At 62.6% G+C, this 54,847-nt stretch carries 63 protein-coding genes and 4 tRNA genes (2 of these 67 running past the window's edge); 26 read left to right on the top strand and 41 right to left on the bottom strand.

Annotation, left to right across the window (positions count from 1 at the left end):
• Positions 1–501, top strand: the final stretch of a protein-coding gene (locus tag IB234_RS09195) for a sensor histidine kinase (RefSeq protein WP_192316731.1). It extends 819 nt beyond the left edge of the window; the window shows 501 of its 1,320 coding nt (coding positions 820–1,320); the start codon falls outside the window, past its left edge; it ends in the stop codon at positions 499–501.
• Positions 502–509: 8 nt separating this feature from the next.
• On the opposite strand, the gene IB234_RS09190 is transcribed toward IB234_RS09195, so the two are convergent.
• Together IB234_RS09190 and IB234_RS09185 are read right to left on the bottom strand one after the other, a co-directional pair.
• Positions 510–1,067, bottom strand: a complete 558-nt coding sequence (locus IB234_RS09190; RefSeq protein ID WP_192316729.1) for an NAD(P)H nitroreductase — start codon at positions 1,065–1,067, stop codon at positions 510–512.
• A 39-nt stretch (positions 1,068–1,106) separates the two neighbouring features.
• The gene (locus tag IB234_RS09185; RefSeq protein ID WP_192316727.1) at positions 1,107–1,469 is read right to left on the bottom strand and encodes a YkgJ family cysteine cluster protein; all 363 of its coding nucleotides are present in this window, start codon (positions 1,467–1,469) and stop codon (positions 1,107–1,109) included.
• Positions 1,470–1,712: 243 nt separating this feature from the next.
• Between IB234_RS09185 and IB234_RS09180 the strand changes: the two genes are divergently transcribed.
• The gene (locus IB234_RS09180; protein ID WP_192316725.1) at positions 1,713–3,167 is read left to right on the top strand and encodes a TrkH family potassium uptake protein; all 1,455 of its coding nucleotides are present in this window, start codon (positions 1,713–1,715) and stop codon (positions 3,165–3,167) included.
• Between the two features lie 157 nt (positions 3,168–3,324).
• Here IB234_RS09180 and IB234_RS09175 read toward each other — a convergent pair whose 3' ends face one another.
• Complete coding sequence (locus tag IB234_RS09175) at positions 3,325–4,326, bottom strand: AraC family transcriptional regulator (RefSeq protein ID WP_192316723.1); 1,002 nt, start codon at positions 4,324–4,326, stop codon at positions 3,325–3,327.
• Between the two features lie 123 nt (positions 4,327–4,449).
• Between IB234_RS09175 and IB234_RS09170 the strand changes: the two genes are divergently transcribed.
• Together IB234_RS09170 and IB234_RS09165 are read left to right on the top strand one after the other, a co-directional pair.
• Entirely contained in the window at positions 4,450–4,767 is a 318-nt protein-coding gene (locus IB234_RS09170; RefSeq protein ID WP_192316721.1) for an Mpo1-like protein, read from the top strand.
• Positions 4,768–4,968: 201 nt separating this feature from the next.
• On the top strand, positions 4,969–6,357 hold the full coding sequence (locus tag IB234_RS09165; RefSeq protein WP_192316719.1) for an adenylate/guanylate cyclase domain-containing protein: 1,389 nt from the start codon (positions 4,969–4,971) through the stop codon (positions 6,355–6,357).
• 30 nt (positions 6,358–6,387) lie between these two features.
• Here IB234_RS09165 and IB234_RS09160 read toward each other — a convergent pair whose 3' ends face one another.
• From IB234_RS09160 to IB234_RS09145, 4 genes are read right to left on the bottom strand one after another with little or no spacing between them, the layout of a single operon-like run.
• Positions 6,388–7,161: an enoyl-CoA hydratase gene (locus tag IB234_RS09160; protein ID WP_192316717.1), complete on the bottom strand. Its 774-nt coding sequence runs from the start codon at positions 7,159–7,161 to the stop codon at positions 6,388–6,390.
• A 24-nt stretch (positions 7,162–7,185) separates the two neighbouring features.
• Complete coding sequence (locus IB234_RS09155) at positions 7,186–7,476, bottom strand: DUF1330 domain-containing protein (protein ID WP_192316714.1); 291 nt, start codon at positions 7,474–7,476, stop codon at positions 7,186–7,188.
• A 30-nt stretch (positions 7,477–7,506) separates the two neighbouring features.
• The gene (locus IB234_RS09150) at positions 7,507–8,445 is read right to left on the bottom strand and encodes an iron-sulfur-binding ferredoxin reductase (RefSeq protein ID WP_192316712.1); all 939 of its coding nucleotides are present in this window, start codon (positions 8,443–8,445) and stop codon (positions 7,507–7,509) included.
• Positions 8,438–9,565 (bottom strand): sensor domain-containing diguanylate cyclase, encoded by a 1,128-nt coding sequence (locus tag IB234_RS09145; RefSeq protein ID WP_192316710.1) that lies wholly within the window; start codon positions 9,563–9,565, stop codon positions 8,438–8,440. Before IB234_RS09145 ends, IB234_RS09150 begins: the two co-directional genes overlap by 8 nt.
• Positions 9,566–9,836: 271 nt before the next feature.
• Between IB234_RS09145 and IB234_RS09140 the strand changes: the two genes are divergently transcribed.
• From IB234_RS09140 to IB234_RS09110, 7 genes are all read left to right on the top strand, one after another.
• Complete coding sequence (locus tag IB234_RS09140) at positions 9,837–11,360, top strand: fumarate hydratase (protein WP_043311420.1); 1,524 nt, start codon at positions 9,837–9,839, stop codon at positions 11,358–11,360.
• Between the two features lie 241 nt (positions 11,361–11,601).
• Entirely contained in the window at positions 11,602–12,165 is a 564-nt protein-coding gene (locus tag IB234_RS09135) for an antibiotic biosynthesis monooxygenase (protein ID WP_192316708.1), read from the top strand.
• A gap of 87 nt (positions 12,166–12,252) precedes the next feature.
• A complete protein-coding gene (folM, locus tag IB234_RS09130; protein ID WP_192316706.1) occupies positions 12,253–12,960 on the top strand; it encodes a dihydromonapterin reductase in 708 nt (235 codons plus the stop codon).
• 10 nt (positions 12,961–12,970) lie between these two features.
• A complete protein-coding gene (folE, locus tag IB234_RS09125) occupies positions 12,971–13,525 on the top strand; it encodes a GTP cyclohydrolase I FolE (RefSeq protein WP_192316704.1) in 555 nt (184 codons plus the stop codon).
• Entirely contained in the window at positions 13,526–13,897 is a 372-nt protein-coding gene (folX, locus tag IB234_RS09120; RefSeq protein ID WP_043311415.1) for a dihydroneopterin triphosphate 2'-epimerase, read from the top strand.
• Between the two features lie 74 nt (positions 13,898–13,971).
• Complete coding sequence (locus IB234_RS09115; RefSeq protein WP_192316702.1) at positions 13,972–14,265, top strand: DUF1244 domain-containing protein; 294 nt, start codon at positions 13,972–13,974, stop codon at positions 14,263–14,265.
• The gene (locus IB234_RS09110; protein WP_225580457.1) at positions 14,265–14,603 is read left to right on the top strand and encodes a HopJ type III effector protein; all 339 of its coding nucleotides are present in this window, start codon (positions 14,265–14,267) and stop codon (positions 14,601–14,603) included. Before IB234_RS09115 ends, IB234_RS09110 begins: the two co-directional genes overlap by 1 nt.
• Before the next feature lie 112 nt (positions 14,604–14,715).
• Here the strand turns inward: IB234_RS09110 and IB234_RS09105 are convergent, their stop codons facing one another.
• Positions 14,716–15,546 carry an ATPase gene (locus IB234_RS09105; RefSeq protein ID WP_192316699.1) on the bottom strand — a complete coding sequence of 277 codons (831 nt, stop codon included), beginning with the start codon at positions 15,544–15,546 and terminating at the stop codon, positions 14,716–14,718.
• Between the two features lie 231 nt (positions 15,547–15,777).
• Here IB234_RS09105 and IB234_RS09100 point away from each other — a divergent pair, with 231 nt between their 5' ends.
• The gene (locus IB234_RS09100; RefSeq protein ID WP_192316697.1) at positions 15,778–16,116 is read left to right on the top strand and encodes a hypothetical protein; all 339 of its coding nucleotides are present in this window, start codon (positions 15,778–15,780) and stop codon (positions 16,114–16,116) included.
• A 143-nt stretch (positions 16,117–16,259) separates the two neighbouring features.
• Complete coding sequence (locus tag IB234_RS09095; RefSeq protein ID WP_192316695.1) at positions 16,260–17,072, top strand: SirB1 family protein; 813 nt, start codon at positions 16,260–16,262, stop codon at positions 17,070–17,072.
• 119 nt (positions 17,073–17,191) lie between these two features.
• On the opposite strand, the gene IB234_RS09090 is transcribed toward IB234_RS09095, so the two are convergent.
• The 8 genes from IB234_RS09090 to IB234_RS09055 form a co-directional block, all read right to left on the bottom strand.
• Positions 17,192–17,962, bottom strand: coding sequence for a crotonase/enoyl-CoA hydratase family protein (locus IB234_RS09090; RefSeq protein ID WP_192316693.1), 771 nt, complete (start codon positions 17,960–17,962; stop codon positions 17,192–17,194).
• A 112-nt stretch (positions 17,963–18,074) separates the two neighbouring features.
• Positions 18,075–18,986: an SDR family oxidoreductase gene (locus IB234_RS09085; protein ID WP_192316691.1), complete on the bottom strand. Its 912-nt coding sequence runs from the start codon at positions 18,984–18,986 to the stop codon at positions 18,075–18,077.
• Between the two features lie 109 nt (positions 18,987–19,095).
• Positions 19,096–19,509, bottom strand: coding sequence for a hypothetical protein (locus IB234_RS09080; RefSeq protein WP_192316689.1), 414 nt, complete (start codon positions 19,507–19,509; stop codon positions 19,096–19,098).
• Positions 19,510–19,855: 346 nt separating this feature from the next.
• On the bottom strand, positions 19,856–20,386 hold the full coding sequence (locus tag IB234_RS09075; protein WP_192316687.1) for a DUF1569 domain-containing protein: 531 nt from the start codon (positions 20,384–20,386) through the stop codon (positions 19,856–19,858).
• On the bottom strand, positions 20,365–21,270 hold the full coding sequence (locus IB234_RS09070; protein ID WP_192316685.1) for an alpha/beta fold hydrolase: 906 nt from the start codon (positions 21,268–21,270) through the stop codon (positions 20,365–20,367). The genes IB234_RS09075 and IB234_RS09070 overlap by 22 nt, the downstream gene beginning before the upstream one ends.
• Positions 21,267–22,043 carry a class II aldolase/adducin family protein gene (locus IB234_RS09065; protein WP_192316683.1) on the bottom strand — a complete coding sequence of 259 codons (777 nt, stop codon included), beginning with the start codon at positions 22,041–22,043 and terminating at the stop codon, positions 21,267–21,269. Before IB234_RS09065 ends, IB234_RS09070 begins: the two co-directional genes overlap by 4 nt.
• A 96-nt stretch (positions 22,044–22,139) precedes the next feature.
• A complete protein-coding gene (locus IB234_RS09060) occupies positions 22,140–22,826 on the bottom strand; it encodes an LrgB family protein (RefSeq protein WP_192316680.1) in 687 nt (228 codons plus the stop codon).
• Positions 22,816–23,187 carry a CidA/LrgA family protein gene (locus IB234_RS09055; protein WP_412547914.1) on the bottom strand — a complete coding sequence of 124 codons (372 nt, stop codon included), beginning with the start codon at positions 23,185–23,187 and terminating at the stop codon, positions 22,816–22,818. Before IB234_RS09055 ends, IB234_RS09060 begins: the two co-directional genes overlap by 11 nt.
• A gap of 101 nt (positions 23,188–23,288) precedes the next feature.
• On the opposite strand from IB234_RS09055, the gene IB234_RS09050 reads away from it, so the two are divergent.
• Positions 23,289–24,191: a LysR family transcriptional regulator gene (locus IB234_RS09050; RefSeq protein ID WP_192316676.1), complete on the top strand. Its 903-nt coding sequence runs from the start codon at positions 23,289–23,291 to the stop codon at positions 24,189–24,191.
• A gap of 33 nt (positions 24,192–24,224) precedes the next feature.
• Here the strand turns inward: IB234_RS09050 and IB234_RS09045 are convergent, their stop codons facing one another.
• Both IB234_RS09045 and folD read right to left on the bottom strand, forming a co-directional pair.
• A complete protein-coding gene (locus tag IB234_RS09045; protein ID WP_192316674.1) occupies positions 24,225–24,509 on the bottom strand; it encodes a hypothetical protein in 285 nt (94 codons plus the stop codon).
• A gap of 167 nt (positions 24,510–24,676) precedes the next feature.
• The gene (gene folD, locus IB234_RS09040) at positions 24,677–25,531 is read right to left on the bottom strand and encodes a bifunctional methylenetetrahydrofolate dehydrogenase/methenyltetrahydrofolate cyclohydrolase FolD (protein ID WP_192316672.1); all 855 of its coding nucleotides are present in this window, start codon (positions 25,529–25,531) and stop codon (positions 24,677–24,679) included.
• Between the two features lie 257 nt (positions 25,532–25,788).
• Between folD and IB234_RS09035 the strand changes: the two genes are divergently transcribed.
• From IB234_RS09035 to IB234_RS09025, 3 genes are all read left to right on the top strand, one after another.
• Positions 25,789–25,865: transfer RNA gene (locus IB234_RS09035), tRNA-Arg, on the top strand.
• Positions 25,866–25,896: 31 nt separating this feature from the next.
• Positions 25,897–25,972, top strand: a tRNA-His gene (locus tag IB234_RS09030).
• Between the two features lie 55 nt (positions 25,973–26,027).
• Positions 26,028–26,112 (top strand) — tRNA-Leu (locus tag IB234_RS09025).
• A gap of 170 nt (positions 26,113–26,282) precedes the next feature.
• Here the strand turns inward: IB234_RS09025 and IB234_RS09020 are convergent.
• The 3 genes from IB234_RS09020 to IB234_RS09010 are packed head-to-tail and all read right to left on the bottom strand — an operon-like array spanning position 26,283 to position 28,284.
• Positions 26,283–27,089: an OmpA family protein gene (locus tag IB234_RS09020; RefSeq protein ID WP_192316670.1), complete on the bottom strand. Its 807-nt coding sequence runs from the start codon at positions 27,087–27,089 to the stop codon at positions 26,283–26,285.
• The gene (locus IB234_RS09015) at positions 27,086–27,436 is read right to left on the bottom strand and encodes a DUF4398 domain-containing protein (RefSeq protein ID WP_192316668.1); all 351 of its coding nucleotides are present in this window, start codon (positions 27,434–27,436) and stop codon (positions 27,086–27,088) included. Before IB234_RS09015 ends, IB234_RS09020 begins: the two co-directional genes overlap by 4 nt.
• Positions 27,433–28,284: a substrate-binding periplasmic protein gene (locus IB234_RS09010; protein ID WP_412547907.1), complete on the bottom strand. Its 852-nt coding sequence runs from the start codon at positions 28,282–28,284 to the stop codon at positions 27,433–27,435. The genes IB234_RS09015 and IB234_RS09010 overlap by 4 nt, the downstream gene beginning before the upstream one ends.
• A 102-nt stretch (positions 28,285–28,386) precedes the next feature.
• Between IB234_RS09010 and IB234_RS09005 the strand changes: the two genes are divergently transcribed.
• The gene (locus tag IB234_RS09005; protein WP_192316666.1) at positions 28,387–29,310 is read left to right on the top strand and encodes an alpha/beta fold hydrolase; all 924 of its coding nucleotides are present in this window, start codon (positions 28,387–28,389) and stop codon (positions 29,308–29,310) included.
• A gap of 67 nt (positions 29,311–29,377) precedes the next feature.
• Here the strand turns inward: IB234_RS09005 and IB234_RS09000 are convergent, their stop codons facing one another.
• Both IB234_RS09000 and IB234_RS08995 read right to left on the bottom strand, forming a co-directional pair.
• Positions 29,378–30,307, bottom strand: coding sequence for an electron transfer flavoprotein subunit alpha/FixB family protein (locus IB234_RS09000; RefSeq protein ID WP_137972571.1), 930 nt, complete (start codon positions 30,305–30,307; stop codon positions 29,378–29,380).
• Positions 30,308–31,057 carry an electron transfer flavoprotein subunit beta/FixA family protein gene (locus IB234_RS08995; protein ID WP_043310197.1) on the bottom strand — a complete coding sequence of 250 codons (750 nt, stop codon included), beginning with the start codon at positions 31,055–31,057 and terminating at the stop codon, positions 30,308–30,310.
• 324 nt (positions 31,058–31,381) lie between these two features.
• Between IB234_RS08995 and IB234_RS08990 the strand changes: the two genes are divergently transcribed.
• The 4 genes from IB234_RS08990 to IB234_RS08975 all read left to right on the top strand — a co-directional run bounded on the left by IB234_RS08990 (position 31,382) and on the right by IB234_RS08975 (position 37,122).
• Positions 31,382–33,046 (top strand): electron transfer flavoprotein-ubiquinone oxidoreductase, encoded by a 1,665-nt coding sequence (locus IB234_RS08990; RefSeq protein ID WP_192316664.1) that lies wholly within the window; start codon positions 31,382–31,384, stop codon positions 33,044–33,046.
• A 140-nt stretch (positions 33,047–33,186) separates the two neighbouring features.
• Positions 33,187–33,708, top strand: coding sequence for a sigma-70 family RNA polymerase sigma factor (locus IB234_RS08985; protein ID WP_192316661.1), 522 nt, complete (start codon positions 33,187–33,189; stop codon positions 33,706–33,708).
• The gene (locus IB234_RS08980) at positions 33,701–34,636 is read left to right on the top strand and encodes a FecR domain-containing protein (RefSeq protein ID WP_192316659.1); all 936 of its coding nucleotides are present in this window, start codon (positions 33,701–33,703) and stop codon (positions 34,634–34,636) included. Before IB234_RS08985 ends, IB234_RS08980 begins: the two co-directional genes overlap by 8 nt.
• A 119-nt stretch (positions 34,637–34,755) precedes the next feature.
• On the top strand, positions 34,756–37,122 hold the full coding sequence (locus IB234_RS08975; RefSeq protein WP_225580455.1) for a TonB-dependent siderophore receptor: 2,367 nt from the start codon (positions 34,756–34,758) through the stop codon (positions 37,120–37,122).
• Between the two features lie 106 nt (positions 37,123–37,228).
• Here the strand turns inward: IB234_RS08975 and IB234_RS08970 are convergent.
• From IB234_RS08970 to IB234_RS08885, 18 genes are all read right to left on the bottom strand, one after another.
• A tRNA-Lys gene (locus IB234_RS08970) sits at positions 37,229–37,304 on the bottom strand.
• A 56-nt stretch (positions 37,305–37,360) separates the two neighbouring features.
• Positions 37,361–38,035: a 7-cyano-7-deazaguanine synthase QueC gene (gene queC / locus IB234_RS08965; protein ID WP_192316655.1), complete on the bottom strand. Its 675-nt coding sequence runs from the start codon at positions 38,033–38,035 to the stop codon at positions 37,361–37,363.
• Position 38,036: 1 nt separating this feature from the next.
• On the bottom strand, positions 38,037–38,684 hold the full coding sequence (gene queE, locus IB234_RS08960; RefSeq protein ID WP_192316653.1) for a 7-carboxy-7-deazaguanine synthase QueE: 648 nt from the start codon (positions 38,682–38,684) through the stop codon (positions 38,037–38,039).
• A gap of 120 nt (positions 38,685–38,804) precedes the next feature.
• The gene (gene ybgF / locus IB234_RS08955; protein ID WP_192316651.1) at positions 38,805–39,617 is read right to left on the bottom strand and encodes a tol-pal system protein YbgF; all 813 of its coding nucleotides are present in this window, start codon (positions 39,615–39,617) and stop codon (positions 38,805–38,807) included.
• Between the two features lie 6 nt (positions 39,618–39,623).
• The gene (gene pal, locus IB234_RS08950) at positions 39,624–40,121 is read right to left on the bottom strand and encodes a peptidoglycan-associated lipoprotein Pal (protein WP_192316649.1); all 498 of its coding nucleotides are present in this window, start codon (positions 40,119–40,121) and stop codon (positions 39,624–39,626) included.
• A gap of 56 nt (positions 40,122–40,177) precedes the next feature.
• Positions 40,178–41,449, bottom strand: a complete 1,272-nt coding sequence (gene tolB / locus IB234_RS08945; protein ID WP_225580454.1) for a Tol-Pal system beta propeller repeat protein TolB — start codon at positions 41,447–41,449, stop codon at positions 40,178–40,180.
• Between the two features lie 26 nt (positions 41,450–41,475).
• Positions 41,476–42,423, bottom strand: coding sequence for a cell envelope integrity protein TolA (tolA, locus tag IB234_RS08940; RefSeq protein WP_192316645.1), 948 nt, complete (start codon positions 42,421–42,423; stop codon positions 41,476–41,478).
• Positions 42,423–42,881: a protein TolR gene (gene tolR / locus IB234_RS08935; protein ID WP_192316643.1), complete on the bottom strand. Its 459-nt coding sequence runs from the start codon at positions 42,879–42,881 to the stop codon at positions 42,423–42,425. The genes tolA and tolR overlap by 1 nt, the downstream gene beginning before the upstream one ends.
• Before the next feature lie 10 nt (positions 42,882–42,891).
• Positions 42,892–43,563: a protein TolQ gene (tolQ, locus tag IB234_RS08930; protein WP_192317775.1), complete on the bottom strand. Its 672-nt coding sequence runs from the start codon at positions 43,561–43,563 to the stop codon at positions 42,892–42,894.
• Positions 43,564–43,594: 31 nt separating this feature from the next.
• The gene (ybgC, locus tag IB234_RS08925) at positions 43,595–44,050 is read right to left on the bottom strand and encodes a tol-pal system-associated acyl-CoA thioesterase (protein ID WP_192316641.1); all 456 of its coding nucleotides are present in this window, start codon (positions 44,048–44,050) and stop codon (positions 43,595–43,597) included.
• A gap of 53 nt (positions 44,051–44,103) precedes the next feature.
• Complete coding sequence (gene ruvB, locus IB234_RS08920) at positions 44,104–45,153, bottom strand: Holliday junction branch migration DNA helicase RuvB (protein WP_192316639.1); 1,050 nt, start codon at positions 45,151–45,153, stop codon at positions 44,104–44,106.
• Between the two features lie 3 nt (positions 45,154–45,156).
• Positions 45,157–45,762 (bottom strand): Holliday junction branch migration protein RuvA, encoded by a 606-nt coding sequence (gene ruvA / locus IB234_RS08915; protein ID WP_192316637.1) that lies wholly within the window; start codon positions 45,760–45,762, stop codon positions 45,157–45,159.
• Between the two features lie 18 nt (positions 45,763–45,780).
• Positions 45,781–46,305 (bottom strand): crossover junction endodeoxyribonuclease RuvC, encoded by a 525-nt coding sequence (gene ruvC, locus IB234_RS08910; RefSeq protein WP_192316635.1) that lies wholly within the window; start codon positions 46,303–46,305, stop codon positions 45,781–45,783.
• 203 nt (positions 46,306–46,508) lie between these two features.
• A complete protein-coding gene (locus tag IB234_RS08905) occupies positions 46,509–47,612 on the bottom strand; it encodes an NADH:flavin oxidoreductase (RefSeq protein ID WP_192316633.1) in 1,104 nt (367 codons plus the stop codon).
• 58 nt (positions 47,613–47,670) lie between these two features.
• Positions 47,671–48,276, bottom strand: coding sequence for a TetR/AcrR family transcriptional regulator (locus tag IB234_RS08900; protein ID WP_043306900.1), 606 nt, complete (start codon positions 48,274–48,276; stop codon positions 47,671–47,673).
• Positions 48,277–48,342: 66 nt separating this feature from the next.
• The gene (locus IB234_RS08895) at positions 48,343–49,080 is read right to left on the bottom strand and encodes a nitroreductase family protein (protein WP_192316631.1); all 738 of its coding nucleotides are present in this window, start codon (positions 49,078–49,080) and stop codon (positions 48,343–48,345) included.
• A gap of 91 nt (positions 49,081–49,171) precedes the next feature.
• Entirely contained in the window at positions 49,172–49,654 is a 483-nt protein-coding gene (locus IB234_RS08890; RefSeq protein WP_192316629.1) for a glutathione peroxidase, read from the bottom strand.
• Between the two features lie 156 nt (positions 49,655–49,810).
• Positions 49,811–50,296 (bottom strand): FKBP-type peptidyl-prolyl cis-trans isomerase, encoded by a 486-nt coding sequence (locus IB234_RS08885; protein ID WP_192316627.1) that lies wholly within the window; start codon positions 50,294–50,296, stop codon positions 49,811–49,813.
• 14 nt (positions 50,297–50,310) lie between these two features.
• Here IB234_RS08885 and IB234_RS08880 point away from each other — a divergent pair, with 14 nt between their 5' ends.
• The 4 genes from IB234_RS08880 to IB234_RS08865 form a co-directional block, all read left to right on the top strand.
• On the top strand, positions 50,311–50,592 hold the full coding sequence (locus IB234_RS08880; protein ID WP_192316625.1) for a DUF3565 domain-containing protein: 282 nt from the start codon (positions 50,311–50,313) through the stop codon (positions 50,590–50,592).
• 2 nt (positions 50,593–50,594) lie between these two features.
• A complete protein-coding gene (locus IB234_RS08875) occupies positions 50,595–51,782 on the top strand; it encodes an acetate kinase (RefSeq protein WP_192316623.1) in 1,188 nt (395 codons plus the stop codon).
• 20 nt (positions 51,783–51,802) lie between these two features.
• Positions 51,803–53,896, top strand: a complete 2,094-nt coding sequence (pta, locus tag IB234_RS08870; RefSeq protein WP_192316621.1) for a phosphate acetyltransferase — start codon at positions 51,803–51,805, stop codon at positions 53,894–53,896.
• 229 nt (positions 53,897–54,125) lie between these two features.
• A protein-coding gene (locus tag IB234_RS08865) for an acyltransferase (RefSeq protein ID WP_192316619.1) crosses the window boundary here: on the top strand, positions 54,126–54,847 show its 5' portion. It continues 187 nt past the right edge of the window; only the first 722 of its 909 coding nucleotides appear in the window; the start codon lies at positions 54,126–54,128; its stop codon lies beyond the right edge, outside the window.

Raw genomic sequence — 54,847 nt, 5'->3', positions numbered from 1 at the left:
GCATTGATCGGAGAGATTCTTGCCCTCGCTCGACTGGATGCAGACCCAGGTGCCCCGCAGCCCGTGGACCTGCACCGCCTGATCGACCAGTTGCGGGCGGATGCTGCCCTAGGCGCCCCCGACCACGAACTGGTCATCCGCATGCACGATCACCCATCAGAGTTTTCGGGCTGGCCCGATATGCTGGCCCGAGCGCTGGACAATCTGATACGCAATGCCCTGCGCTTCTCACCGGCAGGTAGCCCGGTAGAGGTCGACATAAAGCAGGATAGCGGGCAACTGCTGATCGCCATTCGTGACCATGGGCCTGGCGCCCCCCCCGAGCTGCTGGAGCATCTGGGGGAACCCTTCTTCCGGGCGCCCAACCAGGCGGCACCCGGGCATGGCCTGGGGCTGGCCATCACCCGTCGTGCGGCGGAACGCCATGGAGGGCGGCTGCTACTGACCAATCATCCTGAGGGCGGTTTCATCGCCACTCTGGAGCTGCCCCTGGCCGGCTGAGATGGACCTCAGCCCTGCCAGGCACTGACGAAATCCGCGGGTTGCAGAGCCGGCGGAACACGCCTCTCCCCCTCGAAACTACCGAGGTAGAGAAAGCCGACTATCTTCTCGTTGGCCTGCAGCCCCAGCCCCGTCAGCACATGGGCATGGTGAGCCAGGTCGCCGGTGCGCCAGATGCCGCCGAAGCCCAACGCCTGAGCCGCCAGCAGCAAACCATGTACAGCGCAGCCTGCGGACAGTATCTGCTCTTCCTGAGGCACTTTGGGATGCTCGCTGAGGCGAGCGATCACCACCATCAGCAGCGGGGCACGCAGTGGCATGGCCCGAGCCTTGTCCAGCGCCTCCGGCTTGGTCTCCGGATCGGCCGCCAAGGCCGCCGCGAACAGCTCGCCTAGCTTCGCCCGCGCCGCTCCCTCCACGGTAAGGAAGCGCCATGGCCGCAGCTGGCCATGATCGGGCGCACGCAGGGCGGCCCTGAACATCAATTCGCGCTGAGCCGCATCGGGCGCCGGCTCCAGTAGGCGACCAACGGACACGCGGTTGAGCAACAGATCGAGGGCTTGCATCGGCCTACTCCAGAAAAGTCGGACCGGCATTCTAGCGGATTATGCGACGCGATCAGGCTCCCACCCGACAGCACTCAGCGGTGGCAGACCATAGGCAGCACGCGCTGCATCACAGTTCGGGTTCGGCTGGCCATCCTCCCAACTGGCGGAAAACTCGCGGCAGGTGCTGGAGCGCTGCTCGTACAGGGTGCAACAGGTGGAACCACCCACCTCACCCTGCAGACCGATACATCGAACCGGCTTGCCAGAGGTGCCCCGCATGGCCACGTGATAGGGGCTGATCTGTTCGACCAGCTCATCCGGCACGGTGCCGCCGGATGACCGGCACTCGCCCCAGAAAAAAGACACACGAAAATTCGCGCAGCAGGCGCCGCAGCTCAAACAGGGACTGGTTTCGGACATGATGGAAGGCACGACGGTACCGGGCGCAGCCGGCGATCAAGGGCATATTCTATGAATCGGCAGCACGCTGTGAAGCCCCCACAGGGTGGATTTACAGGGCATGGCGCCAAGGTAGAATGGCGCCCCATTCGCGGCCAGCCCCTGCCTGGCCCCGCGCAACTTGCCAGTTGCACCGCCCCGAGCGGCGCAGCCACCACCGGCACCTTCTAGAATCGGCAGTACCGCAGCGCGGAAAGGAACTCGATGTCTCTGCCCACCCTACGCATTCTCGCCTTCATCAACGGCATCTTCCTGGTCACCCTGGCGGTGAGCATGCTGGTACCGGTCGGCACTCTGATGGTGTTCAAGCAGCCTCAGGGCATCAATGCCTTCCTCTGGTCGAGCCTGATCACCTTCGTCGCTGGCATCGCCATGATCGCCCAGGGCCGCCCGCAGCACGGTCAGCTGCGCCCGCGCGACATGTACATGTTGACCGTCTCCAGCTGGGTGCTGGTATCGATCTTCGCTACCCTGCCGTTCATCTTCACCCAGCACGCCAGCTTCACCGATGCCTACTTCGAGAGCATGTCAGGCATCACCGCCACTGGTGCGACCATATTCATCGGCCTCGACAGCATGTCGCCGGGCATCCTTATCTGGCGTTCGCTGCTGCACTGGCTCGGCGGTATCGGCTTCATCGCAATGGCCGTGGCGATCCTGCCGATGCTACGGATCGGTGGCATGCGCCTGTTCCAGACCGAGTCCTCTGATCGCTCCGACAAGGTCATGCCGCGCTCGCACATGGTGGCCAAGTACATGGTAGTGGCCTACGTCGGCCTCAGCGCGTTGGGTGTGCTGGGATTCTGGCTGGCCGGCATGAGTCTGTTCGATGCCGTCAATCACGCTATGTCGGCCATCTCCACCGGCGGTTTCTCCACCTCGGACGCCTCCCTGGCAAAATGGCAGCAGCCGGCCGTGCACTGGGTGGCGGTAGTCGTGATGATCTTTGGCAGCCTGCCGTTCGTGCTCTACGTATCGGCGCTGCGCGGTAACTTCCGCGCCCTGGCCCGTGACGAGCAGGTACGCGGATTCATGTTCGTGCTGGTCGGTAGCTGGCTGGTACTGGCCACCTGGTACGCCCTGACCACCCAGCTGCACTGGCTGGAAGCCCTGCGCCACGTAGCAGTGAACACCACCTCTATCATGACCACCACCGGCTTCGCCCTGGGCGACTACAGCCTGTGGGGTGGATTCTCGACCATGCTGTTCTTCTATCTGGGCTTCGTCGGCGGATGCTCAGGCTCCACCGCCGGTGGATTGAAGGTATTCCGCTTCCAGGTTGCCTTCATCCTGCTCAAGGCCAACCTGATGCAGCTCATCCACCCACGGGCAGTGATCAAGCAACAGTACAATCGTCACCGCCTGGACGAGGACATCGTCCGCTCGATTCTGGCATTCTCGTTCTTCTTCACCATCACCATCGCCGCCCTGGCACTAGCCCTGAGCCTATGCGGACTGGACTGGATCACCGCGCTATCCGGTGCTGCCAGCACGGTATCCGGCGTGGGCCCAGGCATGGGCCCGATCATAGGGCCGGCCGGGACCTATGCCAGCCTGCCGGACTCGGCCAAATGGCTACTGAGTGCCGGCATGCTGCTGGGCAGGCTGGAAATCCTCACCGTGCTGGTGCTGCTGCTCCCCGCCTTCTGGCGCCACTGAAAAACTCGCCCTGAGCCGCTACGCACGTCTGATCCGCGTGCGGGCAGAGCTCGCAATGCTCAGGGACCTCAAGTCCACCGCGCTCTGGCCGCCCAAGACTGAGGCCGCTCGCGACGCTCAGGGTGAGTTTTTCACCGAGCGAAGCACCCCTGCGCCGTCACAGCCGCGCACGGTACTCGCCCGGCGTGGCATCGAACCAGCGGCGGAAGGCGCGGAAGAAGTTGCTGGGGTCGGCAAAGCCAAGCAGGTAAGCGATTTCCAGCAAGGTCAGGTTGGGCTGTGCCAGGTACTGCTCTGCCAGTTCGCGGCGGGTATCGTCCAGCAGTTGCTGGTAGCTGGTGCCCTCCTCCTGCAGGCGCCGCTGCAACGTGCGTTCGGAGAGCAGCAACGCCTGGGCCACCGCCTCGCGCTTGGGCTCGCCCTGAGGCAGTAATCGGCAGAGCACCTGGCGCACCTGATGGGTCACTCGACTGTCGGAGAAGCGCGCCAGGTATTCCCCGGCAAAGCGGTCGTGCAGCTGCGCCAGCGCCTCGTTGGCAGAAGGCAGCGGCGCCTCCAGATCGGCTCGGGAATAGAGCAGCGAGTAGTGCTCGGCGTTGAACCTCAGCGGCGCTTGGAATGCCTGCTGGTACAGCTCGAGATTGGCCGGTGGCGGCCCTTGGAAGTTGACCTGCAGGGGTGTAACAGGCTTGCCGGTCAGCCAGCGGCAGAAGGCCAGTGAATACGCCAACGACGCCTCGGCGCTCTGCCGGGCCGGCGGAAGCCGGTCGCCGTGGATCGCCAGGACCAGCTCGTAGCCTTCCGGCAGGGGACGAAGGCTCAGGTCCGAGCCTTCGGCGATGATGCGCTGGTATCGCACCAGGCGGTTGAAGCCCTCCAGCAGGTTGCGGCTGGACATCAGCGCATAGCCCACCACATGGAACGACGCCGGCCGCACCACGCGGGCCATGTTGAGGCCGATGGCAGAGTTCCCAGAAGCCTCCACCGCCAGGTGCCACAACCGGGTCATGGCATCCTGGGGAAAGCGGGCATCCGGGTCGCTCAGCGACCGATAGTCGAGCCCGAGGCGTTCGAACAGCGCCTGGCAATCGACCCCGCCCAGCTCCAATGCCTGGACGATGCCGGATGCCCAGCTTGAAGAGGTAGTGCGTTCACTCATCGTTTTTTCTTATGGTTGGTCAGCACGGTCTGGCGCCATGAGGATACTAAACTGGCCCTGTATGTCACTGGCCGTCGAAGACAGTCCACATAGACTGGCGTCGACAATGACAGGAGGTACGCCATGAGCGCCGAAACCACCGACCGCTTCACCAGCTTTGCCGAGTTCTACCCCTATTACCTGCAGGAGCACAGCAACGACGTATGCCGCCGCCTGCACTACGTCGGCAGCCTGCTGGTGCTGAGCATCCTCGGCTATGCCCTGGTCACCCAGCAATGGCTATGGCTGCTGGCCCTGCCGCTGGCCGGCTATGGCTGTGCCTGGGTTGGCCACTTCGTTTTCGAGAAGAACAAACCCGCTACCTTCAAGTATCCGCTCTACAGCTTCATGGGTGACTGGGTAATGCTCAAGGACGCCTTCACCGGCCGAATCCGCTTCTAAGCCTCGCCAGCAAAGCACAGTACGCCAAGAAGCCTGGCGAGAGGTCCGCCTTACGGACCTCTCGCCCTCCTTACCAGCCCACTCGGCATACCGCACTGGTCGCCCGAGGCCGTCCTCGCTATGATCGACTGGCTCAGCTCTTGCAGAGCCGTAGATGCCCATCAGAGGCGTCAGAAATCCAGCAGGGATAGTCCACACCTCATGAAATCCGCCGTCCAGGAAACACCCAGGGCGCAACCTGCCCCGTTGCTCCGCGAGTATTATTCCCGAGTGCTGGCATACATAGCGCCAGCCGCCGCCGTTGCCGCAGGCACCTACAGCAACTACTTCGGCTACAACATCCTCTGGCTGGTCCCTTACGCCCTGCTCTACCCGCATCTCGCGTACCACCTGAGCAACCGCTTCAAGCGCGACTACCGGCGTCAGACCAATCTGGTGCTGCTTTTCATCGACGCCCTGCATGCCGGAGCGGCGGCAGTTCTGATGGGGTTCTCTCTCGTTCCCACACTGATGTTCCTGCTGACGCTGAGCTTCAGCTCACTGATCGCCGGCGGCCTGCGCAACATGGGCCTGGCACTGCTGGTAGCTTCGGGCAGCATGGCGCTCAACTTCGCACTCATGCGACCGGAAGTGAACATCGCCACTCCCAGTGTGGTGGCGCTGGTCAGCATCCTGCTTACCATCTTGTATATCTGCATCACCGCCTTCTTCGTCCACGAACAGGGCATGCGCCTGAGCCAGGCGCGCAGCGAGATCAAACGCGAACAGGAAAAGGCCGCCAGGCTGGCGCGCAACCTGGCCAAGTACCTGTCGCCGCAGGTCTGGGAAATGATCTTCAGCGGCAAGAAGCACGTTCGCCTGGAGACCCAGCGCAAGAAGCTCACCGTGTTCTTCTCCGACATCAAGGGCTTCAGCGAACTGGCCGAAGAGCTGGAGGCAGAACAGCTGACCGACCTACTCAACACCTATCTCAACGAGATGTCGAAGATTGCGCTGAAGCATGGCGGCACCATCGACAAATTCGTAGGCGACAGCGTGATGGTGTTCTTCGGTGACCCCTCCAGCCAGGGCGCCAAGAAGGATGCGGTCAATGCCGTATCCATGGCGATCGCCATGCGCAAGCACATGAAAGTGCTCCGCCAGCAGTGGCGCGCCCAAGGCATCACCAAGCCACTGGAGATCCGTATGGGCCTCAACACCGGCTACTGCACCGTGGGCAATTTCGGCGCCGACACGCGCATGGACTACACCATCATCGGCCGCGAGGTGAATCTCGCCAGCCGCCTGGAAAGCTCCTCGGAAGCCGGCGAGATTCTCATCTCCCACGAAACCTACTCGCTGGTGAAAGACGTGATCATGTGTCGCGACAAGGGCCAGATCGCGGTCAAGGGCTTCAGCCGCCCAGTGCAGATCTACCAGGTGGTGGACCATCGTCGCGATCTCGGTGCCCGCTCCAGCTATGTCGAGCATGAGTTGCCTGGCTTCTCCATGTACCTGGATACCAACGGCATCCAGAACTACGACAAGGAGAAGGTCATCCAGGCACTCAACCAGGCGGCAGAGAAGCTCCGCGACAAGATCATCATGTAGCGACCGGCCAAAGCCCTGCCGCTTCGCGACTCATGCGAAGCGGGAGAAGTCCGGCTTGCGCCGCTGCATGAATGCCGACAGCGCCTCGATGGCCTCTGGCGAGCGCAGTCGCTGGGCGAACAGTGCCCCCTCTTCCTCTATTACCTTGCGTAGCTCCTCGCGCCCTGGCGCACGCATCAGGCGCTTGCTGTCGGCCACCGCCGACGGCGCCAGATCGAGAAAGCGCAAGGCCATCTCACGCGCCTTGACCAGGGTACTCGCTCCATCCTCCAGAGCGGCGCCCGCAATGCCCCACTCGACCGCCTGAGCACCGGTGAAAGCCTCGCCCAGCAGCAGCACCTCGGCAGCCCTCGCCTGACCGAGTAGGCGCGGGAGGATCAGGCTGGAGCCGAACTCCGGGCACAGGCCGAGGTTGACGAAGGGTGTGCGCAACTTGGCGTCGCGGCTGACATACACCAGATCGCAATGCAACAGCAGCGTCGTACCGATGCCAACGGCCGGGCCGGCCACTGCAGCCACCACCGGCTTCTCGAAGTCGAACAGTGCTCGCATGAATTGGAAGACCGGGCTCTCCTTGCCACTGAACGGCGCCTGCAGGAAATCGGCTACGTCGTTGCCACTGGTGAAGCACTCGGCGCCTCCGGTGATCAGTACGGAGCGCACCGAGCGGTCCTCGTTCGCCGCATCCAGCGCCTCGGCCAGTTGGCTATACATGGCACGGGTCAAAGCATTCATCTTGTCCGGACGGTTCAGGCGCAGGGTCAGCAGACCGCCTTCACGCTCGACCAGTACGTGTTCACTCATTTCAGCTCCATTGTCGTATAGGTGTCAGCCAAGGCCGTGCACCAGCAGGGAAAGGGTATCGGCACCGGCCTTGCGGTCCACGGAAATAGCCTGGTACTCGGGCGAACCGGCGAAGGCACGAGCCGCCGCCTCGCTGGGGAAGGCCATCAGCACGACCTTGTCGCGTTGCCACTCACCCTCCAGCACGGAAGGCTTTTCATCAGCAGCCAGCAGGCGGCCATCGAAACGCTGGAAGACGGCCATGAAAGCGGCTTGGTAGCGGTCATAGGCGGCTCGGTCGGTGAAACGCAGCTGGGCCAGGACATACACGGTCATGTCGATCTCCTGCCATCGGCAGGAGCCGGGTTAGGCGTGGGGAAGGAAGATGTCGGCCAGCACCTGGTTGCGCGGCACACCGATCAGAAACAGGCGGCGGGCGAAGGCTTCCACGCTGGCGGGTGAGCCGCAGAGTAAGGCGAGGGTTTGCCGCGAAACAAGCCGCAGTTCCGCCAAAACCGCCGCCTGCTCGGACGCCGCCACCAACTGCAACTGAACCTGCGGATGAGCCTCAGCCAGCGCGCGCAGAGGCTCGGCGAGGTAATGTCCAGTCGCGTCATGGGCCTGGTGAATAACTCGTATCGGCCCCTGGTGATGTTGGCGCAAGGCCTCGCGTAACACCCCCCACAACGGCGCCAGACCGGTCCCGGCAGCCAACAGCCAGAGCGGCCGCCCGCTCCAGTCCGGGTCGTAGTGCAGTGCTCCACCGCGCAACTCGCCAAGCCCTAGCACATCGCCAGGCTGCAGCCTGCTGGCAGCTTCGCTGAAGGCGCCGCTCTGCCGGCAATCCAAATGGAATTCCAGCCAGGGCTCTTCACCCGGCACGCTGGCTAGCGAATAGGGCCGCGCCACACCTCCGGCCGTCCATAGCACCAGATGCTGACCGGCGGCATAGCGCAATGACTTGTCCGGCAGCAGGCGCAGGCGCAGCACCGAGGGGCTCAACCAGTCGAGCGAGTGCACCCTCGCAGGAAGGCCATCGCGCGAGGGGTCGAACAACTGCACCTCAAGGTCATCGACCACCCGGCACTGGCAAGCCAGGCGCCAGCCTTGTTCACGGCGCACCGCGCTCAGTGCCTCCGGCCGATCATCCAGCGGTTCACCACGAACGCACCGCACCAGGCAAGCATGGCAACTGCCCGAGCGGCAGCTGTAGGGCACGCGTAGGCCAGCACCGTTGAGAACATCGAGCAGGTTGCTACCAAGAGGCACCGACCAGGACTGGCCAGCCGCGAGAAGCTCAGGCACCGGCACCCTCCCAGGCCGCATCGCAACGGTTGCGGCCACCACGCTTGGCCCGATACAGCGCTTGGTCGGCGCGTTGCAGGGCTTCGTCGAGGTCATCGCCCTCGCTGAGCAGGGTCATGCCAGCGGACAGGCTGAGATTGTTCACCTGCACACCCACCGGCTCGGCATTGGCGAAGGCTTCGCGCAGGCGCTCGCAGCAGCTGGTGAACTGGTCGGCATCCGTGCAGGGCAGCAACAGAACGAACTCTTCGCCGCCGTAGCGGGCCAGCACATCACCGTCACGCAGGCAGGCACGAGCCACCGCGGCAAAGGTCTGCAGTACGCGGTCGCCAGCGGCATGGCCATGCACATCATTGATTCGTTTGAAATGATCAAGGTCGATCAGGGCCAGGCCGTGCTGCCGCCCTTGGTCGAGGTTGTCCAGCTCGCGCAGAGCCAGACGCAGGAAATGGCGGCGATTGAACAGGCCGGTCAGTTCGTCGGTCGCCACCAGATCCTCCAGCTGGCGCATCATGCCGCGCAGTGTGTCCTGATGCGCCTGCAAGGCATAGCGACGCTGGCGCATGCGCTGGCGCAACGCCTGCACGTAGCTGGCGAACAGGCTGAGCCAGACCAGGCCGATGAACAACGCCGCACATTGCAACAGCGCCTGCCCCGGCTCCGCCAAGCGCATCTGATAGCCTTCCCAGAGGTTGAGCCCCGTGAAGGCGAAGAAGGCAATGGCGGCACAGCGCACGAACACCCGCGGGCGCAGCTGGAACACGCCGAACATCAGAATGATCATGTAGAACATCAACAGGCTGCCACGAGCGCTGTCGAGCTGGGCCAGCAATGACGTATGGAGGGCGAGGCCGACGATGATCTGCGCCTCGGTCAGACTAGGGTCGACGAAGGCGAGGTTGCGACCACTGCGAAACAGCAGATAGAAGACCAATTGGCTCACCGCTGCCAGCCCGGTGCTGAACAGTGCTATAGCCACGGAGCCCTTGTAGAGACCGGTCCAGAAGGCGATCCAGAGCAACACGATCACGAAGGCGTAGCTCGCCACCGCCATGCCGAAGCGCTTCAGCAAGAGGCTCTGCAGACTGCGCTTTGTCACCCCTGGACTACTCGTACTCATGGGCTCCGTCCCGTGCTGGCACCTTGCCCAACTCTACCCCCGTGAGCACGAAATTGATAGCGAACCGGCAGCCGCCTATCGACCATTGGCCAGCTCGCGCCGCTGTGCCCGCCTCGGCCGCCGCGCTATACTGCTGCGCCTTTTTTGTGGCCCGCCATCCCAGGTGGCCGTTGCAGGACGACGTGAAAAATCGTTCCAGACATTTTTTGCCGTTGCGCCGGGTCGTGGTCCGGCGCTTCCTTATAGATGTTCCCTGATAGAGGAGCGCACCATGACCGTGATCAAACAGGACGACCTGATTCAGAGCGTCGCCGACGCCCTGCAGTTCATCTCCTATTACCACCCCGTCGACTTCATCCAGGCCATGCACGAGGCATACCTGAAAGAAGAATCGCCGGCCGCGCGCGACTCCATGGCGCAGATCCTGATCAACTCGCGCATGTGTGCCACCGGCCACCGCCCGATCTGCCAGGACACCGGCATCGTCACCGTGTTCGTCAAGGTCGGCATGGATGTGCGCTGGGACGGCGCCACCATGAGCGTTGACGACATGATCAACGAGGGCGTGCGTCGCGCCTACAACCTGCCGGAAAACGTCCTGCGCGCCTCGATCCTGGCCGACCCGGCCGGCGCACGTAAGAACACCAAGGACAACACCCCGGCGGTGATCCACTACTCCATGGTGCCCGGCGACAAGCTGGAAGTGGACGTCGCGGCCAAGGGCGGCGGTTCCGAGAACAAGTCGAAGATGGCCATGCTCAACCCGTCCGACTCGATCGTCGACTGGGTGCTGAAGACCGTGCCGACCATGGGCGCCGGCTGGTGCCCCCCGGGCATGCTCGGCATCGGCATCGGCGGTACCGCCGAGAAGGCCGCGGTGATGGCCAAGGAAGTGCTGATGGAGCACATCGATATCCACGAGCTGAAGGCCCGTGGCCCGCAGAACAAGATCGAGGAAATGCGCCTCGAGCTGTTCGACAAGGTCAACCAGCTGGGCATCGGCGCCCAGGGCCTGGGCGGCCTGACCACCGTGCTCGACGTCAAGATCATGGACTACCCGACCCACGCCGCTTCGCTGCCGGTGTGCATGATCCCCAACTGCGCTGCCACCCGTCACGCCCACTTCGTGCTCGACGGCTCCGGCCCGGCCGAACTGGAAGCACCGGACCTGTCCGCCTACCCGGAAATCGTCTGGGAAGCCGGCCCGAGCGCGCGCCGCGTCAACCTCGACACCATCACCCCGGAAGAAGTACAGAGCTGGAAGCCGGGCGAGACCGTACTGCTCAACGGCAAGATGCTCACCGGCCGCGACGCCGCGCACAAGCGCATGGTCGACATGCTGAACAAGGGCGAAGAGCTGCCGGTGGACCTGAAAGGCCGCTTCATCTACTACGTCGGCCCGGTCGATCCGGTCGGTGACGAAGTGGTGGGCCCGGCTGGCCCGACCACCGCCACCCGCATGGACAAGTTCACCCGTCAGATCCTCGAAAGCACCGGCCTGTTGGGCATGATCGGTAAGTCCGAGCGTGGTCCGATCGCCATCGACGCGATCCGCGACAACAAGGCCGTGTACCTGATGGCCGTCGGCGGCGCCGCCTACCTGGTCGCCCAGGCGATCAAGAAGTCCAAGGTGCTGGCCTTCGCCGAACTGGGCATGGAAGCGATCTACGAGTTCGAAGTGAAAGACATGCCGGTTACCGTGGCAGTCGACACCAGCGGCGAGTCGGTGCACATCACCGGCCCGGCGATCTGGAACAAGAAGATCGCCGAAAGCCTGGCGGTGGAAGTGAAGTAAGCGCCCACGCGCTGTGAAGGAGCCCGGCCCAGTGCCGGGCTTTTTTATGCGCCATTGCGGTGCAACGCTGCGCCTGCCGCACGGGCCGGCGACGAAATGCAGGCCACGGCCCCAGCGGCCTCTGGCCAAATCCGTAAAAACAGGAATAATCCTTGCCTGATTTTTCACGCCCGCCACCACCCCGGCAGGCATGAAGAGCTGCGCCCTACCCGGGCGACGCCAGACATGCAGGAGATACACAATGTCTATCGATCCGGTCACCATGCTGGTGGCACGTCGCGTCCCGCGCGAGTGCTTCCACGATTTCCGCGCCTGGCTGCACGAAGGCCAGCAACTCGCCGCCGACTTCCCCGGCTACCTCGGCTCCGGTGTACTCGCCCCGCCGCCCGAGGACGACGAATTCCAGATCGTCTTCCGCTTCGCCGACGCCACCACCCTCACCACCTGGGAACACTCCGCCTCGCGCCGTGCCTGGCTGCAGCGTGGCAGCGGGCTGTTCGCCCAGCCACATGAGCGCCGCGTCAGTGGCCTCGACGCCTGGTTCGGCAACGCCCTGCGCCGCCCGCCGCGCTGGAAGCAGAGCGTGGCCATCTGGCTGGCGTTCTTCCCGGTTTCCCTGGCCTTCAACCTGCTGTTCGGCGGTTTCATGAGCGAGTGGCCGCTGGTGCTGCGCGTGCTGCTCAGCACCCTGGTGCTGACGCCGCTGATGAGCTACTGGTTCATCCCGCTCTCCACCCACCTGCTGGAGCCCTGGCTGCAAGGCCGCCGCGCGCGCCAGGTGGACGAGGTGCTGCAACCGCGCTGAGGTGCTTTCCCCCACGCCGCGCATGGTTGTAGCGCGGCGGGGCCTGGGGTTTACTTGCTCGATCCAGCCTGATCGACGAGTCCCGCAATGACTGCCCCCGCCCCCATCCTGATCACCGGTGCCGGCCAGCGCCTCGGCCTGCACTGTGCGCTGCGCCTGCTCGATGACGGCCAGCCGGTGATCTTCAGCTACCGCAGCGAGCGCGAGGGCGTGCAGCTGCTGCGCGAGCGCGGCGCCATCGCCCTGCACGCGGACTTCTCCGGCGAGGCAGGGATCATTACCTTTATCGAACAGCTGAAGAGCCACACCGACAGCCTGCGCGCCATCGTGCACAACGCCTCCGACTGGGAGACGGAAACCCCGGGCCACGAGGCCGAGGTGTTCCAGCGCATGGTCAGCGTGCACATGCTCGCGCCCTACCTGATCAACCTGCACTGCGAAGCCCTGCTGCGCCATGGTGGCGCGGCGGACATCGTCCACCTCGGCGACGACGTCTCGCGCAAGGGCAGCGCCAAGCGCCCCGCCTACTGCGCCAGCAAGGCCGGCCTGGACAGCCTGACCCAGTCCTTCGCCGCACGCTTCGCCCCGGCGATCAAGGTCAACGGCATCGCCCCGGCGCTGATCCAGTTCAATGAGGGCGACAACGCCGCATACCGTGCCAAGCGCCTGGCCGAGACGCCCCTGGGCTTCGAGCCGGGCGCCGAGGTGATCTACCAGAGCCTGCGCTACCTGCTGGACAACCCCTACGTCACCGGCACCACCCTGACCGTCAACGGCGGCCGCCACCTCGCCTAAGGGCCTCGCCATGAATCTGCCGCAACACTACCGCGAAATCCTCCTCGGCCTCGGCGAAGACCCGCAGCGCGAAGGCCTGCGCGACACCCCCGAGCGCGCCGCCAAGGCCATGCAGTACCTCTGTCACGGTTACGCCCAGTCGCTGGAGGAGATCGTCAACGGCGCGCTGTTTGCCTCTTCCAGCGACGAGATGGTGATCGTCCGCGACATCGAGCTGTACTCGCTGTGCGAGCACCACCTGCTGCCCTTCATCGGCAAGGCCCATGTCGCCTACATCCCCACCGGCAAGGTGCTGGGTCTGTCCAAGGTGGCGCGCATCGTCGACATGTACGCACGCCGCCTGCAGATCCAGGAGAGCCTGACCCGGCAGATCGCCGAGGCCATCCAGAGCGTCACCAACGCCGCCGGCGTGGCCGTGGTGATCGAGGCGCAGCACATGTGCATGATGATGCGCGGGGTGGAAAAGCAGAACTCGCAGATGCTCACCTCGGTTATGCTGGGCGCCTTCCGCGAGTCCAGCAACACTCGCCAGGAATTCCTGCAATTGATCGGACGGAGCAAGTAAATGCCGCGACTGGAACCTGGGATGGCGCGCATCCGGGTCAAGGACCTGCGCCTGCGCACCTTCATCGGCATCAAGGAGGAGGAGATCAACAACAAGCAGGACGTGTTGATCAACCTGACCATCCTCTATCCCGCCGCCGAGGCGGTGCGCGACAACGACATCGACCACGCGCTGAACTACCGCACCATCACCAAGGCGGTGATCCGCCACGTCGAGGAAAACCGCTTCGCCCTGCTCGAGCGCCTGACCCAGGAAATCCTCGACCTGGTCATGGCCAACCCGGCCGTGCGCTACGCCGAAGTGGAAGTGGACAAGCTACACGCCCTGCGCTTCGCCGAATCGGTGTCGATCACCCTCTCCGGCCACCGCTGATACGCCGGCAACCCGCGTTGCCGGCCTGCGGGCCGCCTTTTATCATCCGCCCCCTGATTTTCCGGGAGTCCGCCATGACCGAACAACAACGCCTCGAGCTGGAAGCCGCCGCCTTCCGCCGCCTGGTCGAACACCTGCGCGAGCGCACCGATGTGCAGAACATCGACCTGATGAACCTTGCCGGCTTCTGCCGTAACTGCCTGTCCAAGTGGTACAAGGCCGCCGCCGATGAGCAGGGCGTGACCATCGACATGGAGCAGGCCCGCGAAGTCGTCTACGGCATGCCCTATGCCGAGTGGAAAGCCCAATACCAGAAGGAAGCTAGCGCCGAGCAGCAGGCCGCCTTCGCCAAAGGAAACCAGCACTGATGAGCCTGCAAGACTTCCGCGCCCGCCTGCACGGCGAGCAGTTCCAGTTCGCCGAGACCCTGGCCTTCGTCGCCGAGCACTATGACTACCAGCCCAGCGCCTTCCGCAATGGCGCGGTGGAAAGCGCCGCCGGGCAGAACGAGGGCTCGTGCAAGACCCTTGGCCTGGCCCTGCTCGAAGGCCTCAGCCTGGAAGAAACCCTGCGCGCCTTCGGCGAGCACTATCGCTCCGTGCTGGCCACCCCGGCAGGCAGCGACCACGCCAACATCCGCGCCTTGCAGGACACCGGCCTGGGTGGCGTGCAGTTCGAGCAGCAACCGCTCAGGCGCAAGGATTGATCATCTGGGAGGCGCAGTATCGAGAGTGATGCTCCCGTTGCCTCCTCGATCAGACTGCACCGCCCATCCAATAAAAAAGCCCCACCAGAGTGGGGCTTTTTTATTGCGAAGCTCAGCGCGCGTTGAGCTGCTGCTGGAGGTTCTGCACCTGGGCCTGAAGGCCGTTGATGTTGCGGGTGACCTGGGCCCTGAACGCATCGAACTCGGCGGTGTTATCGCTGGGTGCGGGCCGATTCTCCAACTCGCTACGCAGGACCAGCAGATCCTGCTCCAGGCTACGCACGGCCTGGCTCGGATCACCCCGCTTCTTCAGCGCCTCGATATCGGCAGCCTGGGTCTTGAGCTGCTCCTGCAGCTTGGCGACTGCCGCCAGGCCTGATTTCTGCTCACCGGCCAGACCGTCCAGCTTGCCGACGAACTGGGCAGCAGCCTCCTGCTGGGACTTCAGATCAGCGCCCAACTGGTCGATCCGCTTGTTTTGCCCAGCAATCTGACCGGAAGCGCTCTGCTGCTGCTTGCTCAGCTCGGCCAGCTTGGTTTCCAGCTGCTTGACCCGCAGCTTGAGTGCCTCGCTGCCACTGGTGACATTGGACTCTGCGGCCACGACCTTGCCCGAGATATCCTGAATACGACCCGCCGCATCCTCGCTGATACGCGCGAAGGTCTCCTGCGTCACCACCAGCTGTGCCTGCATCTGGGCGATCTGCTGATAGCTCCACCAACTCAGGCCAGCGAGTGCGATTACCAACGCGCCGATCAATGCCCATAGCGGGCCGGTGCCAACACCGCGACGGCGCTCCGCCTGCGGGTAGCCGCGCGGGGTGCTCTGGGGTGCATGGCCATGGGCTGGAGCATGTTGGCTCCCTTGATAATCGTCACGATCACGCGGGTCGGTAGTCAGGCTGGGCACATGGTCCAGTTCGTCATGGGCGTCGTTGCGCATATAAACCTTCAGAAATACGAAAAGGCAAAACGGATGATGGCCAGTATACCCGGTTCGCTGACAGGCCTTCAGCGGGCGCCAGACCGGTGCAGCCTGCACCAGTGGCGGGCAACTGGCCGCCTATGGACCTGTGAACACCCGCACAGTTCGGCACTTCAAGGTTCTGGTACGTCCCTTGCTTTGCCTTGATCGTGGGTCTACGGGTCGAGCAACCTATACGGGGTAGCTGTCATGGAATTGAACAAAGCCGTCCTCGACTGCATGCAGTCACTGCGTCGTCGCCTGCGCGACGAGATGTCCATGGATATCCGCCTCAGCCAGCCTGATGCAGTGGAAATCATGCTGCTCGCCTGCCTGCGCTCGAATGACCAGGAAACACGCCAACTGGGCGTCCGCCTCGCTGAACTCAGCGACTTCCACGCGCCCGAGCCGAAGCCGGAGCCATCACACCCGATACGCCAGTATCGCGGTCACGAGCTGCCCGAACAGGACTCCACTCCCCTGGTTGTCGAGGAAGAACACCGCAGCCATTCGGTGCGGATGTACCGAGGTCAACGCGTCTTCGCCTGAGAAAACCAACTGGAAAATCGCCGATAGGGCAACCTCCAGCTCGGTTGATCGCCAGCTAAAGCAGGAGCTGGTTGGCTAGATGACTGGACGAGCCGGGCCGGACGGTCAATAGTCTGGTCACGCGCCTCGTTACGGAGAATCGCATGGCCGCTCGCCCCGCCTGGCTGATCTGTCTGGAATCCGACCCGCCTTCGCTGCTGCGGGCTGCATTGCTGATTGCCACCGAGCATGATCCGGGCTTACAGCCGGAGCGGGTGTTGGGCGAGTTCTCCAACCTCCGCCAACAGGTGGCATCCGGCCTGCCGAACCTGGCCGGCCCGGACCTGGCGCAACCACTGCTGCGCCGCCTCGGCGAGCTGGACTTCCATGAAGACGATGATACTCCCGTACGCCCACGAGCCGCTCTACTGCACCAAGTGCTGCAACGGCGCCGAGGCCAGCCGCTGTCGTTGGCGCTGATCGCTCTGGAGCTCGCTCAACGACTGGACATTCCACTGCAGGCAGTGAACTTCCCAGGTCATCTGCTGCTACGCGTGCCGGGGGCCGACCATCTCCTCGATCCATGCAATGGGCGTCGCCTCTACACCCGCGACTGCCGGGAACTGCTGGCGCGCATCGCCGGCCCTGGCGTCGAGCTGACTGGCAGCCATTTCCAGGTATGCGATGGCCGCTCCATGTTGCTGCGCCTGTCACGCAATCTCTGTCATCTGCACGGCGCTGCCGGGGACCACATGGCCGCCCTCAAGGATGCCGAACGCATCCTGCTGCTGGCGCCTCCGAACAGCGCTGACCACTTGCTACGAGCTGCAATCTACCGTGAGCTGGACTGCCCTCAGGCGGAGCGTTTCGATCTGGAACGCGCCCTGCTGCTAAGCGACGACGAGCGCGATCGGGTGCGCCTTAGCCAGCGGCTCGGCGAGCTGGCGCGCATGGGGCGTGCATCGGCCCTGCACTAGAGCCCGCAGCCGTTTCGCACTGGGCATGGTTACTGCGTCATATGAAATCAGATGAGGGAGGCCGGCAACGGCCGCTCCGTTGGCAAGAGGCTGCCATTGATGCATAGCGACGGGAGACTCTAACGGAAGCGACCATGGCGACCGGCACCATCGCGAAAACGCCTGGCACCGGCATCGGTTTCACCGCTCTCTACCACCGCCATGCCCCCGATAAACTCAGCCCGCAGCGCCTCATCCAGCGGCAGCTGCCACTGCCCATAAGCGCTGGCACGGTCGGCCAGCATACAGCGCTGAGGAAATGCGGCGATCTCCAGCGCCAGCACCTCGGCCATCGCGCGCGCCTCTCCAGCCGGCACGACCCGGTTGACCAGGCCCATCTGCAGCGCCTCTTCGGCACGCACCGGGCGACCCGTCAGGATCAGATCCAGCGCCCTACCCTGGCCAATGATGCGCGGAAGCCGCACGGTGCCGCCGTCGATCAGTGGCACACCGAAGCGCCGGCAGAACACACCGAGCACCGCATCATCTGCCATAACCCGCAGATCGGCCAGTAGCGCCAACTCCAAACCACCGGCTACGGCATGCCCCTCGATGGCAACAATCAACGGTTTGGAGAGCTGCATGCGGCTAGGCCCCATGGGCGCATCACCCTCGATATCGAGAAGGTTGGCCCGCTCGCCGCCCTCCGCCACAGCCCCCAGATCGGCACCGGCGCAGAAGGCACCACCGCTGCCGGTGAGCACTGCCACCTGCGCCGCATCGTCCGCCTCGAACGCCCGTAGCGCCTCGGCGAGAGCTTTGGCGGTGGGCCGATCGACGGCATTACGCACCTCAGGGCGATCGAGGATCACCGTAGTGACCGGTCCAGCGCGTTCCACACGCACGCTCATGAGCACTCTCCTGACGGAAAAGAAAAAGGCCGGCATCACTGCCGGCCCTCAACTTAACGCCAGGTGTCAGGGATTGCAGCCCGCTGGCCGAATTCCCCGCGTCGCTGGCGGATCAGCCCGCGTGCTTCTGCAGATTGGCCATCATCTCGCGCAAGGCGGTGACGTTATCGTCCGGGTGCGCCGCACCTTCGAAATCACCGATCTGTTTCCAGCTCTCGGCTACGTCTTCCGGGCTGAAGCCGGTTCTTGGATCGAAGCCGGCGCCCAGGCTGCGCTCCCAGCGTACCTTGCCAACCCAGCCGCCGCCGACCTCGTAGAGACCACCGGTGTCCTTGCACTGATCGCTGCCGAGGTAAACCACCAGCGGGCTGACCAGTTCCGGTTTGAGTTGGTCGAACACCTGTGGCGGGATCAGGCCTTCGGTCATGCGGGTGCCGCCGGTGGGGGCAATAGCGTTGACCAGCACATTGTTCTTACGACCCTCGATAGCCAGGGTGCGGGTCAGGCCGTACAGACCGAGCTTGGCCATTCCGTAGTTGGACTGGCCGAAGTTGCCGTAGATACCAGAGGTGGAGGCAGTGAAGATGACCCGGCCGTACTGCTGCTCACGCAGATGCTCCCAGGCGGCACGAGTGACCTTGTAGGCGCCCTCGACGTGGACCTTGTAGACCAGATCCCAGTCGGCGTCTTCCATCTTGTGGAACGACTTGTCGCGCAGAATGCCGGCGTTGTTCACCACCACGTCGATACGGCCGAAGCTGTCCAGCGCGCACTGCACGATCTTACCGCCGTCGGTCACCGAGTCATGGTTTGCCACCGCTTCGCCGCCGAAAGCCTTGATCTCGGCGACCACCTTGTCTGCTGCCGAGGCGTTGGCGCCCTCGCCGTGGGTGCTCCCACCCAGATCGTTAACCACCACCTTGGCGCCGTGTTTGGCGAACAGCAGCGCGTGGGCACGACCCAGGCCACCGCCGGCACCGGTGACTATCACCACTTGATCTTGAAAACGGATGGCGTCGCTCATGAGGGCTCCTCAGCAGTCTGCAAAACCCCGAGTTTCAGGCAGATGCCGCACGCCCCACAAGGCGAGCGGCCTGCCTGAATGACGACCGATAATGCGATCTTATGCGCACTTACGGAGCAGCACCCGCGCCACTGCCACTGCCACTGCCACTGCCACTGCCACTGCCACTGCCACTGGTGGAGGATCCGCTGCTGCTACTGCCGCTACCACTGGTCCCGCCGTTACCCGTGGTGCCAGGAGCAGGCGACCCGCCGTTGCCAGTACCGTCATTGGTACCCATGCCGCTGTCATTCCCGATACCACTGCCATCGTCGACGCCGTCATCGGTAGGCGCCCCTGGCGTATAGGTCCCGGTATCGCTGTCGTTACCATTGGGTGAATTATCAGCGGGCACTTCCGGCGGGGTAGGAGAAGTCGGACCTGGCACGGTAGGGCCGGTGGAATCGGTTTCAGCCAGGGCGGGTACCGAAAGCCCAGCCAGCAGGGCCCCGAGCACCAATGCAGAAAGGGAATTCTTGTTCATGTGGTCACCTCGATAATGAAAGCCTTACGAAGCAACCGAGTAAGCATCGACAACAGAGGTTCTAACAAACGGATCAGCGGCAATCTTGTAGCCTTATGGCGCCAATACCAGCGAAACGGCGGCTAAATCCGACTTTAGTATTCAAGCGAAAACTGCAAATCCTATGTGATCAGGCATCCCAGACATCCAGACTAACCGATACCGATGTGGCGAGCCCTCAATCCATCGTAGAGCTCTCGCACCACCAACACTCCATCGGCGTCATCGCGATGAGTCCAATGGGCATTGCCCCCAGAGACCGGCCAGCGCCTCGCCGCGAAGCCGGGGGGCATTTGAACGCCGCGCCTCAGGCCGGGCGGATCAAGCTCAGGTGGTTGTACAGATGCATTACATGGGCCTGCGCGTAGGCTTCGTGGTCGAGAGCGCCATACGCAAAATGCGGCTTGAGCTCGCCCTGATGGCCGGCGAAACGCTCGAATGCCAGTTGCAGGCGCTGCAGCGCCAGCTCCTGGTTGGCCGGCTCGGCCAGCGGGGCAGCCCCAGGGATGGCTTCGGTCAGCGGATGACGCATGGCGCCACGGGCGCTGAACACAGCGAAGGCGACCGGACCGACGCTATGACGAAACCAAGCCGGCTTCAGCTCCGGGTAGCCATCCAGCGAATACTCGATGCTCTGCGCGCAGTGATTGAAGACCTCGGTCGGGGTCCAGCCCTGGATACTGGTCAGGGCCTGGCCCTTCAAGCCAGCCAGAACCTGGCGCGCACCATCCAGGCTCAACGCCGCCGGAGCGGCTCCAGTGGGCAGAACCCAGAAACCGGCGCCCAGCGCCACAACACCGCCAACGGCGGCACCTTTCAACAGAGTGCGTCTTTGCATGCAATGGCCTCCAGGCGCTCACGGAACTCCAGGTAATGGGCTAGCACCTCTGCGGGTGCCTCGGTCTGCGGATAGTGGCCTATGGCTTCCAGTAAAACCGTGTCCGGGTTGGCGATCAGCTCTCGATAACGAGCCACCATGTGCGCGCCGGAAATCGGATCGAGCGCGCCGTCGATCACCCGCATGGGTAGCAGAGTCTCCTGCATCGCCAGCACCCAGCGCTCACGGTTGACTCGGCGATCCAGGATGTAGCGAATCAGCCGGTGCATGACCGCCGGCCCGTCGTTGTGCTGGATCAGCGCCCAGAAGGCATCCAGATCACGCTCGCTGGGCGGCGTCTGCGGACCAAACACCTTGTCCAGATTGGCCTTTAGCTTGGTCCGTGAGAACAACCTGCCGAGCAGAGGCCCCAGCGGGCTGAGCAGCAGCTTCTGGGTCAGTACGGGGCGATGTGTTTCGGGGAACAGGCCACCATTGAGGAAGACGCAGCTGGCCAGCGGCAGGCGATTGTCCTGGTGCCTGGCTATCAACTCCTGCGCCACACTGTCGCCGTAGTCGTGGGCCAGCAGGTGCAACGGCTCATCGATGCCCAGATGCGCCAGCAGTGCCTGCTGCAGATCAGCCTGCTCCAACAGGTTGTAGACATGCTTGCGCGGCTTGGCCGAATAGCCAAAGCCGAGCATGTCGCAGGCGATCACCCGGTACTTCGCCGCCAACGGCCGCCACAAGTAATGCCAGTCCCAGCTGGCCGTAGGGAAGCCGTGGATCAGCAGCAGCGGCTCACCCTCACCCGCCACCCAGTAGCGAATGGCCTGGCCGTTGAAGCTGAAGCCACGCCCCTGCGCTCGCCAATCATCCAGTTCGATACCCGGCAGCGCCGTCACTGGGCGTAGCCTGGCATCTGCGCATCGAGCTTGCGCAGCAATGCCGGCCAAGGCAGAGCGCCACCCATGCCCTGCGGGCTCTTCATCACACCGGCGATCATCGCCCGGGCGCCGTCGAGGATCTGTTGCGGGATATGGATCAGCTCGGCACCACCACTCTGCGCCATCACCTGAATCTCACAGGCGCGCTGCAGGGTGAACATGCCGAGGAAGGCGTCGGCGATGCTGCCGAAGGCGGTGAGCAGGCCATGGTTGGGCAGGATCATGAAGTTCTTGTCACCGAGATCCGCCTGCAGGCGGGACTTCTCGTCATGATTCAGGGCTACACCCTCGTAGCCGTGGTAGGCCAAGCTGGCCAGCACGAACAGCGACTGCTGCGACAGCGGCAACAGGCCGCCCTTCTGCGCCGACACGGCAATGCCCGCCGGAGTGTGGATGTGCAGCACGCAACCAGCATCGTGGCGCACCTCGTGCACGGCGCTGTGGATGGTGTAGCCAGCCGGGTTGATATCGAACGGGCTGTCCATCAGCTTCTTGCCGGCCAGATCGACCTTCACCAGGCTCGAAGCGGTGATCTCATGGAACATCAGTCCGTAAGGATTGATCAGGAAGTCCTCGGTGCCCGGCACCTTGGCAGAGATATGGGTGAAGATCAGGTCATCCCAGCCATACAGCGCAATGAGGCGATAGCAAGCGGCCAGGTCGACACGGGTCTGCCACTCGGCGGCGGAGACCTGATTCTTCACATCGGGGAGTTTGAATGGAGCGTTCACGGCGATCACCTCGGCATTTGTTGTTGTGCCGAGGAGTCTAGCGAGCGACGCGCAGGTCACCAGTCGCCTTGCAAGCCAGCGCAGTGGCCCTGCGGGTCACAGCAGAACGAGTAGCAGCGGCGCGATGAATAGATTGAGCAGCCCCATCAGCACCATCACCAGGCCGGCAACGGTGCCCTCTTCCCGCCCAACCTCTTGCGCACGGGCCACGCCCGCACCGTGGGCGCCGACGCCGAACAGCGCACCGCGAGCCAGCGCCGTGCGCAGTGGCAGCCATTTCAGCAGCAGACCACCAACCAGCGCACCGAAGGTGCCGGTCAGCATGACGAAGATCGCGGCCAGCTCCGGTACGCCTCCCAGGCTCTGTGCCACGGGCATGGCAAAGGGAGTGGTGATCGAGCGCGGCACCAGCGAGCGACTGATTTCGCCATCCAGCGCCAGGGCGTTGGCAAGCTCCCAGGAACTGGCAATCGCCACGCTGCTGCCAACCAGCATGCCGAGCAGTAACGCCGGCCAGTGTCGCACCAGCAACGCGCGCTGCTGCCAGATGGGCACGGCAAAGGCCACCGTCGCCGGCCCCAGCAGCGCCATGAGCAGATGGGTATTGCTGGAGTACTCGGCGTAATCGGTATGCAACGGCACGGCCACAGCCAGGAGCACTGCCGGCACCAGCAGCAGCGGCGACAGCAGATAGCGGCCGCTACGCCGGTAGAGCCAGCGGCTGGTCAGGTAGGCGACCAGCGTCAGGATCAGCCAGAACATTGGCATAGGCTCAAGATTCACGCCGCAAACTCCAACGACACACCAGTTCCACGGTCAGTGCCGTGACCAGCATCACCAGCAGCGTACTGCTGCCAATCACCAGCATGATCCGCCAACCCTCGCGACGCAGCAGCGCCCCATAGTCGAGCAGGCTCATCAGGGCCGGAATGAAGAACAGCAACATCTCCGCCATCAACAGACCGGCACCCAGCTGCAATGCGGCAGGCTCCACCCGGCCGCTGGCGAAAGCTGTCAGCAGCAAGCCGAGGCCGATGACACCACCGGGAATGGACCATCCCAGCCAGGCTGCCAATTGGCAGCCGAACAGGTACAGCCCGAGCAGTACCGCCAGCTCGACACCCAGACGGAAGAAATGACGAATGCGCGCGCGATACACGACGAAGACCCTCTTGCACTGGCAAGCAGATTAAGCGGCGACCTATCATCCCAAAAGCGAATTATTAGAATAAAAGGCATTCCAAAATGGAATTCAAACAGTTACGCGCCTTCGCCGAGGTCGTGCGCCAAGGCGGCTTCACCCAGGCCGCCGGCGTGCTGCATGCCAGCCAGTCTGCGGTTAGCAAACAGGTCGCACAGTTGGAGCAGCGCCTCGGCGTGCAACTGCTCGAACGCAACGGCCCGCATCTACGCCTGACCGATGCCGGCCGCGTGGTGCAGCGCCGCGCGGAAGATATGCTGCGTCTGCGCCAGGAGCTGCTCAGTGAACTGGACGATCTCAGCCAGCTGGCCCGCGGCGAACTGCGACTGGGCCTCCCTTTGCTCGGTAGCGACGCACTGTTCGCCGGCCTGTTCGCCGAGTACCGCCGACGCTACCCGAATATCCAGGTCCATCTACAGGAGGGTGGCAGCAAGCTGATGGAACAATTAGTGCTGAGTGGAGACCTCGAACTGGGCTCCGGCCTGCAGCCGGACGACCCAGCCTTCGACAGCCGGCCATTCTGCAACGAGCCGCTGGATGTCCTGTTGCCGACAACCCACCCACTGGCCAGTGCCGACAGCCTGGCCCTGGCTCAGCTGGCCGACACCCCGTTCCTGCTCTACCAGCAGAGTTTCACCCTTAACGACCGCCTGCTACGCGCCTGCCAGGAACTCGGCTTCACCCCGGTCGAAGGTGGCCGCAGCGGGCAGGCCGACTTCCTTGCCGCCCTGGTGGCGGCCGGCCAAGGGGTGGTGCTGCTGCCTAGAGTGGTGGCCAGGGAGCTGGAGCGGCCTGGGGTGGTTCGCCGGGCGCTGCGCGAGCCCGACCTGCGTTGGGATATCGCGTTCATCTGGCGGCGCGGCGCATATCTGTCACGCGCCGCACAGGCCTGGCTGGATCTGATGGAGGAACACCTCGTCCGCCTCGACGAGCCGATAGCCAGTTAGGCCGGAATGTTGCTCTCCGCTGCGCCCGCCCCATCATGGCTTGTCGATGGACTCGGCAGGGTGGCGCTGCTGACTGCGGCGCTCGCTTTCCAGCGTCGGCAGCGGCTTGTCCTTCGGCAAGGCTTGCGGAGGAGACATCGGGGTACGAGGCGCTGCCGGGTTGACCAGCAGTGGCGGGCGATCACGTGACCCCGAGGGTGCATTACGAATCTCCGGCCGCTCGTAGGGCTGCGGTGTAGAAGTGCCGGGAAGCCCAGGCGGCTGAGCCCAGGCGAACGAGCAGGGAATAATCAGCAGAAGTAACGGGCGCAGGCACATGTGCAGGACTCCAGTAGCAGGTCTCCTGAGAGTCAGACAGCGCCGAGCCCGCAGGATGCATACCGGTTATCGACCACCGCAGGAAAGAGCCCCACAAGAGACGCCGCTTTGAACCTTACGCCCAGCAGCGCCAGGCTTCCCTGACGCATTCACGGCTACTTGAGAGTTCAGGCGTGCAGATGCTCAGCCGCGTAGAGCGTATTCTCCAGCAGACAAGCCCGGGTCATGGGGCCGACACCTCCCGGAACGGGGGTGATCCATCCAGCCCGCTCGGCCGCCGCCTCGAACTCGACGTCACCCACCAGTTTGCCATCGGCCTGACGATTGATGCCGACATCAATGACGATCGCTCCCGACTTGACCCACTCACCCTTGACTAGGCCAGGCTTTCCCGCCGCCACTACGACGATATCCGCCTGGGCCACATGTCCCGGAAGATCTCGAGTGAAACGGTGGGTCACGGTCACGGTACAGCCCGCGAGGAGCAGTTCCAGCGCCATTGGGCGTCCGACGATGTTGGAGGCACCCACCACGACCGCGTGCTGCCCGTGCAAATCGACACCGGTGCTTTCCAGCAAGGTCATGATGCCCTTGGGCGTACACGGGCGCAGCAGCGGCATACGCTGCGACAAGCGACCCACGTTGAACGGGTGGAAGCCGTCGACGTCTTTGTCCGGGCTGATGCGTTCGAGCAATTGCGAAGCATCCAGGTGAGCAGGCAACGGTAACTGCACCAGAATGCCATCGATGGCGCTGTCTCGATTGAGCTGATCAATCAGGCCAAGCAGCTCGCCCTGAGTGGTCGAGGCAGGCAGATCGTGAGCCACCGAAACGAAACCGACTTCTTCGCAATCCTTGCGCTTGTGCGAAACATACACTTGGGACGCGGGATCACTACCCACCAGAATCACGGCAAGCCCGGGCGCCCGCTGTCCCTGTTGGCGTCGTTCGGTGACGCGTTTGGCGATATCCTGGCGGAGGCTGGCAGCAATGGACTTGCCGTCGATCAGTTTTGCGGTCATGACGCTCGCTTAACCATGAGAAAGGTGGAGAAAATGGCGCCTATTCTCTCATGTGCGACCGGCAGGGCAAAGGCACATGCTCGGAGCTTTTCCGTAACCCCTTTATCCAGCAGGATTTTTTTCATTACATGGTTGACGTTGAGGGGACGGCTATATAACATGCGCCCCGCTTGTCGAGCACAGCCAACGCTGGGTAAGAACGCAACAGCCAGAAATGGCTGGAGCTGTAGCTTCAGAGTCTGCTTGCAGATGATTAAGCGCCCGTAGCTCAGCTGGATAGAGCATCCGCCTTCTAAGCGGATGGTCGCAGGTTCGAGTCCTGCCGGGTGCGCCATTGGCGAATCAGGCACAAGCACTGCAATATGGTGGGCGTAGCTCAGTTGGTAGAGCACAGGATTGTGGCTCCTGGTGTCGTGGGTTCGATTCCCATCGTCCACCCCATATTCCAGAGAACGCCAGGCCAATAGCCTGGCGTTTTCATTTCAAGCAATACCACGCGGACGTGGTGAAATTGGTAGACACACCAGATTTAGGTTCTGGCGCCGCAAGGTGTGAGAGTTCGAGTCTCTCCGTCCGCACCATACAATCGCCCTAAGCAGGCATGGCGTATTCACGCCCCACGCTTCTCCAGAAGCGTTCACATCCAGCCCCCTCCCCCAGAAGCACTGCACTCGCACCATGCGATGACGGCAGATTGTCTGCCCGGACAATAGACCCGGGCGTTTCACGAAATAGACCTCTTAGGCGACGACTAGCGCCCCCCTCCGAGCACACCCTTCTCATCGGAGATGAGAATTTCTACCCTGCGGTTCTGCGCACGCCCCTTGGCCGAAGCGTTCTCCGCAAGAGGATGAGCCTCACCATAGCCCTTGACCTCGACTCGCCCGGTGTCGATACCCAGATCCGCCAACAGATCCGCTACCGCCTGCGCGCGAGCGCGAGAGAGCTCCAGGTTCTCGGCAGCCACACCGCTGTTGTCGGTATAACCCTCGATACGAATGGTGCGCCGCGGATTGATCTGGAGAAATTGCACCAGCTTGAGAATGGTTCGATTGGCGGAAGCCTTGAGCTCAGTTCGTCCAGCATCAAACAGCACATCGCCAAGCGTCATGACCAGACCGCGATCCGTCTCGCTGGCGGCCAGATTGACGACCTGCTCCTCCAGCCATTGCCCCTGCTGCTGAGCACCGAGCAACTTTGCCTCGCGCAGTGCCAGCTGCAGGCGCTCCCGTTCGAGCTCTAGCCTCGCAAGTCGCTCCTGACTGAGATTGAGATCAGCGTGCTGGCGAGCGATCTGACTATAGCGCTGACTGAGAAACGCATAGTGTTCGACGTCCTCACCGCTCCCCCAGTAGGTCGCCAGACGCTCGGCGCGCGCCAACGATTCGCTCGCACGAATCACATCCTTGGGCGCACTGCGCAGCACATCCGGATCTTCCTTCACTTTCTGAAAACTGGCTTCAGCCTCGTGCAGAACCAGCTCACTGGACTGGCTCGCGCACCCGGAGAGCAAGGCCAGGGACAGCAGAATGCAACCTTGAGCGACCTTCGGAATCACGGCAGCTCTCCCAACTGCTTGCGCAGACGCGCGAGACGGGCATTCAGCTCATCAAGCTGCTTCTGGCTCTTCTGGTTAAGCACTCTGGCCTCGGCAAGGCGAGCATCCAGCTCCGCCTGCTCGGCAAAGACGCGCGCCCGCTTGTAATCTTCTTCACCCATATTCTTCTCGGCGCGTGCCAGCTTGCGCTCGGCCTCACGCATCTCCTCTATCTGCTGATCCGCACCGACTGCACGCGCCTGCTCGACGGCCTGGATAGTCAGACGAATCTGCTCGTTCGGAGCCGGGTCATTGGCACAACCAGCCAGCGCCGACAACGCCAGGACAAGGATGAAACGTTGATTCACTGGGACTCTTCCTGCTTTTGCGAGGGAATATCAGCGGCCTGCAATTGCTGGGCTTTCCAGCGTTCAAGATTGCGCTGCAGAAGGGCTTCCGGCAGACCCGCAGCGGTCAATTCTGTCATCTTTTTGGCCAACTGTCCGCGCAGCCACGGGTCGTTGCAGGCGGAGTCATGCGAGAGTGTTAAATACAGCCCTTCACTGGAAACCGGCGGCTCGAGGGTTTCCAGATTTTCCATCATGCCCTGGGTAGTAGCCAAAGCCACACCTGGATAGCGCTCATTGATCACGTAATCGGTACGCCCGAGCAACAGCTTCTGGAACGCCTGGATGAGACTGGGCACCTCCTCCAAACTCAGATTGGATTTGGCGAAGCTGTCGAACTGCTGACCGAAGCTGTTATGAACCAGAATACCGCCAGTGCGGCCGCGCAAATCCTCCCAGCCGGCATAGGGGAAACCCTGCCCCTTGCGGATCCAGACCACGCTCGGAGTATTGAAGAAAGCTGGATGCACGTAATCCATGTGATCGAGGCGCGCCAACGTAAGGAATGCCCCCGCCAGCAGATCAACCCGTCCAGTACGCACTTCGTCCTGAGCCCTGGACCATGGGCCGGTGTAGATGATTTCGATCTTTACACCCAACTGCTCCCCGATCAGCGCAAGAAGGTCCGCATTGGCGCCAATCAGATGCTGCGGGCTCAACGGGTCGCGCCACAGGTAGGGCGGGTACTCAGGATTACCGGTTGCGATCAACCGCTCGCACTTGCCAGCCTTGGCCGCCAACGCCACGCTCGGAGCCAACACCATAACCAGCAGGCAACAGATGAATTTCAATGAATGCATCATTCGCATTGGAAGTACCGCCGACATTCGTGGCAGACAGACCGCCAGCCTTAACCTCTTCATGGTAGCGTAGACGCAGCGGCTAATAATAATTTGCGATAAGGATTCGCCATGAAAAAACTCGCCCTGGGTGTAATTCTCTTACTGGCAGGCGCAGCGGGAGCCTTATATCTGTCCCCCAGCCTGCTAATAGCTGGCGTACAGTTCACCGAGCGCCAGCTTGCCGGTCTTGCCGCGCAGCAAGTTACCGTCGATGGAATGACCGTACACTACTACGAAGGTGGCCCCAGGGATGGTGAAACCCTGGTAATGATTCACGGATTTGGAGCAAACCGTGACAATTGGCTCCGTTTCGCTCGGCACTTCACGGAGCGCTACCACGTCATCGCCTTGGACCTTCCCGGTTTCGGGGAAAGTAGCAAGCCGAATGCCAGCTACGATGTCGCCAGTCAGATGGAGCGCGTACATGCCTTCACCAAGGCGCTCAAGCTCGGAAAGCTCCACCTCATCGGCAACTCCATGGGCGGACACATCGCCGCCCTCTACGCCGCCCGCCATCCGGACCAGGTGCTTAGTGCTGCCCTGTTGGACAATGCCGGCGTGACCTCACCACGCAAGAGCGAAATGTTCGAAATGATCGAGCGCGGCCAACCCAACCCACTGGTGGTGCGCAACGCCGACGATTTTGGCACCCTGATGGACTTCGTCTTCGTCAGCCCACCCCCTCTCCCGGATTCACTCAAACGCCACTTCGCCGAGCAGTCCATGGCCAACCAGGCGCACTACGACATGATTTTCACCCAACTGCGTGAGCGCTATGTGCCGCTAGAGCCAGAGCTACCCATGATTCAGGCACCCACTCTGGTGCTATGGGGAGATCAGGACCGGGTACTGGATGTCTCCAGTATCGAGGTGATGAAACCCCTACTGAAGAAGCCGACCGTCGTGGTGATGGAGAACTGCGGACACGCGCCGATGATCGAGCGCCCCGAGGAAACGGCGCAGCACTATCAGGCCTTCCTCGACAGCTTTTAGAAACCTGCCTTCCGAAAACAAAAAACCCGCTCGACGAGCGGGTTTTTTGTGAGAGCGGGAAACTGGATCAGACCAGTTTCTCGAGCTCCGGTACGGCTTCGAACAGGTCAGCCACCAGGCCGTAGTCAGCCACCTGGAAGATCGGGGCTTCTTCGTCCTTGTTGATAGCGACGATGACCTTGGAGTCCTTCATGCCTGCCAGGTGCTGGATGGCACCGGAGATGCCGACCGCGATGTACAGCTGCGGAGCGACGATCTTGCCAGTCTGGCCAACCTGCATGTCGTTCGGCACGAAGCCGGCGTCGACGGCAGCGCGGGAAGCGCCAACGGCAGCGCCCAGCTTGTCGGCCAGAGCGTACAGGTGCTTGAAGTTGTCACCGTTCTGCATGCCACGGCCGCCGGAAACGACGATCTTGGCAGCGGTCAGTTCCGGACGGTCGGACTTGGCCAGCTCTTCGCCGACAAAGGAGGACTTGCCGGCGTCGCCGCCAGTGGTGACGGCTTCGATGGCAGCGGAGCCACCTTCGGCGGCAGCGGCGTCGAAGCCGGTGCCACGCACGGTGATGACTTTCACGGCAGCCGAGGACTGCACGGTAGCGATGGCGTTACCGGCATAGATCGGACGCTTGAAGGTGTCGGCGCTTTCGACGGCAACGATCTCGGAGATCTGGTCGACGTCCAGCTGAGCAGCAACGCGCGGCAGGATGTTCTTACCGTTGCTGGTAGCAGCAGCCAGGATGTGGCTGTAGCCCTTGCCCAGCTCGGCAACCAGCGGAGCGACGTTTTCCGGCAGCTGGTTGGCGAAGGCAGCGTTATCGGCAACCAGCACCTTGCTCACGCCAGCGATTTTGGCAGCGGCTTCGGCAGCAGCACCGGCATTGGAACCGGCTACCAGCACGTGGATGTCACCACCAATCTTCTGAGCAGCGGCAACGGTGTTCAGAGTGGCAGCGGCCAGAGCGGCGTTAGTGTGTTCTGCAACAACCAAGATAGTCATTTAGATTACCTTCGCCTCGTTCTTCAGTTTCTCGACCAGTTCAGCCACGGACTTGACCTTGATGCCGGCGCTGCGGGCAGCAGGCGCTTCGACTTTCAGGGTCTTGACGGTGGAGGCGGTGGAGACGCCCAGAGCGTCCGGGGTAACCACGTCCAGCGGCTTCTTCTTGGCCTTCATGATGTTCGGCAGCGACGCGTAGCGCGGCTCGTTCAGGCGCAGGTCGGTGGTGACGATCGCCGGCAGGGCCAGAGCAACGGTCTGCAGACCGCCGTCGATTTCGCGGGTCACGTTGACCTTGTCGCCAGCCAGTTCGACCTTGGAAGCGAAGGTACCCTGGGCGAAGCCAGTCAGGGCGCCCAGCATCTGGCCGGTCTGATTGTTGTCGCTGTCGATGGCTTGCTTGCCGAGGATGACCAGTTGCGGCTGCTCCTTGTCGACCACGGCTTTCAGCAGCTTGGCGACAGCCAGGGAGTTCAGCTCTTCGTTGGTCTCGACCAGAATGGAACGGTCAGCACCCAGAGCCAGTGCGGTACGCAGTTGCTCCTGAGCAGTGTTCGGGCCGATGGTGACGACGACGATTTCGCTAGCTACGCCTTTTTCTTTCAGGCGTACAGCTTCTTCTACGGCGATTTCGCAGAAGGGGTTCATCGACATCTTGACGTTGGCGAGGTCGACGCCGGAGTTGTCCGCCTTGACGCGGACTTTGACGTTGTAGTCGACCACTCGTTTGACAGCTACAAGAACCTTCATGGATTCCTCGTTACTCTCCGGTGAATAAGAATGTCGCCAAGGCAAGCCTGGCCAGTGTTGCAGGTCGGCCGGAACCGACGGTCAGCCCATACGGCGAACGCAAAACCGCCCGTATCTTGACCGGAACACCTTTTTCGGTCAACACGAAAAACTCCCATTTATCTGGCGCCAAGCCTTGCGCTACATGGCTTTGGGAAAATTCAAACAAACGTTTGTATTGGACGTGCAAGGGCCTGTATATATAATGCCCAGCGCGCAGGCCAGAGAAAGCCTAGCCATAGCCAAATCAATAACACCGAAGAAGCCTTGATTAGGAGATTCTCTGTGGAACGCGAATTTATGGAATTCGACGTCGTCATCGTCGGTGCCGGCCCCTCGGGCCTGTCCGCCGCCTGCCGACTGAAGCAGAAGGCCGCCGATGCCGGCAAAGAAATCAGCGTCTGCGTGGTCGAGAAGGGTTCCGAAGTCGGCGCTCACATCCTCTCCGGCGCGGTCTTCGAGCCGCGCGCCCTGAACGAACTGTTCCCCAACTGGAAGGAACTGGGCGCTCCGCTGAACACCGAAGTCAAGCGTGACGACATCTATATGTTGAAGAACGCCGACAGCGCCATCAAGGTCCCTGGCCTGTTCGTGCCGAAGACCATGCACAACGAAGGCAACTACATCATCTCCCTGGGCAACCTTTGCCGCTGGCTGGCCCAGCAGGCCGAAGCCCTGGGCGTCGAGATCTATCCGGGCTTCGCCGCTCAGGAAGCGCTGATCGACGAGAACGGCGTAGTTCGCGGCATCGTTACCGGCGACTTGGGCGTGGACCGTGAAGGCCACCCGAAAGAGGGTTACTACACCCCCGGCATGGAACTGCGCGGCAAGTACACCCTGTTCGCCGAAGGCTGCCGTGGCCACATCGGCAAGCAGCTGATCAAGAAATTCAACCTCGACTCCGAAGCCGACGCCCAGCACTACGGCATCGGCATCAAGGAAATCTGGGACATCGATCCGGCCAAGCACGAGCAGGGCCTGGTAGTACACACCGCCGGCTGGCCGCTGGACGTGATCGGCACCGAGAACACCGGTGGCTCCTTCCTCTACCACCTGGAAAACAACCAGGTCGTGGTCGGCCTGATCGTCGACCTGTCCTACGGTAACGCCTTCCTGTCGCCGTTCGACGAGTTCCAGCGCTACAAGCACCACCCGGTGATCGCCCAGTACCTGGAAGGCGGCAAACGCGTCGCCTACGGTGCTCGCGCCATCTGCAAAGGCGGCCTGAACTCGCTGCCGAAAATGGTCTTCCCGGGCGGCGCCCTGATCGGCTGCGACCTGGGCACCCTGAACTTCGCCAAGATCAAGGGCAGCCACACCGCCATGAAGTCCGGCATGCTGGCCGCCGAAGCGGTAGCCGATGTGCTGCTGGCCGATGGCGAGGGCGGCGACCTGCTCAATGGCTATGTCGACGGCTTCAAGGCCAGCTGGCTGTATGACGAGCTGTTCCGCAGCCGTAACTTCGGCCCAGCCCTACACAAGTTCGGTCCGGTCTTCGGCGGCGGCCTGAACTGGCTGGACCAGAACGTCTTCGGCGGCAAGATCCCCTTCACTCTGCACGACACCAAGCCGGACTACGCCTGCCTGAAGCCCGCTGCAGAGTCGAAGCGCATCGACTATCCGAAGCCGGACGGCAAGCTGAGCTTCGACAAACTCTCCTCGGTGTTCCTCTCCAACACCAACCACGAGGAAGAGCAGCCCTGCCACCTGAAGCTGACCGATGCCAGCATCCCGCTCAGCGTCAACCTGCCGAAGTACGACGAACCGGCGCAGCGTTACTGCCCGGCCGGCGTGTACGAGGTGGTGACCCAGGAAGACGGCGAGAAGAAGTTCCAGATCAACGCGCAGAACTGCGTGCACTGCAAGACCTGCGACATCAAGGACCCAGCCCAGAACATCACCTGGATCGCTCCAGAAGGCACCGGCGGCCCGAACTACCCCAACATGTGATGACGACGAGAGGCTCCGCAAGGAGCCTTTCTTCTTTCTGCGGCATACAACATCAGGAAAGCCTCTCGGCATTCTTGTCCACCATGTATGAACATGATGTAATCGCGAAGACTTATCATTAAGTTTCATAAGCGTGTCACATGGCCGGCCGCACCTCTCCATCTCATCGCATCGTCGACCAGCTCTATCGCGAACATCAGCCCTGGCTCTTGCGCTGGTTTCAGCGACGCCTCAGTGATCGGGAGCAAGCGGCCGATCTTAGCCACGACTCCTTTGTGCGCCTGCTGAGCAAACCGGACCTCAGTGAAGAACACGGCAATCGCTCATTCCTGGCCCTCGTAGCAAGAGGCCTGCTGATCGACCACTTCCGTCGTTCGGCGCTCGAACGCAGCTATCTGGAGTACCTGGGGCACCGGCCTCAAGCGGACCATCCAAGTCCGGAGCAAAAGCTCAGTAATCTGCAGCAGTTGCGGGTTATTGATCGCCAACTCGACGGACTGCCAAGCCGCGTCAAGCAAGCCTTCCTGCTGCATCGCCTGCAAGGACTAACCCAGGCGCAGATCGCCGAGAAACTGGGCGTTTCTCCCGCCAGCATTCAGCAGTACCTGGCCAGAGCCACTCTGCACTGCTACGAATTTCGTTATGGTTCCTGGCATGATTGAGCCATCGCGCGCCACCATTGCCGCCGCTATCGACTGGCAGTTGCGGATCGAAAGCGATCCATTGCAGGAGGCTGGCCTCCTGGCCTGGCTGACGGAAGACCCCACAAATGCCCTCGCCTGGCAACGCTTGCGTGCACTGAACCAGCCCTTCGCGGAACTCGATAGCTCTCAGCGCCAGATCCTGCTGGCCAGCCATCGGACCGCACGCAAACCTCTGGCTACTGCACTGGCATTGCTGTTTGCCAGCGGCCTGGGCCTGATGATACTGAACCGACAATGGCCACTCGCCGAACTGACCGCCGACGCTTATAGCCAGACCGGAGAGATACGCGAGATCGAACTGCCGGACCACAGCCGCCTGTTGCTCGGCCCACGTAGCGCCGTCGACATCCGCTTCGATGACCGAGAACGCCTGGTCATTCTGCGCCGCGGCCACATCGCCATCGAGACCGCCCATGAAGGTGACACTCGACCATTCATCGTGCTTAGCGAAGACGGCAGGCTACGCGCACTGGGCACTCGCTTCACCGTACGGAGCGACTACCAGGGCAGTCTCGTCACAGTACAGCGATCGGCGGTAGAGGTCCGCGGCGATACTCAGAAGATCGTGGTTGGAGAAAACCAGCAGTTGCACCTGCAAGACGGGCGCCTCGGCACTCCGCAGGCCACTCCACCGGGAGTTGATGCCTGGACCAAAGGCATGCTGCAGGTTCGAGATCAACCACTAGGCTGGGTAATCGAACAACTCGGCACCTACCGCAGCGATGTTCTCACCCTCGCCCCGGAACTGCAGGGAATTCGCGTCAGCGGTAGCTTCTCCCTGCATGAAAGCGATCGAACCCTCAGTGCGCTGGAACAGACCCTGCCGATTCGAATACAGCGCCTGGGTCCATTCTGGACACGAGTGGTTGCCGCCCCGAAAGAATAATCCGCACCGACCCTATGATTTTCCCGAGCCTGATCGGTACCAGCTCTACCCATCACTCACGAATAGGATTCGAGATGCCTGTCCCTCCGCTCCGCCCGCCCCTACTGCGTCTAATGCTCATGAGCGCCGGACTGCTGCTCACCAGCGGTCTGGCGCATGCCGAAGAACTCCATCAGTACACTCTGCCCAGTGCGCCCCTCGATGCAACGCTAGGACAGATCGCTCGGGACGCCGGGCTCATCTTGGTCATCCAACCCTCTCAGGTGGCGCAAGCCATCGCTCAGCCGGTGCAGGGACGCTTCACCGCCGAACGCGCCTTGCAGGAGGCTCTTCGCGGGCAACCACTGCAACTGCAGCGCAACGCCGACGGCAGCTATCACCTGGTGGAGGTAAAGGAAGGTGCGCTGAACCTCTCTCCACTGGACATCAATGCCCATGCCGCAAGCCTGGACACCAGCAACGGCTACGTACCGCTACGCATCAGCTCGGCAAGCAAGACCGATACCGATGTCCTTGAGCTACCGCAGTCCGTTTCGGTTATCACCCGTGATCAGATGAACGACCAGCAGGTACAGAGCGTAACCGAGGCCTTGCGTTATGTGCCCGGCGTCAAGGTGGAAACCTACGGGATGGATCCGAAAGGCTACGACTGGGTCTTCATCCGTGGCTTCAACGCCCAGGCCACCAGCGACTTCCGCGACGGCCTGCGTCAGCAAAGCAACAGCTACAGTTTCTTCCGTACCGACCCCTACGCACTCGAACGGGTCGATATTCTGCGCGGCCCCGGATCCACCCTATTCGGTGCCGGCGAAGCCGGCGGCTTGATCAACCGCATCAGCAAAAAGCCGCTGGCCGAAGGTGTACATCAAGTAGAACTGCAATACGGAAGCTTTGATCGCGTGCTGGGGCAATTCGATGTAGGCGGCCGCCTCGACGCAGACGGAAGCATGCTCTACCGACTGGTTGGAGTCGCGCGCGACAGCAACACTCAGCATGACTACGGGAGCAGTCACGAAGTCGCCGATGATCATCTTTACCTGGCGCCATCCCTTACCTGGGCGCCAAGCGAAGATACGCGCCTGACGCTGCTCGCCGACCTGCTGCGCGACCGCTCTGGTGGCACCGTCAGCCCCTATACCGAGCATCTAGCCCCCACCGACACCCTGCTCAACGACTACGAGTTCAACCACTTCGATCAGGACCAGTACAGCGTCGGCTACCAGTTCGAACACCGCATCAGCGATAGCCTGCAGTTTCGCCAGAACCTTCGCCAAGGCCAGGTCGACGTGAAGATGAACAACATGCTGCCGCTGGGCAGAGTCTCCGACCTTGTGCCCGCTTTAGCCGGCACCCCGGCGGGCAACCTGGTCGCCCGCCAACCACGGCGCTGGGACGAGCACTTGAATGCCCTCGCCGTGGACAACCAGCTGCAGTACGACCTCATCACGGGCGACGTGCAGCAAACCCTGCTGTCGGGTATCGATTACGCACGGGCGCACGCCGATGTCCGTCGTTACTACAGCGACCTGACGCTGCCCGCACTCCTGCCTTACCTGTTCGACCCGGAAATGCCGCGCTACGGCATCGACGTACCACGCCCAACCACACCCAAGATCAACTACCGCGAAACCACCGAGCAGATTGGTTACTACCTGCAGGACCAGTTGCACTTGGGCGAGCGCTGGATTGTTACTGCTGGAGGCCGTTACGACGACTATCGACTGGAACACCAGGACCAGCTCGCCGCTAGCCACAAGCTCACAGAGCACGCCTTTACCGGCAAACTGGGCGTGGTCTACAAGACCGATTTCGGGCTGGCTCCTTATATCAGCTACTCGGAATCCTTCCTGCCGAACAGCGGCATAGCCCGAGATGGCGGTAGCTTCGAGCCAAGCGAGGCCAAACAGTGGGAAGCCGGTATCAAGTACCAGCCGCACGATGACCTCCTGCTGACTGCAGCAGCGTTTGAGATAATCAAAAGCAATGTGCTGACCACTGACCCGCTGGATCGAACCTTCAGTGTCGCCCAGGGAGAAGTTCGTTCGCGCGGCATTGAACTGGAGGCACGCGCCAGGTTGAGCGAGGCCTGGGACCTGCTGGCCTCCTACACTCGCACCGACACCGAGATCACCAAGAGCAATGGCGGCGACAAGGGCAACGAGACCCCAAATGTGCCGAAGAACATGGCCTCGGCATGGATCAGCTACAGCTTCCACGATGGAGCGTTGCAAGGCCTGAGCCTCGGAGGTGGCGCCCGCTACATCGGGGAGATGTACGGCGATACAGCCAACCAGGTTCGCGTATCCAGCTATACCCTGGTGGATGCGGGAGCCCATTATCGGCTGACGCCTCAGATCATCGTAGCCCTGAATGCTCAGAATCTGTTCGACCGCGAGTACACCTCCACCTGTTACGGTGATGAGGTTGACGGCTGTTTCGCAGGAGTGGAACGCACCCTGATCGGAAGCGTGAAATACGACTGGTAGCACAAACGAAAAAGCCCACCTTCTAGGTGGGCTTTAGGGGACGTCTCGCGAAACAGCTTCTGGGCTATGACCAGAAATATCGCCTCCACCGCGAGAAATCTAAATATGGTGGGTCGTGTAGGATTCGAACCTACGACCAATTGGTTAAAAGCCAACTGCTCTACCGACTGAGCTAACGACCCAACGCGGAGCGCATGATACTGATTTGATTCAGAAAATCAACACTCCACGAAAAATTTTAGGCGTAACGGGTCGGGTCAGCCACTCCGGCCGCGGTAAAACCAGCGGCGCGCAGGCGACAGCTGTCGCACTTGCCGCAGGCACGGCCGTCGTCATCGGCCTGGTAACAGGACACTGTCAGACCATAGTCCACGCCATGCTGCAGGCCGATCTGCACGATTCGCGCCTTGCTCAGGTTCTGAAGCGGCGCCTGAATACGGAAGCCACTGCCCTCCACGCCCTCGCGAGTCGCCAGATTGGCCACCCGCTCGAAGGCGGCGATGAACTCGGGGCGGCAATCCGGGTAACCCGAGTAGTCCACCGCGTTGACGCCGATGAAGATGTCATGGGCGCCGAGTACTTCCGCCCAGCCCAGGGCCAGAGAGAGGAACACGGTGTTACGTGCCGGCACGTAGGTAATCGGGATGCCCTCGGTCGGGCCCTCGGGCACGGCGATGGAACTGTCGGTCAGGGCCGAACCGCCGATGCCATTGAGGTTGAGACCGATCACCTTGTGCTCGACCACGCCTAGCTGACGCGCCACGCGCTCGGCGGCCTGCAGCTCGGCGCGGTGGCGCTGGCCATAGTCGAAGCTCACGCTGTAGCAGGCAAAACCGGCGGCCTTGGCCTGGGCGAGAATGGTGGCCGAATCGAGGCCGCCCGAGAGCAGCACCACGGCTTTCTTGTCAGTCATATCAGTGCCCCGGCTCGTCGTTCCAGAGAATCTTGTGCAGCTGTAACTGAAAACGCACCGGCAGGTTGTCGGCGATTATCCAGTCGGCCAGATCGCGTGCGCTCACCTGCTGGTGGCTGGGAGAGAACAGCACTTCTCCGGCGCGCTCGTCCAGACGGTACTCGATCAGCTTGCTGACGGCCCAGTCGTAGTCTTCGCGCGAGCAGATGACGAACTTGACCTGATCCTTGCCGGTCAGCTCGTCCATGTTGCTGTAGAGGTTGCGCGACATCTCCCGCGAACCAGGCGTCTTCAGGTCGACCACCCGACTGACACGCTGGTCGGTGGGGGCAATGTCGATAGCGCCGCTGGTCTCCAGGGAAACCTGATAGCCCGCATCGCACAGACGCTTCAGCAACGGAACGCAATTGGGCTGGGCCAGCGGCTCGCCACCGGTCACGCAGACATAGCGCGGCTTGTAGCTGGCTACCCGTTCGAGGATGGCGTCCAGGCTGGTGATCTCGCCGCCGCTGAAGGCGTAGGCGGTGTCGCAGTACTGGCAGCGCAGCGGGCAGCCGGTGAGGCGGACGAAAACCGTGGGCAGACCACTGGTGAGCGTCTCGCCCTGCAACGAGTAGAAAATCTCGGTAATGCGCAGGGTTTCTTGCATATCGGCACCGGGCGTGACGGCGAGACAGGCCATCCGCCTCCGTTGCGGTTGAACAAAGGGCGGCGATAGTAACGAAAAAACCCGCGACTAGCGCGGGTTTCTGACCGACAGAGGATTGGCTCAGAGGCGTTGCAGATCACGCTGCGCCAACTGCGCCGCGGACGATCCGGGATACTGGGCGATGAGCTGCTGGAGAATGCCTCTGGCACGATCGTTATTACCCATACGACGTTCGACATCGGCAAGCTTGAACAGAGAGTCCGGAACCTTGGAATGCGTTGGGTAATTGGCGGCAACCTGGGCGAAAGCCTTCCCGGCACCCTGCAGATCGCCCTTGGTGAGGTTCACCTCACCCAGCCAGTACTGTGCATTGCCCGCGTACTGGCTCTGTGGATACTTGCGCAGGAAGGCACTGAATGCCTGGCTGGCTTTGTCGAAATCCTTGGCCTTGATCAGATCGAAGGCAGCGTCGTAATACAGCTTTTCCTTCGCCGGGTCGGCGGGTTCATTACTGGCTGCCGGCGCCTGCTGGGCAGGGGCAGCTGGGGTGCCTGCGGCGCTGATCGCGCCGTCGGCCGGGGAATTCTGTGCAGGTGCCTGTTGCGCACCGGCAGTGCCACCTTGCAGGCGGCTGTCGATGTCCTGGTAGCGGGCATCGCCTTCTTGTTTGAGACGCTGGATCTCATTCTGCTGTTCTTCGAGCATGCCCCGCAGCTGGGCAATCTCGTCCTGCATCTGCTGCAACTGCATGAACAGCTGACCCTGCGCCGAAGCCGGGGCTTGCGCCCCGCCTCCGGCGTAGGCGCCGCTCGTACCGTAACCGGCTGGTGGATAGCTGCTACCGGAGCTTCCATCCACCACGGGGACCTCGGCCACCGCCGCGAGCGGCAGGGCGAGCATCAGAGAGGTCAGGATACGAGGGCACTTACGCATGACGAATTACTTACGCAGTTCGACGCGACGGTTCTGAGCCCAGGAGGACTCATCGCTGCCGGTAGCAACCGGACGCTCTTCACCGTAGGAAACCAGTTCCAGCTGAGCCGGGGAAACGCCCTGCAGAACCAGGTAGCGCTGAACGGCCTTGGCACGACGCTCGCCCAGAGCCATGTTGTACTCGCGGGTGCCGCGCTCGTCGGTGTGGCCTTCCAGAACGACGCGAGCGCCGTTGCCTTTCAGGTCCTTGGCGTGTACGTCCAGAGCGCGCATGGCTTCCGGCTTCAGGTCGGAGCTGTCGTACTCGAAGTAGAAGGTGGTGATGGCGCGCAGAGCGGCTTCTTCGCTCAGAGCACCGTCAACACCGCTGTTGCCAGCGTTGTAGCCAGCGTTCGGATCAACAGCGCCTTCGCCGGAAGCGTCACCGCCTTTGGAAGAGCAACCAACAGCCACGGCCAGAGCCAGGCTCAGAGCAGCAAATTTGCCGAATTTCAGCATTTCCATGATGTAACTCCTAATGAACCCCAGGTGTGTTTAAAGCAGAAAAGTGTTTTACCGCATCAGTTCAGGAAGGGAGACCAGGAAGGTTCCCGGACGTCACCTTGAGCGGTGGGAATCGGGAGCCTGACACGCCCATTGGTGGAGACGAGCATCAGTACTCCCCGGCCCTGCTGGCGGGTGGCGTAGATTAGCATGGTGCCATTGGGCGCAACAGTGGGAGAGTCGTCCAGACTGGTCTCGGAAAGAATGCGCAGGCGGCTGGTCACGAGGTCCTGAGCTGCCACTTTGAAGTTGGTGAAGCCGTCCTGGCGATGGATCATCACCAGGGTCTTCTCGTCGGCCGACAACTTCGGGTTGGCGTTGTAGTTGCCGGTGAAGGTCACACGCTGGGCGGCACCACCATGAATGCTCTGCTTATAGATCTGCGGCTTGCCGGCACGGTCGCTGGTGAAGTACAGGGTCTGCCCATCCTTGCCCCAGAACGGCTCGGTCTCGATCGAGCCGGAGTTGGTCACACGCTGGATCTGACGCGACCCCAGGTCCATCACATAGATCTCCGGGTTGCCGTCCTTGGACAGCACGAAGGCCAGGCGATTGCCATCCGGCGAAAACGCCGGGGCACCATTTAGCCCCTCGAAGTTGGTCAACTGCTCACGACGGCCGGTATCAATGTGCTGCATGAAGATGCGCGGACGGCGCTGCTCGAAAGACACGTAGGCAATACGGCGGCCATCCGGCGCATAACGCGGCGACAGGATCGGCTCACGCGACTGCAGCAGGGTCACGCCACGGGCGCCGTCGTAGTCAGAGCGCTGCAGGGTGTAACGGGTGTTGTTCACTCCGAAACGCTCGGCGGTGACATAGAGCATCTTGGTGGAGAAGGCCCCCTTGATACCGGTGAGTTTCTCGAATGCCTGGTCAGCAACATGGTGAGCCATGTCGCGCAGCTGGTCAGTGGTACCGCCAACGGTACCGGCAACTACCTGCTGCTGAGTCGCCACGTTGAACAGGGCGAACTGAACCTGCAGGCGGCCGCCGTTCGGCACGATGCTACCCACCATCACGTACTGCGCGCCCAGCGCCTGCCAGTCACGGTAGATGATCTCGGCCGCCGAGGTCGGCAGGCTGATCATGTTCTGACGCGGGATCGGCGCATACATACCGCTGTTACGCAGATCGTCACCGATGATGGTGGAAAGGTCTTCAGGCAGGACAGAACCGCCCTGCCAGCCGAAGGGCACCACGGCGATCGGGATGGCCCGATCAGAACCGCCGGTGACCAGAATGTTCTTCTCGTCCGCGACTGCCAGACCGGCAGCGCAGCAGAGCATGATTAGGAACCCTCGAAACAGATTGATCACAGGTCCAGGTCCTCTGGTGTAAAGGTCATCTTGAACGAACGGTAGGGATTGAAATCACTCGGACTCAAGCCCTGCATTTCTGTCACTTTGCCGACGTTACGCACGGCGGTCACCGCCGAACTGTCGAACGCTGCATCGCCACTGGAACGAGCCACAGTCGCGTTGGTAATGGTGCCATCAGGCAACATATTGATCTGTACCACCACGGTCATACCGTTACGCGCGGATGGCGGACGACTCCAGCCCTCCGACACATAACGCCGAATCAAATCATCGAAGTTGCCGGCAACCTGATCTCCCTGCGTCTCCGCCAAGGCCTGTTGCCGCTCGGTGGTATCACCCAGAAGCTCCGCCAGGGCCTGCGCCTTCTTGTCGTCCGCCGCCTTGCGCGCAGCTTCCTGCGCCTTCTTCTTGGCAGCTTCGGCAGCGGCCTTCTTCTTGGCCTCTTCCGCTGCTTTCTTCTTGGCAGCTTCGGCAGCCTTTTTCTTGGCCTCCTCAGCAGCTTTCTTCTTATCGTCCTCAGCTTTCTTCTTGGCGATATCGGCCTGCTTCTTCTGCTCAGCCTTCTTCGCCTCCTCGGCTTTCTTGGCTTCGGCCTGCTTCTTCGCCACCTCAGCCTGTTTGGCCGCCTCGGCTTTCTTTTGTTCCGCCGCTTCCTGCTTCTGCTGCTCTTCCTTCTTGGTCTCCATCTGCTCCACCTCATACTGGCGGGCCTTGGTCTTCTCGGCCTCACCAGCAATCTTCTGGGTGGTCTGGGTGATCGCCTTGCTCTGCGATTTCAGCTGATACAGCGTAGCCTGGACGATAGGCTTGGCCGGTGGCAGCTCGGGCGCGAAGTGAAAGCTGACGAACAGCATGGCGAACAGCAGCACATGAATGGCCACCGCCCATACGGTCGGCCAGAAGTAACTTTCCGAGGAGGAGCGAACGCTCTTCTGCTGCATCAGGGCGCCTCGGTGATCAGCCCGACGTTACCGACGCCGGCCTGCTGCAGGCCGCCCATCACCGCCATCACGGAACCGTAATCGACCGCCTTGTCGCCGCGAACGAAAACCTGGACCTTCTTACCCTGACCGGCGTTCTGATTCATGATCGCACTGACCGTCTGTACCAACGCTGGCAGTTCGGTCGCGGTCTCGCTGGCCTTGCCTTGGTCCGGATCGACCTCCTCGCCCATGTTCCAGTAGTAGGTCTTGTCGGCCTTGATCGAGATGGTCAGCACGCGGGAATCGTTGTCCTGCGGCAACGCCTCGCTGGAAACCTTAGGCAAGTCGACCTTGACGCCCTGGTTGAGCATCGGCGCGGTCACCATGAAGATCACCAGCAGCACCAGCATCACGTCGATGTAAGGCACGACGTTCATCTCGGCGACCGGCTTGCGTCTGTTGCGAATTCTGGCCATGGGCTAAGCCTCAGTCCTCGCTGGTGTGCACTTTGCGGTGCAGAATCGCCTGGAACTCGTCGGCAAAGGTGTAGTAACGACCAATCAGGCGATCGCCTTGCGCCGAGAAGCGGTTGTAGGCGATCACCGCCGGAATAGCGGCGAACAGGCCGATTGCGGTAGCGATCAGCGCCTCAGCGATACCCGGAGCTACGGTCGCCAGCGTCGCCTGCTGCACCTGAGCCAAGCCGCGGAAGGAGTTCATGATGCCCCAGACGGTACCGAACAGGCCGATGTACGGGCTGGTGGAGCCGACAGTGGCGAGGAATGGCAGGCTCTGCTCGAGCTTCTCTTCCTCACGCGAGATAGCCACACGCATGGCACGTGCGACTCCGTCCATCACCGCATCAGGATCGACACCCGGCTGCTGGCGCAGACGGGAGAACTCCTTGAAGCCGGCACGGAAGATCTGCTCGACGCCGCAGTCCGGGTCCGGATTGCTGCCGGCCTGACGATACAGCTTGGACAGGTCGATGCCCGACCAGAAGCGCTCTTCGAAGACTTCCAGAGACTTCTTCGCCGCTCGCAACATAGTGCTGCGCTGGAAAATCATGATCCAGGACACCACCGAGGCGGCCACCAGGGTCAACATGACCAGCTGCACCACCAGACTGGCGTTGCTGATCAGGCTCCACATCGACATATGGTCAACGGCGTTGGCTGTTGCTTCCACGCTACTCTCCTACCGATCCTGCTGTGACTTGGCCCATGCCCGCCGCGAACGCTGTGCGCAGCGTTTCAGGGATGGCACGGGGCTTCAAATTGTCGGCCCGCACGCAGGCCACCACGAACTGCCCCTCGCAGAGCAGCACCTCATCCGTTGCCCGCCGTACCTGTTGACGGAAGCGCAGGCTGGCACGGTTCAACTCCATTACCTCGGCAGTGATAAAAAGCTCGTCGTCCAGCCGGGCAGGCGCGTGGTAGCGCGCCTCGGCGGAGTGCACGACGAACAGAAGGTTCTCGTCGACCAGCTGCGACTGGGCAAAGCCCAGACTGCGCAGACACTCGGTACGAGCCCGCTCCATGAACTTGAGGTAGTTGACGTAATAGACGATGCCGCCGGCGTCGGTATCTTCGTAATACACCCGACTCTTGAGAGCGAAAGGCCTGGCCTCGTTTTGCGCGCGCATACTCTAGTGTTTACTCCTAGCCTTGCCAATCCGGGCAAGCCGTTGTTTTGCAACTATTCATCGCCGCCGAAGAGATCTGCCATCGGGGCATCGCTGAGACGCTTCGGCAGGTTGAGGCCGAAGTGCAGGTAGGCATGCCGCGTGACCACCCTACCCCGCGGCGTACGCATGATGTAGCCCTGCTGGATCAGATAAGGCTCGAGCACATCCTCGATGGTTCCGCGCTCTTCACCGATAGCGGCCGCCAGGTTGTCGATACCGACCGGCCCGCCGTCGAACTTGTCGATCATCGCCAGCAGTAGACGCCGGTCCTGGTGGTCGAAGCCACGTTCGTCGACATCCAGCATGTTCAGTGCCTGATCGGCGATGCCTCGGCTGATCTGCCCGCTGGCACGGACCTCGGCAAAGTCACGCACACGGCGCAGCAGACGGTTGGCAATACGCGGGGTGCCACGGGCGCGCCGCGCGATCTCGAAGGCACCCTCGGGGTCGATGGGCAAACCGAGAATCCCTGCCGAGCGACTGACGATGGTCGCCAGATCTTCGCTGGAATAGAACTCCAGACGCTGGACGATGCCGAAGCGATCACGCAAAGGGTTGGTCAGCATCCCCGCGCGGGTAGTGGCGCCGACCAGGGTGAAGGGCGGCAGGTCAAGCTTGATCGAGCGTGCAGCCGGACCCTCGCCAATCATGATATCGAGCTGGAAGTCTTCCATCGCCGGGTACAGCACTTCCTCGACAACGGGCGAGAGACGGTGGATCTCATCAACGAAAAGCACATCGCCAGCCTCCAGATTGGTCAGCAGCGCGGCCAGATCGCCCGGACGCTCCAGCACTGGCCCCGACGTGCTCTTGATCGATACCCCCATCTCCTGGGCGATGATATTGGCCAGAGTGGTCTTGCCCAGTCCGGGCGGACCGAATATCAGCGTGTGATCCAGCGCCTCCTGGCGGTTCTTGGCGGCCTGAATGAACAACTCCATCTGCTCGCGCACCACCGGCTGGCCGACATATTCGGCCAGCTTGAGCGGGCGAATGGCGCGGTCCAGCTGTTCGTCGCGGTCGCGACTGCTGGCAGTTATCAGGCGGTCGGCGTCTATCACTTCCTACACCATTCCTTTCAGGGCACGGCGGATCAGCTCTTCGCTGGACAGCCCTTCTTCCTGGACAGCCGCAACGGCTTTGCTGGCCTCCTGCGGCTTGAAGCCGAGGGAGATCAGCGCGCTCACGGCGTCGCTCTCGGCGCTTGAGACTGCCACGCCTGCGCGAGGTTCCACCACCAGTGGCGCGATGGACGGCATGCTTTCCCAGGCCTTGAAGCGATCCTTGAGCTCCACCAGCAGGCGCTCGGCAGTCTTCTTGCCGACGCCGGGGATCTTCACCAGGGTCGAGGTATCCTGAGCTTGCACACAACGCACCAGCTCATCGACCTCCAGACCGGACATCAGCGCCAGGGCCAGCTTGGGGCCGACGCCGTTGAGCCGGATCAGCTCACGGAACAGCTCTCGCTCGCGCTTCTCGGCGAACCCGTAGAGCAGATGAGCGTCCTCGCGCACGACCAGATGGGTGTGCAACGTCACTGGCTGCCCAACCGCAGGCAGGCGGTAAAGAGTGGTCATCGGCACTTCCAACTCATAGCCGACGCCGTTGACATCGAGGATCAAGTGCGGCGGCTGCTTTTCCGCCAGGGTGCCCTTCAGGCGTCCGATCACGAAAGTGTTTCCTTCTGTTTACAGGCGCAACCGACCGCTACGCCGCTTGGCGCCAAGCAGGCCATGGGGAATCAGGCTCTGTCGGTGATGAGCGTGACAGAGAGCAATGGCCAGCGCGTCGGACGCATCGATCTGCGGCTTCTGCACCAGTTTGAGCAGATGCATCACCATCATCTGCACCTGCTGTTTGTCCGCGCCACCGGTACCGGCGATGGCCTGTTTGACCTGGCTGGCGGTGTACTCGCTGACATCCAGACCCGACTCGATGCCGGCGACGATGGCCGCTCCGCGAGCCTGGCCAAGCTTGAGCGCCGAGTCGGCGTTCTTGGCCATGAACACCTGCTCGATGCCCATGGTCACCGGGCCATGCAGGCGAATCACCTCGCTGACACCGCGAAAAACCACTTGCAGCCGGCTGGCCAGATCGCCGTCACCGGTGCGTATGCAGCCGGAGGCAACGTACTCACAGCCACGCCCGGTGTCGCGCACCACACCGTAGCCGGTAATGCGCGAGCCGGGGTCGATGCCAAGGATCAGGGTCATGCAGCGCTTCGCTCCGTGGTCAGGCCGAGCCGACACACTGTCTATTTATCCAGCCGGAAGTATACGGAGCGGCTCAGCCATAAAAAAGGCTGACAGTCGCAGGTGACGAAAGAAACCGGAGGAGAACGCATTGCCAGGACTCACATGCGACAAGGCCCGGTGGAGCTATCACTCCACCGGGCCTTGTCATCGCACCTGTCTTATCAGACCAGTTGCTTCAGCGCCTCGCGGCTGAACGGCAGGATGTCGCTCTCGCGGCCATCGCGCACCTTCACCGCCCAGTCCGGGTCGACCAGCAGGGCGCGGCCCACAGCCACCAAGTCAAACTCCTGCTTGTTCAGGCGCTCCAGCAGATTTTCCAGGCTGGCCGGCTCGGCCACCTTGTCGGTGTTGACCATGAACTGCAGGAACTCGCCGTCCAGGCCGACGCTGCCCACGGTGATGGTCGGCTTGCCGGTCAGCTGGCGGGTCCAGCCGGCCAGGTTCAGGTCGCTACCGTCGAACTCCGGCTCCCAGAAGCGGCGGGTCGAGCAGTGGAAGATATCCACGCCAGCGTCGGCCAGCGGCTTGAGGAAAGCGCCCAGCTCTTCGGCGGTCTGTACCAGACGTGCGGTGTAGTCCTGCTGCTTCCACTGCGAGAAGCGGAAGATGATCGGGAAGTCCGGGCCAACAGCAGCGCGCACGGCCTGGATCAGCTCGATGGCGAAGCGCGAACGCTGGGCCAGGTCGCCACCGTATTCGTCGGTGCGCTTGTTGCTGCCTTCCCAGAAGAACTGGTCGACCAGATAACCGTGGGCGCCGTGGATTTCCACGCCGTCCATGCCGATGGCCTTGGCGTCGCGGGCGGCCTGGGCGAAGGCGGCGATCACTTCTTCGATGTCCTGCTTGGTCATGCCGTGAACCACGACATTGCCTTCCTTGACCTTCTCGCTCGGGCCGAAGCCCGGCACGCTGGCGTCCGGCTCGGTGCCGGCCTTGCGTACGTTGCCCACGTGCCACAGCTGCGGAACGATCTTGCCGCCTTCGGCGTGCACCGCGTCGACCACCTCTTTCCAGCCGGCCAGGGCGTCTTCACCGTAGAAGCGCGGCACGTGCGGGTAGCCGTTGGCGGCCTTGTGACCGACAGTGGTGCCCTCGGTGACGATCAGGCCAACGCCGGCCGCGGCGCGGCGACGGTAGTACTCGACCACCTGGGCGCCCGGTACGCCGCCCGGGGAGAAGGAGCGGGTCATCGGTGCCATCACCACGCGGGTCGGCAGCTCCAGGTTACCCAGGCGGAAGGGTTCGAACAGGGCTTTAACGGTCATGGATTCTCCTTGGGGCCGGCCAACTGACCGGTCGTCTCGTCGATAGGCAAAAAAGGGATCAGGGCCGCAACAGCAGCTCCAGACGGTGAATGAAGGCTTCCAGCGGCTGCAGGCTGCGGCCGACCTTGAGGCGCGCCAGCACGCCCTGCCAGGCGTTGGAAATGAAGGTCGCCAGGTTCTCGCAATCCTCGTCGGCGGCTAGCTCACCGGCGGCGCGCGCCTGCTCCAGACAGTCACGCAGGATGTCCACCGAGGCCTGCTGGATGCGTTCCACTTCGGCACCAATGGCCGGCAGGACTTCGCTCATCTCGAAGCTCAGACTGCCGATGAAGCAATGGCACTCGGGCTGCTCCTGACGCGAGAAATGCGCCAGCAGCTCTCGGTAGTAGCCGAGGATGCGCGCGCTGGGGCTCAGCGCCGAATTGCCCAGGGCCTCGGTGTAGCGCAGCAGGCGCGGCTGGTAGACGAACTCCAGGGCCTGCAGGGCGAAGTCTTCCTTACTGGCGAAGTAGTGATAGAAGCTGCCCTTGGGGATGCCGGCGGCCTGGACGATCTCCATCACGCCAGTGCCATGGTAGCCACGGCGCGTCATCACCTCCGAGCCCTTGGCCAGGATCAGGTCACGCTTGTCGAGTCGGATGCTGCTGTTCATGGCGCGCAGCATATGACCGGTCGTCTCGCCCTGAACAGCACTATTGATTCTGGTGATTAAAGGCTAGAACGCTGGTCGCTACAGCCAGGTGACGTGCTGCTCCAGGGGAAAGCGCAGTCGCGGGTTGTACACACCCTTCTCACCTTGGCGCCCGACCGCCAGGAGCATGATCGGGATAGCTGCACGCGGGATGTCCAGCACCTGACGCAGGCGCACCTCGTCGAAGCCCTCCATCGGGCAGGTCGCATAACCATGGCTCTGGAAGGCCAGCATTAGGTTTTCCGAGGCCAGCGCAGTCGATTTCACGGCCCAGAGACGCATGTCGGCCTTGCTGTTGGGAGTGCGCATCAGCGGCTTGCGCAACGCTGCCAGGCGCACCAGCTGACGCTTGAACAGGCCAAGCAGGCCCAGAGGGCCCTGGTTGTACTGGAAAGGCGCGGTCTTGGCGTAGAAACTACGGATCCGCCCCGGCACCTCGGGCTCCGGCCAATACTCCACGATGTTGCTGCAGGCCTGTTTCCAGGTATCCGGACGGGCTAGCACAGCGATGATCAAAGGCGCCTTCGCCGCATTCTGGCTCATGCACACCGGGTGCAGCCGGGCCAGCAGGGCCGGATCACGAATCGCCTGGAAGCTCCAGGGCTGCAGGTTGCAGGAGTTGGGCGCAAGCACGGCCAGCTCCAGGCAGTCGCGGATCACCTCGTCCGGCACCGGCTCGGGCAGGAAGCGACGCACCGCACGGCGGCTCTCGATCAGCGCACGCAGTGCCTGGGGTGAGGTCGTGGGACTGAGATCGTCGGGGGAGAAGCTGGTCATATGAGGCCTCCTCGGCAGGTGCTCCGATTAGGCTATCGGGACGCCGAGGGGGCAATACGGCCGGTGACAATCGGCCGGAGGATTGGCGCAATCAGCCTAGGGCTTTTTCGATGGCCAGGATCAGCGCGGGATCATCTGGCGCGGTGCGCGGCGAGAAGCGCGCCAGTACTCGACCATCGCGGCCGACCAGAAACTTCTCGAAGTTCCAGGTGATATCGCCGGGGAACTCGGCGCCCTCGCCCGCCAGCAGGCGGTAAAGTGGGTGGCGGCCTGGGCCATTGACTTCGAGCTTGCTACCCAGCGGGAAGGTCACGCCATAGTTGAGGCTGCAGAACTCGCGGATCTCGTCCTCGCTGCCCGGCTCCTGGCCAGCGAACTGGTTGCACGGCAGACCAAGGACGGTGAAGCCCCGCGCGTGGTACTGCTTGTGCAGCGCTTCGAGGCCAGCGTACTGCGGAGTCAAGCCGCACTTGGAGGCCACGTTGACCACCAGTACCAGTTGACCCTTGTAGGGCGCCAGAGGCAGATCCTGGCCATCCAGCGCGCGCAGATTGAGATCGTGAAAGGCACTCATGACAAACTCCTTGAGCATGCGCGGGTGACGAAAAAGGCGCCCGTGGGCGCCTTTTCGGTTAGATCAGCTTAGCAGCCGCTGCACAGCTTGGAACGACCATAAGTCGTATTGCGCAATGGTCAACCAGCCGAACGAGCTGCCTGAGCAGCTCGCAGATCAGTGGTGATGACCACCTTCGCCATGGATGTGGCCATGGGCCACTTCTTCGGCACTGGCTTCACGCACGCTGACGACCTTGACCTGGAAGTTCAGGCGCTGGCCGGCCAGCGGATGGTTGCCGTCGACGATCACGTCGTCGCCTTCGATATCGCGGATGGTGACAATCTGCATACCGCCGTCCGGACCGGAAGCATGGAACTGCATGCCCACTTCCAGCTCATCGACGCCTTCGAACATGCTGCGGTTCAGGGTGGCAACCAGCTCGGCGCTGTACTCGCCATAGGCATCAGCCGGCTCGATGGCCACGCTCAGCTCGTCACCGGCCTGCTTGCCTTCGAGTGCCTTCTCCAGGCCGACGATGATGTTGCCAGCACCCTGCAGGTATACCAGCGGAGCACCGCCGGCGGAGCTGTCGATCACCTCGCCGGCATCGTTGGTCAGGGTATAGTCGATGGACACGGCCTTGTTGGCGGCGATCAGCATGGAGGGAAAACCTTTTGCTAGAGAATGGAAAGGGGCCAAGTTTAACCGTCACCGGGACCGAAAGCGACCGCGGCACGGACAGACGGGCTACGGTGCTGCTGGGCTTCCACCAGGACGAGGAAAACCATTGGGTCGCCGACCTGTCCTGCGGCCATACGCAGCACCTGCGCCACCAACCACCGTGGCAGAATCGCGCCTGGGTCACGGATCCAATCGAACGCCAGCGCCATCTTGGCCAGCCCTTCTCTTGTGGCCGGTGCGCTACCGAATCGGCGCAACACGTGGATAAGGAATAGCCATGCCGGCACGCAACATTCTGGTCATCAACTGCGGTAGCTCGTCGATCAAATTCGCTCTGGTCAACGAAGCCCACTCGCAATTCACCCTCAGCGGCCTCGCCGAGCGTCTGGGCAGCCCGGACGCCGTGTTGCACTGGCAACGTGGCGGAGAGAAGGACAGCCTGATGCTGCCGAACGGCGACCACCGCGCCGCACTGCATCAGCTGCTGCCACTGGTACAGGGCGCCGCCGGCGGCAAGCTGCACGGCATCGGCCACCGCGTGGTGCATGGCGGCGAGCAGTTCACTGCCGCCTGCCGCATCGACGCCCATAGCCTGCAGGCAATCCGCGCCACCGCGCCGCTGGCGCCGCTACACAATCCGGCCAACCTGCTGGGCATCGAGGCGGCGCTCAAGCTGTTCCCCAACCTCACCCAGGTGGCGGTGTTCGACACTGCCTTCCACCAGAGCCTGCCCGAACACGCCTATCGCTACGCCGTGCCGGAGCACCTGTACCGCGAGCACGGTGTGCGCCGCTACGGCTTCCACGGCACCAGCCACCGCTTTGTCAGCCGCCGCGCAGCGGAGATGGCAGGGCTGTCCAGCGGCGACAGCAGCTGGCTATCCGCCCACCTGGGCAACGGCTGCTCCACCTGCGCCATCGTCGATGGCAAGAGCCGCGACACCAGCATGGGCCTGACCCCGCTGGAGGGTCTGGTCATGGGCACCCGCAGCGGCGATGTCGACCCCAACCTGCACGGCCACCTGGCGCGTACCCTGGGCTGGAGCCTGGAGCAGATCGACGCCATGCTCAACAAGGACAGCGGCCTGCTCGGCCTGTCCGGTCTGTCCAACGACATGCGCAGCCTGGAACAGGCCCGCGAACAGGGTCACCCCGGCGCGACCCTGGCCATCGAAGTATTCTGCTACCGCCTGGCCAAATCGCTGGCCGCCATGAGCTGCGCCCTGCCCCAGCTGGACGGCCTGATCTTCACCGGCGGCATCGGCGAGAACTCGCCATTGATCCGCAGCAAGACGGTGGCCCACCTCAAGCTGTTCAATCTCGCCCTCGACAAAGAGGCCAACGCCCGCTGCATCCGCGGCGTCGCTGGCACCATCCAGGCCCACGGTCACCCACGGGTGCTGGTGGTGCCGACCAACGAGGAACGGCAGATCGCCCTCGACACCCTGGCCCTGCTCACTGCCTGACGGCCATCCAAGGAACGCCCATGCATACCTTCTTCATCGCCCCCACCGGTTTCGGCGTCGGCCTCACCTCCATCAGTCTCGGCCTGGTACGTGCCCTGCAGCGCGCCGGGCTGAAGGTCGGCTTCTTCAAGCCGATTGCCCAGCCGCATCCTGGCGATAGCGGCCCGGAACGCTCCAGCGAACTGATCGCCCGTACCCATGGCCTGCTGCCACCCAAGTCGCTGCCGCTGGCCCAGGTCGAGCGCATGCTTGGCGATGGTCACCTTGACGAGCTGCTGGAAGAGATAGTCAGTCTGCACCAACAGGCCTCCGCAGGCATGGATGTATTGATCGTCGAAGGCATGGTGCCGACCCGTCAGGCCAGCTACGCGGCAAGGGTCAACGTGCACCTGGCCAAGAGCCTGGATGCCGAGATCATCCTGGTCTCAGCGCCGGAAGGCGAAGAGCCGGAGAACCTCACCGAACTGTCCGACCGCATCGAGATTCAGGCCCAGTTGTTCGGTGGCCCACAGGATCCGAAGGTGATCGGCGTGATCCTCAACAAGGTGCGCCACCCCGACGGCGTGGAGGCATTCACCGAGCAACTCGGCCAACTCTCCCCCCTGCTGCGGGCCGGCAACTTCCACCTGCTTGGCTGCATTCCCTGGCAGGACGAGCTGAACGCCCCGCGCACCCGCGACGTGGCCGAATTGCTCGGTGCACAGATCCTCAACGCCGGCGACTATGAGCAGCGCCGCGTGCAGAAGATCGTGCTGTGCGCCCGCGCCGTGCCCAACACCGTACAACTGCTCAAGCCCGGCGTGCTGGTGGTCACTCCCGGCGACCGCGACGACATCATCCTCGCCGCCAGTCTGGCCTCGATGAACGGCGTGCCGCTGGCCGGCCTCATGCTGTGCAGCGACTTCCCGCCAGACCCGCGCATCCTCGAACTGTGCCAGGGCGCCCTGCAGGGCGGTCTACCGGTGATGAGCGTGAGCACCGGCTCCTACGACACGGCGACCAACCTCAACCGGATGAACAAGGAAATCCCCGTGGACGACCGCGAGCGCGCGGAGAAGGTCACCGAGTTCGTCGCCGGGCATATCGACCACGACTGGCTCAAGCAACGCTGCGGCAGCCCGCGCGAGCTGCGCCTGTCACCACCGGCGTTCCGCTACCAACTGGTGCGCCGCGCCCAGGCGGCCAACAAGCGCATTGTCCTGCCGGAAGGCAGCGAGCCACGCACCGTGCAGGCCGCTGCCATCTGCCAGGCCCGCGGCATCGCCCGCTGCGTGCTGCTGGCCAAGCCTGAGGATGTACACAACGTAGCCAAGGCCCAGGGCATCGTGCTGCCCGATGGCCTGGAGATTCTCGATCCGGAGCTGATCCGCGAGCGCTATGTCGACCCGATGGTCGAGCTGCGCAAGGGCAAGGGCCTCAATGCGCCCATGGCCCTGGCCCAGCTGGAAGACAGCGTGGTGCTGGGCACCATGATGCTGGCCTTGGACGAAGTCGACGGCCTGGTTTCCGGTGCTATCCACACCACCGCCAACACCATCCGCCCCGCCCTGCAACTGATCAAGACGGCGCCCGGCTACAAGCTGGTGTCCTCGGTGTTCTTCATGCTGCTGCCGGACCAGGTGCTGGTGTATGGCGACTGCGCGGTGAACCCGGACCCCAACGCCGCCGAGCTGGCCGAGATCGCCCTGCAGAGCGCCGCCTCCGCCGAGGCCTTCGGCGTGCCGGCGCGGGTGGCGATGATCAGCTATTCAACCGGCGACTCAGGCAGCGGCGCCGAGGTAGAGAAAGTGCGCGACGCCACCCGCCTCGCTCGCGAGGCCAACCCGACCCTGCTGATTGACGGCCCACTGCAATACGACGCCGCCGCCATCGTCAGCGTTGGTCGACAGAAGGCGCCAAACAGCCAGGTGGCCGGCCGTGCAACGGTATTCGTGTTCCCCGACCTGAACACCGGCAACACCACCTACAAGGCCGTACAGCGCAGCGCCGACTGCGTCAGCGTCGGCCCCATGCTGCAAGGTCTGCGCAAGCCGGTGAACGACCTGTCGCGCGGCGCGCTGGTGGACGACATCGTCTACACCATCGCCCTCACCGCCATCCAGGCGGCGCGCTGATCCGGTGCGGGGCAGTCACAAGACTGCCCCCGAGTTGAGCTAGAATCCGCGCGCCAGTATATGGGCGTGGAAAGAGTGAGCTTGACCAGATAGTCAACCACAGCACTTGCCGTTCAGTGTACAAGCGTTAACCTTGGCGCCGGACCGACCTGCCGTATGGGATCGCTGCAGGTATCTCGACCGCACAGGGGCACATAGAAAGCCCCACGACCAGGAGCCCTTCGAGCCCATGCTGCACTTCCTGCCCGCCCCGTTGCGCGGGGTCATCAGCGCCCTGCTGCTGGCCCTCAACACCCTGATCTGCTGCTGGCCGCTGTTTATCGTGGCGCTGCTCAAGCTGCTGCTGCCGGTGCCAGCCTTGCAACGCGGACTGCGCTTCGTGATGCACGCTGTCGCCGAGTTCTGGATCAGCTTCAACAAGTTCTGGATGAATCAGGTGCGCGACACCCACTGGGACGTCGAAGGCATCCAGGGCATGGACCTGCGCCATTCCTATCTGATCACCAGCAATCACCAGAGCTGGGTAGACATCTTGGTGCTGCAGTACCTGCTCAACCGACGCGTACCTTTTCTCAAGTTCTTCCTCAAGCAGGAGCTGATCTGGGTGCCGGTGATCGGCCTGTGCTGGTGGGCGCTCGAGTTCCCGTTCATGAAGCGCTACACCAAGGAATACCTGGCCAAGCACCCGGAGAAGCGTGGACAGGACCTGGCCACTACACGCAAGGCCTGTGCGCGTTACAAGAACAACCCGGTGTCGGTATTCAACTTCCTCGAAGGCACCCGACTGACCCCACAGAAGCACGCCCAGCAGAAGTCACCCTTCAAGTACCTGCTCAAGCCCAAGGCCGGCGGCATTGCTTTCGTGCTGGATGCGATGGGCGAGCAGCTGGACGCCATCGTCAACGTCACCATCCATTACCCGTCCGGCAACCCGGGCTTCTGGGACCTGCT

Origin of the sequence: Pseudomonas sp. PDM16, from assembly GCF_014851865.1 — a bacterium.
Lineage (GTDB): Bacteria > Pseudomonadota > Gammaproteobacteria > Pseudomonadales > Pseudomonadaceae > Aquipseudomonas.
This window is presented reverse-complemented; position numbering and strand designations above follow the sequence as displayed.

Coding starts and splice junctions, on each gene's coding strand:
- IB234_RS09190 (WP_192316729.1), bottom strand. CDS start 1,067: ATGCAAGCCCTCGATCTGTTGCTCAACCGCGTGTCCGTTGGTCGCCTA.
- IB234_RS09185 (WP_192316727.1), bottom strand. CDS start 1,469: ATGTCCGAAACCAGTCCCTGTTTGAGCTGCGGCGCCTGCTGCGCGAAT.
- IB234_RS09180 (WP_192316725.1), top strand. CDS start 1,713: ATGTCTCTGCCCACCCTACGCATTCTCGCCTTCATCAACGGCATCTTC.
- IB234_RS09175 (WP_192316723.1), bottom strand. CDS start 4,326: ATGAGTGAACGCACTACCTCTTCAAGCTGGGCATCCGGCATCGTCCAG.
- IB234_RS09170 (WP_192316721.1), top strand. CDS start 4,450: ATGAGCGCCGAAACCACCGACCGCTTCACCAGCTTTGCCGAGTTCTAC.
- IB234_RS09165 (WP_192316719.1), top strand. CDS start 4,969: ATGAAATCCGCCGTCCAGGAAACACCCAGGGCGCAACCTGCCCCGTTG.
- IB234_RS09160 (WP_192316717.1), bottom strand. CDS start 7,161: ATGAGTGAACACGTACTGGTCGAGCGTGAAGGCGGTCTGCTGACCCTG.
- IB234_RS09155 (WP_192316714.1), bottom strand. CDS start 7,476: ATGACCGTGTATGTCCTGGCCCAGCTGCGTTTCACCGACCGAGCCGCC.
- IB234_RS09145 (WP_192316710.1), bottom strand. CDS start 9,565: ATGAGTACGAGTAGTCCAGGGGTGACAAAGCGCAGTCTGCAGAGCCTC.
- IB234_RS09140 (WP_043311420.1), top strand. CDS start 9,837: ATGACCGTGATCAAACAGGACGACCTGATTCAGAGCGTCGCCGACGCC.
- IB234_RS09135 (WP_192316708.1), top strand. CDS start 11,602: ATGTCTATCGATCCGGTCACCATGCTGGTGGCACGTCGCGTCCCGCGC.
- folM (WP_192316706.1), top strand. CDS start 12,253: ATGACTGCCCCCGCCCCCATCCTGATCACCGGTGCCGGCCAGCGCCTC.
- folE (WP_192316704.1), top strand. CDS start 12,971: ATGAATCTGCCGCAACACTACCGCGAAATCCTCCTCGGCCTCGGCGAA.
- folX (WP_043311415.1), top strand. CDS start 13,526: ATGCCGCGACTGGAACCTGGGATGGCGCGCATCCGGGTCAAGGACCTG.
- IB234_RS09115 (WP_192316702.1), top strand. CDS start 13,972: ATGACCGAACAACAACGCCTCGAGCTGGAAGCCGCCGCCTTCCGCCGC.
- IB234_RS09110 (WP_225580457.1), top strand. CDS start 14,265: ATGAGCCTGCAAGACTTCCGCGCCCGCCTGCACGGCGAGCAGTTCCAG.
- IB234_RS09105 (WP_192316699.1), bottom strand. CDS start 15,546: ATGCGCAACGACGCCCATGACGAACTGGACCATGTGCCCAGCCTGACT.
- IB234_RS09100 (WP_192316697.1), top strand. CDS start 15,778: ATGGAATTGAACAAAGCCGTCCTCGACTGCATGCAGTCACTGCGTCGT.
- IB234_RS09095 (WP_192316695.1), top strand. CDS start 16,260: ATGGCCGCTCGCCCCGCCTGGCTGATCTGTCTGGAATCCGACCCGCCT.
- IB234_RS09090 (WP_192316693.1), bottom strand. CDS start 17,962: ATGAGCGTGCGTGTGGAACGCGCTGGACCGGTCACTACGGTGATCCTC.
- IB234_RS09085 (WP_192316691.1), bottom strand. CDS start 18,986: ATGAGCGACGCCATCCGTTTTCAAGATCAAGTGGTGATAGTCACCGGT.
- IB234_RS09080 (WP_192316689.1), bottom strand. CDS start 19,509: ATGAACAAGAATTCCCTTTCTGCATTGGTGCTCGGGGCCCTGCTGGCT.
- IB234_RS09075 (WP_192316687.1), bottom strand. CDS start 20,386: ATGCAAAGACGCACTCTGTTGAAAGGTGCCGCCGTTGGCGGTGTTGTG.
- IB234_RS09050 (WP_192316676.1), top strand. CDS start 23,289: ATGGAATTCAAACAGTTACGCGCCTTCGCCGAGGTCGTGCGCCAAGGC.
- IB234_RS09045 (WP_192316674.1), bottom strand. CDS start 24,509: ATGTGCCTGCGCCCGTTACTTCTGCTGATTATTCCCTGCTCGTTCGCC.
- folD (WP_192316672.1), bottom strand. CDS start 25,531: ATGACCGCAAAACTGATCGACGGCAAGTCCATTGCTGCCAGCCTCCGC.
- IB234_RS09010 (WP_412547907.1), bottom strand. CDS start 28,284: ATGCGAATGATGCATTCATTGAAATTCATCTGTTGCCTGCTGGTTATG.
- IB234_RS09005 (WP_192316666.1), top strand. CDS start 28,387: ATGAAAAAACTCGCCCTGGGTGTAATTCTCTTACTGGCAGGCGCAGCG.
- IB234_RS09000 (WP_137972571.1), bottom strand. CDS start 30,307: ATGACTATCTTGGTTGTTGCAGAACACACTAACGCCGCTCTGGCCGCT.
- IB234_RS08995 (WP_043310197.1), bottom strand. CDS start 31,057: ATGAAGGTTCTTGTAGCTGTCAAACGAGTGGTCGACTACAACGTCAAA.
- IB234_RS08985 (WP_192316661.1), top strand. CDS start 33,187: ATGGCCGGCCGCACCTCTCCATCTCATCGCATCGTCGACCAGCTCTAT.
- IB234_RS08980 (WP_192316659.1), top strand. CDS start 33,701: ATGATTGAGCCATCGCGCGCCACCATTGCCGCCGCTATCGACTGGCAG.
- IB234_RS08975 (WP_225580455.1), top strand. CDS start 34,756: ATGAGCGCCGGACTGCTGCTCACCAGCGGTCTGGCGCATGCCGAAGAA.
- queC (WP_192316655.1), bottom strand. CDS start 38,035: ATGACTGACAAGAAAGCCGTGGTGCTGCTCTCGGGCGGCCTCGATTCG.
- queE (WP_192316653.1), bottom strand. CDS start 38,684: ATGCAAGAAACCCTGCGCATTACCGAGATTTTCTACTCGTTGCAGGGC.
- ybgF (WP_192316651.1), bottom strand. CDS start 39,617: ATGCGTAAGTGCCCTCGTATCCTGACCTCTCTGATGCTCGCCCTGCCG.
- pal (WP_192316649.1), bottom strand. CDS start 40,121: ATGGAAATGCTGAAATTCGGCAAATTTGCTGCTCTGAGCCTGGCTCTG.
- tolB (WP_225580454.1), bottom strand. CDS start 41,449: ATGCTCTGCTGCGCTGCCGGTCTGGCAGTCGCGGACGAGAAGAACATT.
- tolA (WP_192316645.1), bottom strand. CDS start 42,423: ATGCAGCAGAAGAGCGTTCGCTCCTCCTCGGAAAGTTACTTCTGGCCG.
- tolR (WP_192316643.1), bottom strand. CDS start 42,881: ATGGCCAGAATTCGCAACAGACGCAAGCCGGTCGCCGAGATGAACGTC.
- tolQ (WP_192317775.1), bottom strand. CDS start 43,563: ATGTCGATGTGGAGCCTGATCAGCAACGCCAGTCTGGTGGTGCAGCTG.
- ybgC (WP_192316641.1), bottom strand. CDS start 44,050: ATGCGCGCGCAAAACGAGGCCAGGCCTTTCGCTCTCAAGAGTCGGGTG.
- ruvC (WP_192316635.1), bottom strand. CDS start 46,305: ATGACCCTGATCCTTGGCATCGACCCCGGCTCGCGCATTACCGGCTAC.
- IB234_RS08905 (WP_192316633.1), bottom strand. CDS start 47,612: ATGACCGTTAAAGCCCTGTTCGAACCCTTCCGCCTGGGTAACCTGGAG.
- IB234_RS08900 (WP_043306900.1), bottom strand. CDS start 48,276: ATGCTGCGCGCCATGAACAGCAGCATCCGACTCGACAAGCGTGACCTG.
- IB234_RS08895 (WP_192316631.1), bottom strand. CDS start 49,080: ATGACCAGCTTCTCCCCCGACGATCTCAGTCCCACGACCTCACCCCAG.
- IB234_RS08890 (WP_192316629.1), bottom strand. CDS start 49,654: ATGAGTGCCTTTCACGATCTCAATCTGCGCGCGCTGGATGGCCAGGAT.
- IB234_RS08885 (WP_192316627.1), bottom strand. CDS start 50,296: ATGCTGATCGCCGCCAACAAGGCCGTGTCCATCGACTATACCCTGACC.
- IB234_RS08875 (WP_192316623.1), top strand. CDS start 50,595: ATGCCGGCACGCAACATTCTGGTCATCAACTGCGGTAGCTCGTCGATC.
- pta (WP_192316621.1), top strand. CDS start 51,803: ATGCATACCTTCTTCATCGCCCCCACCGGTTTCGGCGTCGGCCTCACC.